The sequence below is a fragment of the Streptomyces sp. cmx-18-6 genome, assembly GCF_046548915.1.
Classification (GTDB): Bacteria; Actinomycetota; Actinomycetes; order Streptomycetales; family Streptomycetaceae; genus Streptomyces.
On record NZ_JAEBEP010000021.1, the window covers coordinates 1 to 57,671 of the forward strand.

At 67.5% G+C, this 57,671-nt stretch carries 39 protein-coding genes and 3 pseudogenes (1 of these 42 running past the window's edge); 14 read left to right on the forward strand and 28 right to left on the reverse strand.

The genetic code is table 11. The features are described from left to right. Window positions 1–545 precede the first annotated feature (545 nt). Window positions 546–1,268, reverse strand: coding sequence for a hypothetical protein (locus ACLJPL_RS32265; RefSeq protein WP_217224581.1), 723 nt, complete (start codon window positions 1,266–1,268; stop codon window positions 546–548). A 475-nt stretch (window positions 1,269–1,743) separates the two neighbouring features. Here ACLJPL_RS32265 and ACLJPL_RS32270 point away from each other — a divergent pair, with 475 nt between their 5' ends. The 3 genes from ACLJPL_RS32270 (at window position 1,744) to ACLJPL_RS32280 (ending at window position 4,588) form a co-directional block, all read left to right on the forward strand. Next, complete coding sequence (locus tag ACLJPL_RS32270) at window positions 1,744–2,238, forward strand: hypothetical protein (protein WP_411084504.1); 495 nt, start codon at window positions 1,744–1,746, stop codon at window positions 2,236–2,238. Window positions 2,239–2,938: 700 nt separating this feature from the next. After that, a complete protein-coding gene (locus tag ACLJPL_RS32275; RefSeq protein ID WP_411084505.1) occupies window positions 2,939–3,238 on the forward strand; it encodes a hypothetical protein in 300 nt (99 codons plus the stop codon). Between the two features lie 372 nt (window positions 3,239–3,610). Further along, the gene (locus ACLJPL_RS32280) at window positions 3,611–4,588 is read left to right on the forward strand and encodes a hypothetical protein (RefSeq protein ID WP_411084506.1); all 978 of its coding nucleotides are present in this window, start codon (window positions 3,611–3,613) and stop codon (window positions 4,586–4,588) included. 258 nt (window positions 4,589–4,846) lie between these two features. On the opposite strand, the gene ACLJPL_RS32285 is transcribed toward ACLJPL_RS32280, so the two are convergent. From ACLJPL_RS32285 to ACLJPL_RS32315, 7 genes are all read right to left on the reverse strand, one after another. Next, a complete protein-coding gene (locus tag ACLJPL_RS32285; RefSeq protein ID WP_217224594.1) occupies window positions 4,847–6,145 on the reverse strand; it encodes a TIGR02679 family protein in 1,299 nt (432 codons plus the stop codon). Further along, the gene (locus ACLJPL_RS32290; RefSeq protein ID WP_411084507.1) at window positions 6,142–10,236 is read right to left on the reverse strand and encodes a TIGR02680 family protein; all 4,095 of its coding nucleotides are present in this window, start codon (window positions 10,234–10,236) and stop codon (window positions 6,142–6,144) included. The genes ACLJPL_RS32285 and ACLJPL_RS32290 overlap by 4 nt, the downstream gene beginning before the upstream one ends. Next, the gene (locus ACLJPL_RS32295; RefSeq protein ID WP_411084508.1) at window positions 10,230–11,534 is read right to left on the reverse strand and encodes a TIGR02678 family protein; all 1,305 of its coding nucleotides are present in this window, start codon (window positions 11,532–11,534) and stop codon (window positions 10,230–10,232) included. The genes ACLJPL_RS32290 and ACLJPL_RS32295 overlap by 7 nt, the downstream gene beginning before the upstream one ends. Further along, window positions 11,531–13,048, reverse strand: coding sequence for a TIGR02677 family protein (locus ACLJPL_RS32300; RefSeq protein WP_411084509.1), 1,518 nt, complete (start codon window positions 13,046–13,048; stop codon window positions 11,531–11,533). Before ACLJPL_RS32300 ends, ACLJPL_RS32295 begins: the two co-directional genes overlap by 4 nt. A gap of 279 nt (window positions 13,049–13,327) precedes the next feature. Then, a complete protein-coding gene (locus ACLJPL_RS32305; RefSeq protein ID WP_214301417.1) occupies window positions 13,328–14,647 on the reverse strand; it encodes a UDP-glucose dehydrogenase family protein in 1,320 nt (439 codons plus the stop codon). 73 nt (window positions 14,648–14,720) lie between these two features. Then, the gene (locus ACLJPL_RS32310; RefSeq protein WP_411084510.1) at window positions 14,721–15,158 is read right to left on the reverse strand and encodes an NUDIX domain-containing protein; all 438 of its coding nucleotides are present in this window, start codon (window positions 15,156–15,158) and stop codon (window positions 14,721–14,723) included. A gap of 28 nt (window positions 15,159–15,186) precedes the next feature. Further along, on the reverse strand, window positions 15,187–16,953 hold the full coding sequence (locus tag ACLJPL_RS32315) for an asparagine synthetase B family protein (protein ID WP_411084511.1): 1,767 nt from the start codon (window positions 16,951–16,953) through the stop codon (window positions 15,187–15,189). Between the two features lie 330 nt (window positions 16,954–17,283). Between ACLJPL_RS32315 and ACLJPL_RS32320 the strand changes: the two genes are divergently transcribed. The 3 genes and pseudogenes from ACLJPL_RS32320 to ACLJPL_RS32330 form a co-directional block, all read left to right on the forward strand. Then, window positions 17,284–18,675, forward strand: coding sequence for a sporulation protein (locus tag ACLJPL_RS32320; protein ID WP_411084512.1), 1,392 nt, complete (start codon window positions 17,284–17,286; stop codon window positions 18,673–18,675). 184 nt (window positions 18,676–18,859) lie between these two features. After that, window positions 18,860–20,161: a GNAT family N-acetyltransferase gene (locus ACLJPL_RS32325; RefSeq protein ID WP_411084513.1), complete on the forward strand. Its 1,302-nt coding sequence runs from the start codon at window positions 18,860–18,862 to the stop codon at window positions 20,159–20,161. A gap of 112 nt (window positions 20,162–20,273) precedes the next feature. Then, window positions 20,274–20,917, forward strand: a pseudogene (locus ACLJPL_RS32330) (LLM class flavin-dependent oxidoreductase); the annotation flags it as partial. Window positions 20,918–21,027: 110 nt separating this feature from the next. Here ACLJPL_RS32330 and ACLJPL_RS32335 read toward each other — a convergent pair. The 10 genes and pseudogenes from ACLJPL_RS32335 to ACLJPL_RS32380 form a co-directional block, all read right to left on the reverse strand. Further along, window positions 21,028–23,295: a Helicase associated domain protein gene (locus ACLJPL_RS32335; RefSeq protein WP_411084514.1), complete on the reverse strand. Its 2,268-nt coding sequence runs from the start codon at window positions 23,293–23,295 to the stop codon at window positions 21,028–21,030. A 68-nt stretch (window positions 23,296–23,363) separates the two neighbouring features. After that, a complete protein-coding gene (locus ACLJPL_RS32340; protein ID WP_411084515.1) occupies window positions 23,364–26,375 on the reverse strand; it encodes an AAA family ATPase in 3,012 nt (1,003 codons plus the stop codon). Then, entirely contained in the window at window positions 26,376–27,551 is a 1,176-nt protein-coding gene (locus ACLJPL_RS32345) for an exonuclease SbcCD subunit D (RefSeq protein WP_392708636.1), read from the reverse strand. A 380-nt stretch (window positions 27,552–27,931) separates the two neighbouring features. Then, window positions 27,932–29,758, reverse strand: a complete 1,827-nt coding sequence (locus ACLJPL_RS32350) for an ATP-dependent nuclease (RefSeq protein ID WP_411084516.1) — start codon at window positions 29,756–29,758, stop codon at window positions 27,932–27,934. A gap of 146 nt (window positions 29,759–29,904) precedes the next feature. After that, entirely contained in the window at window positions 29,905–30,849 is a 945-nt protein-coding gene (locus ACLJPL_RS32355) for an XRE family transcriptional regulator (protein ID WP_411084517.1), read from the reverse strand. A 91-nt stretch (window positions 30,850–30,940) separates the two neighbouring features. Next, a pseudogene (locus tag ACLJPL_RS32360) lies at window positions 30,941–31,108 on the reverse strand (IS3 family transposase); the annotation flags it as partial. Window positions 31,109–31,184: 76 nt separating this feature from the next. After that, complete coding sequence (locus ACLJPL_RS32365) at window positions 31,185–31,760, reverse strand: hypothetical protein (RefSeq protein WP_411084518.1); 576 nt, start codon at window positions 31,758–31,760, stop codon at window positions 31,185–31,187. Between the two features lie 157 nt (window positions 31,761–31,917). After that, window positions 31,918–32,631, reverse strand: coding sequence for a helix-turn-helix domain containing protein (locus tag ACLJPL_RS32370; protein WP_411084519.1), 714 nt, complete (start codon window positions 32,629–32,631; stop codon window positions 31,918–31,920). Beyond that, on the reverse strand, window positions 32,631–34,829 hold the full coding sequence (locus tag ACLJPL_RS32375) for a hypothetical protein (protein WP_411084520.1): 2,199 nt from the start codon (window positions 34,827–34,829) through the stop codon (window positions 32,631–32,633). The genes ACLJPL_RS32370 and ACLJPL_RS32375 overlap by 1 nt, the downstream gene beginning before the upstream one ends. 22 nt (window positions 34,830–34,851) lie before the next feature. Beyond that, on the reverse strand, window positions 34,852–35,454 hold the full coding sequence (locus ACLJPL_RS32380) for a DNA-binding protein (RefSeq protein ID WP_411084521.1): 603 nt from the start codon (window positions 35,452–35,454) through the stop codon (window positions 34,852–34,854). Window positions 35,455–35,869: 415 nt separating this feature from the next. On the opposite strand from ACLJPL_RS32380, the gene ACLJPL_RS32385 reads away from it, so the two are divergent. Then, window positions 35,870–36,205, forward strand: coding sequence for a hypothetical protein (locus ACLJPL_RS32385; protein WP_367465419.1), 336 nt, complete (start codon window positions 35,870–35,872; stop codon window positions 36,203–36,205). Here ACLJPL_RS32385 and ACLJPL_RS32390 read toward each other — a convergent pair. After that, a pseudogene (locus ACLJPL_RS32390) lies at window positions 36,187–37,022 on the reverse strand (IS5 family transposase). The gene ACLJPL_RS32385 and the pseudogene ACLJPL_RS32390 overlap by 19 nt on opposite strands. Window positions 37,023–38,503: 1,481 nt before the next feature. On the opposite strand from ACLJPL_RS32390, the gene ACLJPL_RS32395 reads away from it, so the two are divergent. The 7 genes from ACLJPL_RS32395 to ACLJPL_RS32425 all read left to right on the forward strand — a co-directional run bounded on the left by ACLJPL_RS32395 (window position 38,504) and on the right by ACLJPL_RS32425 (window position 47,193). Further along, a complete protein-coding gene (locus ACLJPL_RS32395; protein ID WP_411084522.1) occupies window positions 38,504–39,001 on the forward strand; it encodes a hypothetical protein in 498 nt (165 codons plus the stop codon). Window positions 39,002–39,250: 249 nt separating this feature from the next. Next, window positions 39,251–39,919, forward strand: a complete 669-nt coding sequence (locus ACLJPL_RS32400) for a hypothetical protein (protein ID WP_411084523.1) — start codon at window positions 39,251–39,253, stop codon at window positions 39,917–39,919. A 393-nt stretch (window positions 39,920–40,312) separates the two neighbouring features. Then, complete coding sequence (locus ACLJPL_RS32405) at window positions 40,313–41,050, forward strand: TnsA-like heteromeric transposase endonuclease subunit (protein WP_411084524.1); 738 nt, start codon at window positions 40,313–40,315, stop codon at window positions 41,048–41,050. Then, on the forward strand, window positions 41,047–43,197 hold the full coding sequence (locus ACLJPL_RS32410; RefSeq protein WP_411084525.1) for a helix-turn-helix domain-containing protein: 2,151 nt from the start codon (window positions 41,047–41,049) through the stop codon (window positions 43,195–43,197). The genes ACLJPL_RS32405 and ACLJPL_RS32410 overlap by 4 nt, the downstream gene beginning before the upstream one ends. A gap of 164 nt (window positions 43,198–43,361) precedes the next feature. After that, window positions 43,362–44,216, forward strand: coding sequence for a TniB family NTP-binding protein (locus tag ACLJPL_RS32415; protein ID WP_411084526.1), 855 nt, complete (start codon window positions 43,362–43,364; stop codon window positions 44,214–44,216). 204 nt (window positions 44,217–44,420) lie between these two features. Then, window positions 44,421–45,509, forward strand: coding sequence for a TniQ family protein (locus ACLJPL_RS32420; RefSeq protein WP_411084543.1), 1,089 nt, complete (start codon window positions 44,421–44,423; stop codon window positions 45,507–45,509). 484 nt (window positions 45,510–45,993) lie between these two features. Continuing rightward, entirely contained in the window at window positions 45,994–47,193 is a 1,200-nt protein-coding gene (locus ACLJPL_RS32425; protein ID WP_411084527.1) for an endonuclease domain-containing protein, read from the forward strand. A 246-nt stretch (window positions 47,194–47,439) separates the two neighbouring features. On the opposite strand, the gene ACLJPL_RS32430 is transcribed toward ACLJPL_RS32425, so the two are convergent. The 9 genes from ACLJPL_RS32430 to ACLJPL_RS32470 form a co-directional block, all read right to left on the reverse strand. Continuing rightward, window positions 47,440–49,389 carry a DUF3732 domain-containing protein gene (locus ACLJPL_RS32430; protein ID WP_411084528.1) on the reverse strand — a complete coding sequence of 650 codons (1,950 nt, stop codon included), beginning with the start codon at window positions 49,387–49,389 and terminating at the stop codon, window positions 47,440–47,442. A gap of 31 nt (window positions 49,390–49,420) precedes the next feature. Then, the gene (locus tag ACLJPL_RS32435) at window positions 49,421–49,882 is read right to left on the reverse strand and encodes a three component ABC system middle component (RefSeq protein WP_411084529.1); all 462 of its coding nucleotides are present in this window, start codon (window positions 49,880–49,882) and stop codon (window positions 49,421–49,423) included. 20 nt (window positions 49,883–49,902) lie between these two features. Continuing rightward, entirely contained in the window at window positions 49,903–51,114 is a 1,212-nt protein-coding gene (locus tag ACLJPL_RS32440) for an ABC-three component system protein (RefSeq protein WP_411084530.1), read from the reverse strand. 246 nt (window positions 51,115–51,360) lie between these two features. Next, a complete protein-coding gene (locus ACLJPL_RS32445; RefSeq protein WP_411084531.1) occupies window positions 51,361–51,798 on the reverse strand; it encodes a hypothetical protein in 438 nt (145 codons plus the stop codon). Further along, a complete protein-coding gene (locus tag ACLJPL_RS32450) occupies window positions 51,770–52,939 on the reverse strand; it encodes a cyclic GMP-AMP synthase DncV-like nucleotidyltransferase (protein ID WP_411084532.1) in 1,170 nt (389 codons plus the stop codon). The genes ACLJPL_RS32445 and ACLJPL_RS32450 overlap by 29 nt, the downstream gene beginning before the upstream one ends. Window position 52,940: 1 nt before the next feature. After that, complete coding sequence (locus tag ACLJPL_RS32455; protein ID WP_411084544.1) at window positions 52,941–53,942, reverse strand: CBASS cGAMP-activated phospholipase; 1,002 nt, start codon at window positions 53,940–53,942, stop codon at window positions 52,941–52,943. Between the two features lie 166 nt (window positions 53,943–54,108). Further along, on the reverse strand, window positions 54,109–55,269 hold the full coding sequence (locus tag ACLJPL_RS32460) for an SAVED domain-containing protein (RefSeq protein ID WP_411084533.1): 1,161 nt from the start codon (window positions 55,267–55,269) through the stop codon (window positions 54,109–54,111). Window positions 55,270–55,370: 101 nt separating this feature from the next. Continuing rightward, a complete protein-coding gene (locus tag ACLJPL_RS32465) occupies window positions 55,371–57,107 on the reverse strand; it encodes a ThiF family adenylyltransferase (protein WP_411084534.1) in 1,737 nt (578 codons plus the stop codon). Further along, window positions 57,104–57,671, reverse strand: partial view of an SMODS domain-containing nucleotidyltransferase gene (locus tag ACLJPL_RS32470; RefSeq protein WP_411084535.1) — the 3' portion only. It continues 437 nt past the right edge of the window; only the last 568 of its 1,005 coding nucleotides appear in the window; its start codon lies beyond the right edge, outside the window; its stop codon occupies window positions 57,104–57,106. The genes ACLJPL_RS32465 and ACLJPL_RS32470 overlap by 4 nt, the downstream gene beginning before the upstream one ends.

The following is a 57,671-nucleotide window of genomic DNA, read 5'->3' on the forward strand; positions in this document are numbered from 1 at the left end:
GGCCGCCAGGCCCAACTTAAGAGCCGACAGGCTCTTAAGTTGGGCCTGGCGGCCCAACTCCGGCCTGACGGCCGGAAGGTGTTGGTGTGTCATGCCTGACGGCATGACAGTGAGTGGTGTTCGGCCTGACGGCCGATGGGTGGTGGGGTGTCAGGCCTGGCGGCCTGACGGTGGGTTGGTGGGTGAGGGTTTGCCCCTGGCGGGGCAAACGGGGTTGGTGGATTAGCGTTTTGTTGGGGTGTCATGCCTGGCGGCATGACAGTGGGTTGGTGTGGTGTTTGCCCCTTCCCTGTCGGTCGGGGGTGGGGTTGTGTGTGCGCCTGTCGGCGTTGGTGATGTCATTTTGGTTTTTGGGCAGTGATTTGATTTGGTGTCTCTCTCTTACCGGTCGTTGGAAATGGCTCGTCTGTGGTGGCGCGGTGCAAGGTTTGGCCTGACGGCCTGGCTGTTTCGGGCGAGGGTGTAGCCGCACCTGGCCGGCAAACTCTCGTTGCCTGCCGAGCACGTCGAGCGAGCTACGCTCGCTCGACGTCGGCGCTTGTTGGTCAGGGAGTCTCCTTGTGACGTGCTACGCGTTGGCGTGCGGCCTTCAGTGTGTTTCGCTCGGTAGGTGCGCCGTCTGCCTGCCGCGGCAAGGAGCCGTAGCGATCGGTGGCGATCTGGTCGATGCGGGCGGTGTAACGGCTTGCCGCTGCTTTGAGTGCCTCTGCCGGCGGCAGAAGGTCTTCTGCCGCGCGCAGGGAGCGGAGCACGTCTCTGGTCAGTTGCATGAGCCGGGCCAGCTCGTCGTCGGCCGTGATGCTGCCCAGTTCCGCGTGTCCTTTCCGTGCCGGGGCGCGACGGGCTTGTTCCTCCATGGCCAGGATCACTGCTTGGCGTCGGCGCTCGAGAGTGCGGAAGGTGTGGCTTCCGGGGTCGGCCGCTACCGCCTCGGCGGCTTGGACCGCGTTCGACAGCTTCGGTGAGAAGCGGGTGGCGGCCAGCGCGGCAGCCTCTCGTTCCTTCCGCGCAGCTTCCCAACGCTGTTGCTGCAGTCCAGGCCAGGCGGGAAACTCTTCCCTGCCGGCAAGCTGGGCCCTGGTCCGGGGACTCGCCTTCTCGGCCTTTGTCAGGCGGGTGTCCCATTCACCGCGCAGGGTGAAACTGTAGGCGCTGCATCCGACAGATCCCCATCCACCGTATCCGTGGCGTCCATGGGACCAGCGGCCGTCGAAACTGGTGATCGGCTCACCACAGTGCCGACACAGCTCGGATTCCTGATTCGTCAAAATCTACCCCCCACGGTACGTCTCCCGGCTGACGCGGGCATCGCACGAAAGCCAGCCGGGGTCATCCTTCCATCGCGCACTGACAGCAGCACGTTGTGGGCTGGCAGCTGTCTGGCCTGGGTGTGCGTCTGTGCCGTGTGCTGCCGGGGTTGGCGGCCTGGATGCCGGCCAGACCCGCATGTTCACGATGGAGCTGCGGCGGATGGCTGATGGCGTGGACCGGATGACGGCGCGGCTCTGGACCGGCTCATGGCCAAGCGAGCACACCAGGGGCGGTGTTGGCGGTCTGAGGCAGGGGTGAGATCCGGACAAGTCTGACGGGGCCTGGATGAGGCAAGGTGGGACACCCCTGAACCATGGTGAACAACGACGGACAACGACGACCGGCAACAACCGCCGTGGAGGGCTGGCGGAACCTCACCGCTCTACGGTTCTCGTTCGTTTCGGACCGGCGTCAGTGCGCCACACTCCCCCTATGCCGAGCTTTCAGCACAGGAAGGCCGTAGGCGACGCGCACGAACTGCGGGTCGCCCAAGAACTCACCTGGCGCGGATGGAACGTCAACGCGTGGGGCCAGGGCGTACTGACCGATCCCGTTCGATCCGCACTTCGAGGAACCGACAGCGCGCTGCGCTGGACCCCAGACCTCATCATTGCCAAGGGACAGCAGATCGCGCTGATCGACTGCAAGAGCCGGATGACCAGCCGCGCCACCAGCCGACACGTCGTGGAACGAGCGGCGGTCACAGCCCACCTCCAGCTCGTGGCCTGGACGCTGCTCCCGGTCTACTACGTCTTCGACGACCTCGACGTCCTCACACCCCATGACGTCCTGACAGCCGGCCGGTACGGCCCCTACTCAAGCGCTGGTTCCGGCTCCCCGTACTACCTCGTCCCTGTATCCCGCTCCCTGGCCTTCGACACCACCTTCGGCGCCCAGCGGTCCACCGGGCTGTCCGCTGCTGCCTGACAACCAGTCCCAGGCATCCGGCTGCAAAAAAGAAGGCCAGGGGAAACTCGCCGTCACGCATGCCTTAAACGGAACAAGGTGGAAAGTAAGGCTGTGGCTTCGAATCCAAGACGTGGGGGCGCGGCACTACCTTCGATTGGAAGCTTCCGGATCCGTCCGAGGGTGGTTGAACACTCCCCTCGTTCAAGGTCCTGTGCTCGGCAGTAACGGGGCTGCGAAGGTCGCGCACACTGCCCGGTCCGGCAGGATTTACGCTGCTCATCCAGCGTGACTCGGAATGACTGTGGAGGTTCACACGGAAGTTCGTGCAGCCACACGGCGGCCGGCGATGGCCGGCCAGGGGCGAGCGCGTACAGCTCGGGGTGGGCGGCGGTGAGCGCGGTGGCGCGGCGGTGAAGGAGGGGCAGGTGCGCGCCGAGCACGGCGGTGATCACCTCCTCGCCGCCGCGGGCGGCGTGATGACAAGGGGGGCACGCTGAGGTCAGCATGCCCCTCGTTCTGGGTCAGATGCCAGCCCTTCTTCGCCCGGTAGTCGGCGCGGCGCGCAGAATGTCATCGAGTTTTCGACGCGAGAGCTCTTGGCCCAGTTCAGCAACTGGATCCCGTATGGCTAGTAGCGTCGGCCAACTCTCACCGCGCAACCCGTTCGGCAAACTGTGTATCGCGTCCGCGACGACGGGCTGACTGCCACCATTGGTGGATGGACTACTTCGTCTTCACCTCTGCGGACAACGGACAAGACCCGCAGACCGTCAGGGCCGCGCAGCGTCAGGCATGGAACGCTTGCTCGCAGATCGCCTGTCCAAAGTGTCGGGTCATGGCAGGTCAATATTGCCGCGATCGGGTGGCTGGCAAGGCGATCATGGCTCGCTTCCACAAACCTCGCCAGGATGCGGCTAACGCGCCGTCCGTACTTGGACCCGTCGGGATCTATGGATTGAGCTGGTCGAGGGTCAAGGGCCAGCACGCCTGGCGTGAGGATGAAATCCCGCAGCTATGAAGCGAGGGCGCTCATCGAGGCGGCGGAGACCGAGCTCGGCAGAGAGTTGTGCGCCCGTCTCTAGCCCTTCCAGTACCGCTACAACCAAGCCGTGCGCAACGGTGACACGGCCCAGCTCACCGAGGCCAGCTGCGCCTCGTCGTGTGTGGTCGCTGGATGTCAGGCGCCGACGTTGCCGGTCGTGTCGGCACCTGACGACGCCGTGGCTCGACGGCATACCATGGGCCCGTCTGATGGGATGGGGATGCTTCGGTGCATGCAGGAGCTGGTGACTGGGGTAGCGACCGGGACTGGTCCTTCAGGTCCGCGGATGCGTACGGGGGCTTCAACTCGTACGGATGGAATGATGCCGATCAAGCCCGGTTCGCCGCAGTGTGGACCAAGGACGGCGATCTTCTTGTCGATGCCCTGATCGAGGCGTACGGGGCAATGTGGCCCTGGGTGTGTCCGCGACGTCTTGTCACACGCCTTCCGGCGCTGGCAGAGAGCCTGCACGGTCTTGCCCGCCAAAAGCTGATCGGGCAGGGACACACCTACCGGGACCGGGCTGACACCGTGTACGAACACGCTGCTATGTATGGTGCCTTCCATGCTGCGCGTGCCCGCCGGTCCTGGCCGAACGCGCTCCCGCAGACCTGCCCCCTGTGTAGAGCTGTTTTCACTGCCGGGCAGCTAAATCCCTGGATCATCCGGCAGTTCGGGCCGTCACGCTGGTGCAAGAAGTGCTGCGTCACGGCCCGTAACGGTCGTAGCGGTGCTGCGACGCCTCGCGCGGGCGGCCAGGCGCTGACCGCGCTCTCTGTGAGCATGGGCGCTGCGCCCCCGCAGGACTTCTCCCAGCGTCCTGTCCCTCTCGATCTTCCAGCCGAGCAGCGGGACGCCATTGTCAGCGCCATGGCCGCGTGCCCGTCGGCAGCGTCCCTCCGCGGCCTGCTGGGGGCCGGCAGCTGGATCGAAGTCCTGCATACGACGGGCATCGTCCCCGACGCCTGGCGTCCGGCCCGAGGAACCTACTGCGTGGCTGCGGACGGCCATCCGTGCCGGTCCCTGGCCGAGCGCACCATTGACGACTGGCTGAGCTGCCACGGTGTTGAGCACCAGATCGAACCCGCGTGGCCGCATCACCCCCAGCTCAACACACACGGCCACCGCCGCGCCGACTGGCGGCTTTCCGACGGCACCTACGTCGAATACGCGGGCCTGACCAACGAGGACTACCTCGCGAAAATCCAGGCCAAGCAGCAACTCGCTCAGCACACCGGTATCAGACTCATCGTCATCACTCCGCCCGATCTGGCAAACCTGACCGAGGTGCTCGGAGCATGGAGCAGCAAGATCCGCATTAAATAGTGCCAGCTGGCCTTCCGGTTGCGGATCCATGCAGGTGCGTTGTCCGGGCCGAACTGGCTGCGCCTGGAGGTTCTGCGGTCTCAAGTGGCCATCCGAGCTCTTGGACCGGGCCGGTCGCGCAGGCCTCCTTACACGTCCTTCTCATCGGCGGGGGAAGGTCGTTTGCTCACTCGCGCTCCTCAGGAGGGTGACGGCATCCCCGGCATCGTGGGAGCTGCCTTCTGGAGCGGGTCCATGCTGTGCAGAGGCTGTACATGGTCATCGCTGAGCAGTGTGGCACGCCAGCGTTTGTGGTGCGCTGGGCTCGGTTCCCTGGCGGAAACGGGGTGGTGCGCAGTGCGCCAGGTCGTCCAGGAGACCTGAGGCGACTGATTCTTCCAGCACGGCTGTCCTGTGCTCTGTCATGGCTGTGGTCAGTGCCGGGTCCCAAGGCACTGGAGTCAGCCGTCCGATCGACGGTCCTCGCGGGTTGAGGCTGAGGGCGTCGAGGTAGTTCGTCGCTGCCATCTGCCAGGGAGTTGCCGATGTCTTGTCCATGACGTGGGCGGCGATGCGGATTCCTTCGCCGTCGAAGTCGCCGTGGTAGTGCAAGGTGGCTCCTTTCTCGGCGAGCAGTCGCAGGAGATGGATCGCTGCGCTGTTGGGCCAACCCGAGGTACATACCAGGGCGGGGCAGCGTCTGCCGAAGCGGTTGAGTGCCATGGCCATGACGCTGGGGTTCTCGGTGATGTGGACGGGTCCGGCGGGAAGGCCGAAGTCTTCGGGGGTGCGCAGTTGGGCCAGGGTGAGGGAGGTGGCGTGGCCGGCTTCGGTGGACAGAGTCGTGAGTTGGCTCAGGAGCCCGGAGCCGGTGGGGCGGAGGCCTGCGGCCAGGACGGTGGTGGAGAGTCCGTCGTCGGCGACGCCGGCGCGGGTCCATAGGGCGCGGCGTTGTTGTGCGCTTTCGGGAGGGTCTTGGTCGTAGAGGGTGGCGAGGGCGCGCAGGGTGAGGGTGGACAGTCGGGTGCCGTCGTCGAGGGCGTGGGAGTTGCCGTGGAGGAGGCGGGCGGCGAAGTGGGGAAGTGGTTCGCCGCTGGCGGGGAGTGCGGACAGGACGGTCAGTGCTGAGGTGAGCAGGTCGCGGGTGCGGGTGGTGGAGTTGTCTATGAGGCCGGTGGTGCGGCAGTGAGCGGTCCATGCGAGCAGGGCGGGTTGGGCGTGGATTGTGGGGTGGTTGTCGAGCCATTCCCATAGGGCGGCTCTTTCGTTGTTGCGGCGGTGGCGGTCGCCGGCTCGGTCGTGGAGGGGGCCGATGATGTGGGTGAGGATCTCGGTCAGGGTGAGGGGGCTGGTTTCGGCGAGGGCTGCTTGGAGGTGGGTGAGTGTGAGGGTGGGGTGGGTGTCGGGGAGGCGGTCCCAGCCCATGAGGTCGGCGAGGGCTTCGCGTTGTTCGTCGTCGAGGGGTCCGAGGCGTACGCGGGCGACGGGGCGGCCGGAGGATAGGCGGTCGTGGATGGTTTGCCACACGGGGCGCAGGGCGGTTCGGTTCAGTCGGGCGGCTGGGGTGGGGGTGGTCATGCTGAGGTCTCGGGAGTGTCGTCGGGGTGGATTCCGGTGCCGTTCCATACGAAGCGGGCGCTGGTGACGGCGTCGTCGCCGTCGGTTCCGGTGATGAGTTGGTGGATGGCGATGCCGGGGAGTTCCCGGTAGGTGCACCATTCGTGGTCCGAGGTGAGCATGAGGTCGAGGTCGAGGGCGCTGAGGAGGGTGAAGACCTGGCCGCGGTTGGTGGTGTCGACGCCGACGAATACTTCGTCGAGGAGGATCAGGCGCGGGGCGTGGGGAACGGCTTCGTGGTGGGCAGCGACTGCCGCGAAGAGGGGCAGGTGTAGGGCGATTGCCTTTTCTCCGCCGGAGAGGGCTCCGTGGAGTTTCTTGGTGAGTAGTTGCCAGTCGGTGCCGCCGGTGCGGTCGAGTTTGACGACGAACTGGTGCCAGGCGGTGTAGTCGAGGACCTCGGAGAGTTGTTCTTCCCAGGTGGCTGCGGTGTTTTTGGCTTTGGCTTCTTCGATGCGGCCGCGGAAGAAGGTGTGGAGGGCTTCGCGGTCTTCGTCGGTGATGCGGTCGGGGTCTTTGAGGAGGAGTTCGCGGGCTGCTTTGGTGCCGGGTGGGAGGTCGGGGTGGATCTGCCAAACGAGTCGTACGGCGACGTTGGATGCGGTGCGGACGCGTTCGAGGTGGCCATTCATCTTGTCGACGAGTTCGTTGGCTTGGCGGATGCGGGCGGCGAGGTGGCGGCGGGTGTCGCCGGTGAGGGTCTGGTCGAAGAGGCGGCGTTCGGCGGTGGTGATGTCTTGGCGGCTGCTGTCGCGTTCGGCGGTGAGTGTGTCGAGCAGGCCGGTGGCGCCGACGCGCAGGCCGTCCATGGAGGCGGTGAAGATGTGGGCGTCGTCGTCTGCTTGCAGGTCGAGGTCGGCTCGACGGCCTAGATGCTGGCGGGCTTCGTGGATGGCTTCGGAGAGTCGGTTGAGGGCGTCGCCGAGGTGGCGGGGTTCGTGGGGCAGGTTGGGCCAGCGTGCGGCGGTGGTGCGGGCTGCATCCAAGGTGGCGCGGGCGCCGTCGTGGGCGGTGAGTTGGAGGGTCAGGCCGGCGTCGTCGGTAAGGCCTGTCAGGCACAGGTGTCGGAGGCGGTGGGCTGCCCTGTCCCGTATGCGGGCGGCTTCGTCCCGGTCTTTGGTGTCCTGGGCCACTGTGGCTTCCAGGGTGGCCATGCGGCGCTCGAGGCTGCGGAGCTGGGTGTCGGTGGTGGTGACGTGGTTTCGGCAGGTGTTGCGCTCGGTGCGCAGGGCGCTGATGCGGGTGGCTACGTGGCGGAAGTCTTCGCCAGCGGTGCTTTCGACGGCTTGCAGGGTTGCGGCGAGGGAGAGGGCTTCGGCTTCAGCCTGGGTGGCCTGTTCTTCTTGTTCGTGGGCGGCTTCGCGGGAGCGTTCGGCTTGGGCGTGGGCGGTGGTGGACCGGTCCTGGGCGCTGGTGAAGGTCATGAGGGCGTCTGCCCAGAGGCTGGCTGTTTCCTGGAAGGTGTTGAGGGCGGTGGTCAGGTCGGTCAGTAGTTGTCGGTCGGTGGGCAGGCTGTGCTGGGCGGACAGGGTGCTCAGGGTGCGCATGGCATGGGTGACGTCGGCTTCGCGGTCCTCGAGGTGGGAGGCGGCGGCGTGAACGGCGTCGTTGCGGGCGCCGAGTCCTTCTTCTGCTCGGTCCCATGCCCGGAGTGTGGTCTCCAGGTCGGTGCGTGGGGGGCGGGCTGCGAGGTCGGCGTCGAGGCGGGTGCGGCGGTCCGCCAGGGTGCGGATGTCGGTGTCGAGGGCGGCGATGACGGTGTGGACGTGGGTGAGCTGCTCGGTGAGGTGGGCGATGTGGCGTTGGCGGGCTCGGTGGCGGGCGAGGGCTCCGATGTGGGCCGGTTCGGGTTTGTTCCAGGTGCCGGTGGCGGCGGCCAGGCGCCAGCTGCCGTCGGCGCCGATGGCGGCCGGGTGGTCGGTGGGCAGGCGGGTGCCGTAGGCGATGCCGGCGAGAAGCTGGGTCACCCGTTGTTCGGGAACCGGGATGTCGGGTTCGGGGCGCAGGACGTGCAGCAGGGAGGAGCCGTGGGCTGGGTGGGTGAAGGTGGCTTCGGCGAGGGTGTCGTGGCCGGGGAGGTTGAGTTCGCCGTGGGGTGTGATCCAGGCGTCGAGGAGGCCTGCGGCCTGCAGGGCCGCTTCGACGCCTGCCTGGACGGTGGTGGGGGTGTCCTCGGTGAAGGCGATCAGCTGCCACAGGGGGGCGCCGGGCAGGGTGGTGCGGTCGGTCGTGCGGGTGGCTGGGGTCGGTGGTGGCAGGTCGGCTTCCTGGCGCAGCTGTTCGATGCGGTCGGTCAGGTCGGTGCGGTCGGCCAGAGCGTTGTCGCGCTGGGCGCGGGCCTGGGTGTCGCGGGTGGTGATGTCCTGCTCGGCGGTGCGTAGCGCGGGCTCGAGCAGGGCGAGGATGTCGCTTTCCGAGGCAGCGCGGGAGGCAAGGTTGTCGAGGTCGGTGATGCGCAGCTCGCGGCAGTTGGTGGCCCATTCGAGCAGGAGGGAGGTGTGGTGCTGCAGTGCGTCGGTGTAAGCGTCGGCTGCTTGGTCGCGTCGGCTGATTGCCTCACTCAGGCGGCTGCGGGCGCCGTCCAGGTCGCTCTCGGCGCGGGTGCGGTCGCGTACGGCGTGTTGGTGGGTGTTGATTGCTGAGTCGACCTGGTTGATCTGGTCGCGGCGTGCGGTCGTGGCGCCCCGCAGCAGAGAGCGGATACGGCGGATCCGGTCGGGGGCGGTGGACGGGTCGGCGGGGGTGGTGAAGGCGGTCTGGGCTTCGAGGCAGACGGATTCCATGCCGGTTCGGCGTGCTGCTTGCTGGGTGTCGTCGAGGACGGCGCGCACGTGGTCGGCATGTTGGTCGGCCTGGTCGGCAGCGCTGGCTGCCTGCTGGGTATCAGTGGCGGCGGTGTTCTGCTTCGTGGTGGCGTTCTGACGCGAGGTGCGGGCGGTTGCCTGGGCTTCTTCGGTACGGCGGCGCAGCCGGTCGAGCTCTTTGCCCTTCTTGTAGTCGTCGCTGTCGATCAGGCCTTCGATGGCGCCTTCGAGTTCCTGTTCGCGCTGGCGGAGCTCGTTGAGGCGTTCGGTGCCTTCGGTGTGTTTGGTGGTGGCCTGGTGGAGGTTGTCGGCGCTCTCTCGGGCAGTGCGGGTGTAGTTGTCCATGTCGGTGGTTGCCGAAATGAGAGTGGCTGCGGCGGCGCGCAGGACGCGTTGGGTGTAGCCGCGCTGCTGGGTGGCGATGTGGGTGGCGGCGGTGACCTCTTCGTCGAGTTGTTTGAGCTGCTCGCGCTGCCGGTCCAGGCGTTCAAAGCCCTCGGCGAGTTCGGTGATCTCGCCGTGGCCGAGCGGGGGCAGGGCGCGGGAGAGAAGGGCGGAGAGCAGAGAGGGGTCGAGGCGTTCGGAGAGTTTGGGCTGGCGTAGTTGCAGCAGGGCTGTGATCAGTGCCTCGTAGCGCTGTTCGGTCATGCCGTCGAAGAGGGTCTGGCGGACCGTGGTGCGGTAGTCAGCCGCGGAGGCGTGCATTTCGCCTTGGCCGTGGAGGGCGTCGGTGAGTGCTTGGCGGGTGAGGGGCTGGCCCGATTCGTTGACCAGGGACAGTCCGGTATGCGGGTCGATGCGCTGGCTGGTGGTGAAGTAGTCGGGATGGACGGTGCTGGTGTGGACGCTGGCCTGCAGTCGTGCTCCGCAGGTGAACCACTTCAGTTCCCCTGTGTCCGGGTGGGGTTTGGCGAACTCCATCCACACGTAGCCGACGCGGGTCTTGCCCTGGGTGCCCTCCCCCATGAGGTTCCAGTGCATGGTGCGCTCGGAGCCGCCGAAGGTGGACAGCCGGTTGGGGCGCAGGTTGGCGTCGAAGAGGAACGGCAGCAGCAGCTCGAGGGCCTTGGACTTGCCCGTGCCGTTCTGGCCGCGTAGCAGGAGTCGTCCGTTGTGGAAGGTGAAGGTCTCGTCGTAGTAGCGCCAGATGTTGAGGATGCCTGCACGCTGAGGCCGCCAGCGGCCTGGTGCGGAGTGAGGCTGTGGCTGATGACTGTTGGTGAGCGGAAGCTGGGTGACGGCTACCACAGGGCTTCTTCCTCGAAGGTGTTGTCACTGGCAGAGCGGGTGGCAGAGGTGTTCGTGGCCGCGGGTGGGGTGGTGGTGACGCGGTAGCGCCAGGCGGCGGGGCGGGCCAGGATGCGGCCGGCGGACCGGTGAATGAGGTGGAAGTCGGCCAGGACCGTGCAGGCATCGTCCGCCAGCCGGCCGGCTCCTTCGGTGGACTGATAAGCCTTGGCCCATTGGGGAAAGCGGCGCAGCAGGTCAGAGGCGGCGGACGATAGCTGTTCGGGGGTGGTGCCGCCCGCTGGGCCGGTGACCTCCTCGAGGAGGAGGAGAGCGGCGATGCGGGCGGTGGAGGAGTCATCGGGGAACGTGGTGTCGGTGGCGAGAGCGTCGGGGTCGATCAGGAGGAGCCCTTCGGCACGCTCTTCCAAAGCGAAGCCGGCCTGTTCCGCGGCCCGGCGCAGGATCTGACGGCCGGTGGGCGAGGCAAGGTAGGCCTCCTCGTCGTCGGTGAGGTCATCTCGGTAGAGGACGGGGTCGTCAAAGAGGCGGCGCAGGATGGAGTGGCGCAGCCACAGGTTGCGCTGGGTGTCGGAGACTGTGGCCTGTTCGGCGCCTGTGGTGGTGTGGGTGGGTGCTTTGCCGTATCGGCGCTCGCGTACCAGGCTGTGCAGCAGGTCATCGAAGCGGTCGGTGATCTGGTCCGGCGCCGGAGCGAGGCTGGAGGGGCCGATGGGCGCTGCGGGAAGGCGCATCAGCAGGGTTGCATCGACGCGGTAGAGGACCTTGGCCTGCTCCGAGTCGACGAAGGTTTCCGTGGTGCCGTCGAGGACTTGGAGGGCGCCGTAGGACTCGAGGAGGCGCAGTACGTCGACGAACGCCATGCGTTCGGTACGGCTGGTGGTGTCGAAGGGCGGCAGTGCGGGGTCGGCGGCTATTGCCTGGACGACTCGGCCGGCGAGGAGACCGATGGTCGTCACGGGGATGGCGAGAAGTTCGGCTGCGGTCACGCACAGGAGGATGTAGCGGCGGCGGTCGAAGGGGGCGCGGCCGGAGCGCAGTCTGCGGGCGGGGCGGGATGAGTCCAGGGTGTGGCGGATTTTGAGGAGTCGGGCGTAGCCGCGTCGGGATTCGACGACGAGGCTCCAGCCGCAGGTGTAGTCGAACCACTTGGTCAGCGGTTCCTGGCGTCGCCGGATGATGTCGAAGATGGCGGCGTCGCTGCGCTCGGTGATCAGTGGCTTGGCCAGGAGCAGCCGGATGGCGCGGGCGATGTCTTCCCGTTCGGCGGCGACGAGCTGGTTGGCAAGCGTGCTCATCCTGCGGCCCTTCGAGGTGCGGTGGTGGGCTGCGTGCCGGGTGTGCGGATGTCGACCGTGTAGTCGCCGGTGGTCAGGGTTCCGTGCGTGGTGCGCAGCATGACGGAACGGTCGTCCGTCAGCGGCTGCAGCACGATTTCCACCCGGCCGTCCGCAGTGAGTGCTCGGCGGTTGCCGTGGTGGTCGGGGCGGGCGGCCAGGGCCCTGCCGATCAGGTCCAGCAGGCGCTCGAAGACAGTGTGGTCGAGCGCGCCGACCGAGGAGAGGCGTACCGGGCCGTCGGTGGCCAGTTGGTCCCAGGCGGCTTCCAGCTGTGCACGTTCCAGGCGTGCCTGTTCGGCGCGGGCAGCTTTTACCACGGCGATGTCGCGGACCTTCGCTGTGCGGGAGAAGCGTTCGGTACGGCCACTGGTGCGTAGCAGTGCCGACACTTCCACCGGCGGCGCCTCGGACCACGGAGTGGCTGTGGAGATCAGTTCGGGATCCGGGTGCATCAAGTGGGCGTGACGGGCAGGCCCGAGCCCGAACGCGGCACTCCACAATCGGTGCAGATCCTGCTCGCGAGGCGCGGCGGCGAACCAGCGGGCGAGCTCGCGGAAGTCCTGCACCGCGCTGGAGGAGCGGCGGCGTGATTCGGTGATGCGGTCCAGGACCTGTAGCAGGGAAACAATGGCGCGGCGGGCGACGTCGTGAAGCTGCTCCACCCTGGGGCGGGATTCGTCAGAGGGCAGGAACCAGGCTTGCAGGCCGGCCCAGCGTGCGCGGCGGCGCTCCAGCCACACCGTGCCCGGGTCCGCGCCGGTGACCGGAGGGAGTTCCGCGCCGCGCAGGGCCCGCTCGTGCAGGATGCTCACCGACCTGCTCTGGACGCGGGCCACGGCGGCGGCGACACTGTGGCCTCGGCGGTCCAAATTGACCAGGAACTCCTGTAAGTAGGCGACGGTGGCGGCTTTCACCTCCCTGAAGACCGTCAGGTCGACGCCTTCCGCACGCAACAGCCTCTGCAGTTCCCCGTTGAAGGCTTTGGTGTTGTCGAGCAGGGCCTCGAGATGCGCCTCAAGCTCCTGCAAGGTGCTGAAGATCCTTCGGTCGGCCGAGCTGGGCTCTCCCAGAAGGTGGTAGAGCTCGTCCAGACGATCGGTGATTGCTTCCAGAACTGCCGTCTGCAGCGCGCCGGTTGCCGCTAGGACCGACATGGCATGCTGCACGCCGGCGAAAGCTGCCTCGCCGCGGCGGGTGAGCGAGTACTGCAGATTGCGGCGCTCGTATTCCTCTGCGGTGCGGTAGTTCTCGGCGTGGTTTTGCACCAGGTCCAGCAGTTGCCACCGCTGCAGTTGCCTCAAAGCCTCGTGCAGGTCGTCATCGGCTATCGCGTCCAGCCAGCCGACATCTCGAAGGCGTACCCGGACCTCGTCCAGGCCGAGCGCGGTTTCCAGTCGTTCGTTCGCCGCGCCGAACGCCTGCAAGATCGCCCCGTACAGCTCGGCTCGGTCTCCCGTCGTGAAACGGAACATGTCCGGCGGAACCCTGTGCACCAGTCCTCCCCTGTCCAACATCCACCCCTGGAAGGGCACTTCGTAACCGTAGGTGCATGCACTGACAACCAGGGTGAGAAAGGAGAAATACCCTGGAGAGCGGGTTGGCGGGGTAATCCGTTGTTGCGCAACGGGCTGCACGAAGCGATGGGATACGGCCCGGCTCCGGATCGGCCTCTGACCGATCAGGCACCTTGCATGGGCATGCGGAAGGAACCGTCACGTCAGCGCCGAGTCCTTCCGCATGGGTGTTCTTGGTCAGGCGCGGCCGAGGGTCCTGGTGATCCAGCCGGCGTCACGCCACTGGTCGGTATTGAGGGTGCCGCGAGCGTCGATGACCTTGGGGTTGGCGGTTCGGGTGGCGAGTCGCCTGGGGTCGATGGTGGTGAAGTGGGGCCACTCGGTGAGGTGGAGCAGGAGGTCTGAGTCGTCGACTGCGGCGATGGGGTCTTCGACGTAGTCAAGTTCGGGGTGGAGCTTGCGGGCGTTGTCGAGTGCCTTGGGGTCGGTGATGGTGACGGTGGCACCGAGGTTGTGGAGGGCTTGGGCGACGGCCAGGGCGGGCGAGTCACGGATGTCGTCGGTCTCGGGTTTGAAGGCCGCTCCCCAGACCGTGATCCGCTTCCCGCGCAGGTCGGTGCCGAGTTCTTCGTGGGTGAGATCGATGACGCGCTGGCGGCGGCGGGCGTTGACGGCGGCGGCTTCGCGGAGGATGCCGACGGCCTGGTCGGCGTCGAGGTCGTCGGCGCGGGAGATGAAGCCTGCCAGGTCCTTGGGCAGGCAGCCGCCGCCGAAGCCGAGGCCGGGCTGCATGCCGTGGCGTCCGATGCGGTGGTCGTGGCCGAGGATGTCGGCGAGCGCTGTGCCGTTGGCTCCGGTCTTCTCGCAGATCTCGGTCATCGCGTTGATGAAGGAGATCTTGGTGGCGAGGTAGGAGTTCGCAGCTCCTTTGGCGAGCTCGGCGGTGGCCCAGTCCGTGACGATCGTGGGCGTCCCCGACTCGATGATCTTGGCGAATGCCTGCCGCAGCAGGGCTTCGGCCCAGGAGTGGTCGGTGCTGAGGCCGAGGACGAGCCGGTCGGGGCGGAGGGTGTCGTCTACCGCGAAGGATTCGCGGAGGAACTCCGGGTTCCAGGCGACCTCGATGAGGTCTCCGGCGGGGGCGTGCTCGCGCAGGATCTTGGCAACGCGGGGTGCGGTGCCGACTGGGACGGTGGACTTGACAGCGATGACGGCTGGCGTGGTGAGGCTGGGGGCCAGCTTGGTGAGGGCGTCGAAGAGGTGAGTGAGGTCGTAGGCGTCGTTGCCGGGTTGCGGCGGGGTGCCGACGCCGATGAAGTGCAGGTCGGCGAAATCGGTGGCCTCCCTGTAGGAGGCGGTGAAGCGGAGTCGGCCCGAGGTGGTGTGTTTGGCGAGGAGGCCGTCCAGGTCGCGTTCGAAGAAGGGGGCTTTGCCGGTGTTGAGGGTGTGGACTTTGTCGATGTCGGAGTCCATGCCCAGGACGTCGTGGCCGAGCTCGGCCATGCAGGCGGCGTGGGTGGCGCCGAGGTAGCCGCATCCGATGACGGTCATCTTCATGAGTGGGGTCGTCCTTTCGGGTGGGGCCGCCGCTGGTGGCCCCACTCTTGTCCCGCTCGGAAGGGCGGGGTGATCAGGAGGGCCTGGCGGCCAGGTAGCGGTAGATCCCGTCCCGGATGAACGGCGGGATCGTGAGGATGTCGAGGTAATCAGGTGGGAAGAACTGGAGCTTGACGCCCTCGGCGAGAAGCAGGCTTGTCTCGTCGCCGTCCCAGGGGGCTGCGAAGAAGGTGATGATCTGCCCGGAGCCGCGGTGGTCAGTGATCTCGAACAGCTCGGTCAGGTTCTCGGGAATCAGCCCCGCTTCTTCATCGAGTTCGCGGACGATCGCCTCGGCTGGAGATTCTCCGGGGTCGCAGCCGCCGCCCAGGAGGGACCAGTGGGCGGGCCAGGCGATCTCGGGAAGGTCGTCGCGGAGGTGGAAGAGGAGTTCGCCGCGGCGGTTGGCGATGATCGCGACTGCTCCGCGGGCGGTGGCCGGCACTTCGGTGGCGGTGGTTTCGGAGTGCATCCCCTCACCGTAGTTAGCGAGTTGGGGATCATGCGGCAGCCCTCACTGTCTGGTCCGAGATCCAGGCGGCTGCCATGAGGGCCTGCATGCGGGTTCGGTCGAACCGCCCGCCAGGCTTCAGCCCCCTCTCGAGGAGGGGGCGGAACTCGGGTGGGGCGTCGGTGAGGGCCATGCGGATCTGGGTATCGGCCCAGGTGGCGAGGTTGCTGTTGAGCCAGGAGGGGACTGGGGAGGCGAAGCCGAGCTTGTCGCGGCTGGCCCAGATTTCGCGGGGCAGGCCGAGGGCTTTTGCGGCGTCCCGCAGGATCCGCTTGCCCTGGGCCGGGTCGGTGATCTTGTGGTCGACGGGCAGCCGGTAGGAGAACTCGACCAGGTCGCGGGCGAGGTAGGGGGATCGGCGTTCGAGCGCGTATGCGGAGGCGAGCTTGTCGCTGGTCATCACCAGCGGCCTCCAGGCCGTCGCCAGGTCCGCCAGGGTCAGGCCGCAGGCCAGGTCTCCGCCCGCGCGAGCCATCGCGTCGGCGACCAGGTCGCGGAGACGTCCGTCCGGGTCCGGGCCGCGAAGGATCAGCCGGGTGACCGCCTCCGCCGGGTCCAGGGGTTCGCCGGCGGCGTGCATGAGCTTGGCGGCAAGCGGCCGGTATGCCTCCAGCCCGGCGTTCAGAACGGCGTCGGGGCCGAAGAGGACCAGGGCCTGGCGGACATAGCCCATCAGGAACTCGTCCGGGCCGAGGCCGCCGATCGCGACCCGCAGGCCGAGGTCGGCGATCTTCCGGTACGCCATGTGCTCGGAGAAGGTGCTGGCGTTGCCCATTGGGTAGTCCAGGGCTCGCGTCATGTGCGGTAGAGCGGTGGTGAAGTCGTGGTGGTCGGGCTCGACCACCACCAGCTCGGCTTTGATGTCGCGGGCGATGATCGCGGCCGTGGAGGACTCGTCCAGGCGGTCCTGGCCCGGGTATCGGACGGTGACGCAGACCGGCGGCCGCATCAGGTAGGCCAGCACAGCCGAGTCCAGGCCGCCGGAAAGGAGGAGGGCGAAGTCGCAGGCCGGATTCCTGAGTGGGATCTGCTCGGCCAGGATCGTGGAGAACCTGGCCAGGGCCTCGTCGTAGGTGCCGGGGAACGGGGACCGGTGCTCCAAGTGCCACCAGGTCGTCTGATCGATCGAGCAGGTGGTGACGTCGAAGGACAGCAAGGTTGCCGGGGCCAGCAGTTGGATCCCCTGGAATGGCGTTTCGACGCCGGTCGGGGTCTCGATCGCGGTGACTTCCGGCCGTAAGACCAGCGGGGCCACCGCGTAGCCGGTCAGCGTGGTCACCTCGGAGGCGAACGCGAGCCGGCCGCCGTCGAGGCGCCAGTAGAGCGGCTTCTCCCCGAGGCGGTCGCGGGCCAGGAACAGTTTCGCGGTCCGGGGGTCGTAGACGGCGAGGGCGAACATGCCGTCCAGTCCGTCCAGGCAGGACGGGCCGATCTTGGCCCAGGCTCGCAGCAGGAAGTGCGCGTCCGACTCACGTTCGCGGGTCTCGATGCCCCACGCGGCGGCCTGCTGGCGCCAGTTGTAGATCTCGCCGTTGAAAGCCAGCAGGACCCCGGTGTCCCGGTCGAGGTAGGGGCCGGGCGCCGCCTGCGGGTCGACGATCAGCAGCGTATTCATGGCCAGGACCGCCCGGCGGTCGCTGCTGGCGGCGTGCATGGTGCCGTCCGGGCCGCGATAGTGCTGCGAGGCGCCCATAGAGGCGATGGTCTTCTCGTGCCGGACAGCGTCGCCTCCGGCCAGTCCTGCGATTCCGCACATCTGGTTCACCCCCGAGCGTGAAGTCGTAGTGCCTGGCGGGGGCCACCGCCGGGAGCACTACTCGGCGTCCCGACGGTGGCCTGCGTCCTCATCACACCGGCCAGCAGCCAGTGCCGGGGAGGGCTCGCAGGGGGGCTCACAACTCGCAAAGCAGGTTCGCCCAGGGTCCGCATAGCAATACCCTCGGTGTCTCCAGGCGCGGAGAGGCGAACGGTCCCTCCGCGCCATGCCGCAATGCGTAGGACGGAACTTTGCCGTCGACGCGTCACGGCCTCGTGGCGCTTCCTCGTCAGCGCTCCTGCAGCCGACTTGGTGGAAAAGGGGATACGGGTGGCATCGACCAACCGCCGGAAGCGTCCGCCCAACGCGGACCTGGACCGGCTCATCGAGAGCTGCGGCGCGAGCCACAAGTCCCTGGCTCTGCGGGTCAATCAGCTCGCCCAACAGGCCGGGCTGGTCACGGACTACTCGCATACCTCCATCGCGAACTGGTGCCAGCGGGGCATGATCCCCAAGTGGCCGGTGCCCACCCTCGTCGCCCAGGCGATCGCCGAGCGGCTCGGCCGTCCTGTGGCCCTTGGCGAAATCGGTATGGCTGATGCGGAGACACCCGGCACCGATGTGGGGTTGGATTTCCCACGGGACCGCGGCGACGCGGTCCGAGTGGCTACGTCGTTCTGGAGTTTCGTGAACCGCCGCGACTTCTTAGCCGGATCTGGCTTCGCCGTGTCCGCGTTCACCACCCCCGTGACCCGCTGGTTGGTCTCTCCCGCCGACGAAACGGCCGATCTCGCTGGCGGCAGGCAGGTTGGCCAGGCCGACCTGGAAGAACTGCGGGATGCGGCCGACGACGCCCGCCGCTGGGACTCCAAGTACGGCGGCGGGAACTGGAAGGCCAACTCGGTCACCGTCTGCCTCCAGGAGCGGGCCGCCCCGCTCCTGCGGGGATCCTTCTCCGACGCAGTCGGCCGGGACCTGTTCTCTGTCACCTCCGAGCTGTCCAGGCTGGCTGGATGGACGGCGTTCGACGTCGGCCAGCACGATGTCGCCCAACGGCACTTCATCCAGGCCCTCCGCCTGGCCCGCGCGGGCGGGGACGTCCAGCTGGGCTGCTATGTCCTGAGCACCATGGCCATGCAGTCCCTGTTGAGGGGCTTCCCCTCCGAAGCCGTCGATATGGCCCAGGGCGCCTTCGAACGTGCCAAGGGCCAGGCAGTCCCGCGTGTCCTCGCCTTCACCAAGCTGATCGAAGCCCGTGCCCACGCCCGCGGGAGGGACGCTAGAGCCGCCTCACGGGCCCTTGCGGCCTCCGAGGACCTGATCAGCCAGGCCGACCAGGCAAGCGGCGACGAGCCGGCCTGGATCGACTTCTATCACCACGCGAGGCTGTCCGCGGACGCCGCCGAGATCTTCCGCGATCTCAAGAACCCGAAGGCGTCACTGGCCTGGAACCAAAGGGCCGCCGCGATGCCGTCGGGGGTCTTCACCCGCTCCGTCGGAATGCGGCTTGCCATCGTGGGCACCGCCCATCTGCAGGCCCGCCAGCTGGACCAGGGCCTCGATCTGGGCAACCGGTCCGTTGACATCCTCGCCCGCGTCCAGTCCTCCCGGGCCAAGGACTACGTCCGCGAGTTCAACACCGCGCTCGCCCCCTGGCGCCACGAACCAGCCGTCCGCGAGTTCATCCACCGCACCCGCACGGAACTCGGAATCGCCGCTTGAGCACATTTCCCCGTACCGTCTCCGCCTTGAGGAAAGCCTCACCACAAGTACGGCTGTCTCCAGGGTGTGGATATGAGTGTTCCCGATCCGCAGCAGCATGCCGGTCAGGGCCAGAGAATCAGCCGGGACATATGGCGGCACCGTGACCACTACCTGCAGAGCAGCCTGACGAGGAGCGAAACGGATGACCGAGCGGACAATTTGCCTCGATGCCGATCCACGCGACTGGCGCTCCCGGAAGATTGGGGTCCGACCGTCCCGGTGGTATGCCACGGTGGAGTTGGACCGCGATGGATACGTCGACGCGGCGACCGCACGAGGAGACTCCGCGGAGCTGCCCGCTGCCTATGACGAAGCCGTCGACAGGGTGCGCAGTGCGGCCGTCGACCGGCTTTGGTACGAGGGGTACACAGGCGACTTCGTCTGGACCAGCGGCCCGCGATGGATCACGTTGTGCGCCCCGTACCCAGAGGTAGAGGCTGCGATCGAGGGCTTACGCGTGGCGGAGCTCGAACACGACTACAGCAGGCTCCACGCAATCGCCGACCGTCTGGCGCTCCCCGTGGATGAGTGGCTTGCTCCTGGCGAGCGGGAGCTGGTCCGTGGTGTGGACTTCACCTCGTCGCCCGGCGTGTTCCTGAGGTTCCTTCGTAGCAAAGCTAAGAGAAGCGGCCTGCGCCTCCATGGCCGGGCGACGACTGGGAGCGTATGGGTGCGCCCGACGTTGCCAGCGGCGCAGAAGCAGCTTCGGGAGATGTTCCCCGAGCAACATCCCGGCTGGGTGGACCGCTGGAGTGGTCACGTCGAGCCGGATGATGCGCCCTTGCGGCCCTGGGTGGGCGGTAGAGAGCAGGACCTGAGCTACGGCGCGGCACCGGTCCGGTTCCGTACGGTGAATACGCCAGCCAACAGTGCCTGCGGGTGCGGCATGAGCCTGAAAGGGGACTGGGACGGTGGCCGCGAGCACGCAGTCCACCACGCGGCGTGGGCCTTGGGCCTGCGGATTCCGAAGAACCTCGACTGGTTGGGGGACATGGCTGTGGTGACGACGCAGTCCCCCATCATGTGGCGGAGGCTGGCCTACCAGGTGGCGCGGATGCCGCAGAAGGAGAACCACTACGACTTCCGCTCGTGGTCCCACATCGGCGAGCCCAGGGAGACAGAAGACAACGTGCGGGCGTACCTGTCGAAGGCGAACGGGTACGTCATCGGCTACCTCGCTGCCCACGACGCCGGCCGCCACCGCCCGTGGGACCTGGTTCACAGCTCACGGTACGGGGACGAGGACAACACTTCGCGCCCAAGCATCGACCTGGTCTGGGTGGCTGACGCCTACCGACGCCAGGGCGTGGGTGCCACGCTCGTACAGGCACTCGCCGACGACTTCGGCTGCCAGGTCACTGACGTGTCCTGGTCCACCCCGGTCAGCGACGCAGGCCGGCACCTCGCGCGTCGCGTCTCGCCGAAAGGCATCTGGGTCAACTGACTCGCCAGAGGACTTCTGCGGTAGCCGTATGAGTTACACGCATGCTGACCTTGGGTTCTGGGTGGCTGGAAGCGGCTCCGGCCGGTGGAAGCTCACGTGCGCTGAGATGCGCCCTGAGACCGCGGACGCCGAGGACTTCGGTTAAGGGCGGGTGGAACGGCTGCTGGACCTCGTGCGGACAAACCCGCCCCCGCCTCCAACGCCAGGGAGGGCTTCGACGCCTTCTCCGACCGAGTGCAGACGCACTCACCGGCACTGACCCGGCGGATGTGGTACGGCGGCGGCAGCCTGCGGTCGGCCCGGTGGGCGGGCGAGCACTGGATGAACTTGCTGACCAGCAGCGTCGTCAAAACCGAGGGCCCTGGGCCTGAGGTCGCCAGCTTTGCCGCGATCCAGCTCGCGCACATCCGCGCCTTCCGCGCGGCTCACCCGGATGGGGGCGGCCCGTGTTTCCCAGGTGCTGGTCGTTGTTCCTACGGACTCGGCGTCGCCCGAGCAGCGGGCCCGGTATGAGCAGTACGCCGCCGAGCAGCTGCCCCGCACGTCGGCGCCGCAGGGGCCGGCGCGCATGATGTTCGCGCCTGACCTGGTCGGCTCCTCGGAGGTGATCGCCGAGCGTCTGCAGGCACATGCGGCGTTCCGTGAGATCGACGAGGTGTCGTTCGCGCTTCCTTTCACTTTCACACGACTACGCAGATACTCACCGATATCGCGTTGAAGCTGGCCCCGGCGCTGGGCTGGCAGCCTGGTACTTGAGAGGCGGGGGCCGCTCGTTCGCTGCCACGGCTGTGACTTGTGCGAGACGCTCCGCGGTTGGTGAACGGCCTGCGGACGCGAGCGGGCTCCGGCCTCCGTCGTAGGGGGAGTTACCAGCGCATGCCGAGGGCGTCGAGAGCGCGGATCCGGTCGGTGGGCAGGCGTTCTTTGCGGCGGCGGGTGTTGCTGATCCACTGCCCGAGGCGTACGGGTTCACCGTCGAGGTCTTCGACGTGGCGCTGGGGAACCTCGAGGTGTCCTTCCCTCTGGTGGAAGGCGCGGGCGGCGGCCAGGCCCTGTTCTGGCTTGCGGGCGGCGGGTTTCCGCCTTTTCGGGGACGGTTCGGTGTTCTGGATCAGTCCGATGCCGGCCAGGAGGCGCTGCTGGGTGGGGTGCAGGCGTTGTGGGTGGAGGCGCTGGTTGTGGAGCCACTCCCCCAGGCGGTGTCCGTCATCGGTGATGTAGTCCCGGGGCACGTCGGTCAGATGGTTGCCGGCGTGGTGGTGTCTGCGGGCAGCGTGGTAGGTGCGGTGCCAGGTCAGGGGCCAGGGCGGGTTCCAGTACGGGTCGAGACCTTGGAGGGCATGGGCTCTGGTGGGGGTGAGGGTGTCGGCGCGTTTGCGTTGGGTGGCGAGCCAGCGGCCGAGGGCGAAGCCGTCGTGGTGGTGGTCGACGGGGACGGCTAGGTGTCCGTGGTGGTAGGTGTAGGCGGTGGCGTGGGCGAGACCGCGGTCGAAGGCGTGTTGCTGGGGGTTCCAGATGATGCCGAGGCATTCGAGGGCGGTGGTTCGGGCGGGGTCGAGGGCGCCGGTGGTGTGGAGGTGGCGTTGCCAGGTGAGCCAGCGGCCCAGGGGGTAGCCGGTGTCGTCCTCGTGGGTTTGGGGGGCGTCGAGGTGGTGGTGGGTGCGGTGGTAGTGGCGGGCTGCGGTGAGGCCGCGGCGCCATTCGGCGCTTTTGGGGTTGAGGACGCGCAGGGTGAGGGCGAGGGCGACTTCTTCTTGTTGGGTGGGGCGTTCGAAGTGGAGCCAGGCCCCGGGGTCTTCGGGCCCTTGGGTGGGGCGGTGGGTGCGGGGGTCGGCAAGGCGTGCGGTGAGGCGTTCGTCGTGGGCGCGCAGGGCTTGGACGGTGCGCCAGAGGGGGGTGTAGGCGTCGGCGCTGAGGAGGTCGTCGGGGTCTTCGTCGGGGGTGAGGTAGACGGGGACGATCAGGGTGGCTTTTTTGCCGGCGCCGGGGGTTTGGCGTAGGGCGCGGCCGACGGCTTGGACGGTGTCGACGGGGCTGTTCTTGGGGTCGGCGAAGACGACGGCGTCGATGGCGGGGACGTCGATGCCTTCGCCGAGGACGCGGGCGTTGGCGAGGACGGCGGGTTGTTCGGGGTGGGTGTGGGTGGCGAAGTCGAGGAGGATGCGGCGGCGGGTGCGGGGTGGGTGGGTGCCGCTGATCCACTGCGCCCACAGGCATTGGGGCTGCAGGTCTGTGGGGAGGGCCGCTGCGGTGTCGGGGAGGGTGGTGGCGAAGGTGCGGGCGTCGGCGACGCGGTGGTGGAAGGTGAGGACGCGGCGGAGTTTGTGGTCGTGGATGGCTCTGAGGACGGCGACCTGGTGTCCGGCGAGGCGGAGGCCGTCGGCGCCTGCGCCGCGGTTGGTGGCGAGCCAGTCGCGGAGGTCGGTGTCCTGGATGACGGGGACGAGGATCTGGTAGTCGGCGAGGAGGCCGAGGTCGATGGCGTCGGAGAGGGTGAGGCGCCAGGCGACGGGGCCGAAGAGGGTTTCGTCGTCCATGGAGGCGACGGGGGTGTCGCTGTGGTCGGTGTCGGGGTCCCAGATGCGGGGGGTCGCGGTGAGGTAGAGGCGGCGGGCGGCGGGGATGTGGTCGTCGTGGTGGATGCCTGCCCAGGCTTTTCCGAGGCGGCCGGCGGTGCGGTGGGCCTCGTCGACGACGACGAGGTCCCAGGGCGGCAGGTGGTGGTCTCGGTGGGCGTTGATGACGGTGGGGAGGGAGGCGTAGGTGGCGTAGACGGTGACCGGGCCGGTGGGTGGGGTGAGTTCGGTGAGCTCGTCGGGTTTCGTGGTCATGGGGAGGTTGCCGGCGGAGGGGTGGTCCATGGCTTGGCGGGTGGAGCAAACAGCTAGCGCTGGGCCTTTGTGGCCGGCTGTGTGCCAGGAGCGGACGGTCTGGGAGAGCAGGTCCAGGGTCGGGACGAGGACCAGGACCCGCCCGCGGGGTGCGATTCGGGTGGTGGTGCGGGCGGCGATGAGGGTTTTTCCGGTCCCGCAGGCCGCGATGACACTGGCCCGGGGGTGGGTGCGCAGAGTTTTGACTGCGGCGGTGACGGCTTCTTTCTGGTGGGGGCGGAGCTGGATGTCGGCGGGTTTCATGGGGTGTTCCGCTCCCGGGGGTGGGGTGGGGTGGGGTGGGGTGGCATTGTTGCACCGCACCCCGGGGGTCATTCGGCTGCTTCGGTGATGACGGCGAGGGTGGAGCCGGTGGTGGCTTTGCGTACGTGGAGGCGGTGGGTGATGCGGCGGCGTAGTTCGGGGACGTGGCTGATGACGCCGACGGTGCGGTCGTGGGCGCGGAGGGAGTCCAGGGTGTCGAGGACGTTGTGGAGGGTGTCTTCGTCGAGGGTGCCGAAGCCTTCGTCGATGAAGAGGGTGTCGAGGGCTTGTCCGCCTGATTCGGCGGTGACGACGTCGGCGAGGCCGAGGGCGAGGGCGAGGGAGGCGAAGAAGGATTCGCCTCCGGAGAGGGTGTCGGTGTCGCGGTCTTTTCCGCTCCAGGCGTCGGTGATTTTGAGGCCGAGGCCGGAGCGGGCGCCGTGGGAGGCGCGGTCGTCGGAGTGGATGAGGGTGTAGCGGTTTTCTGACATGGGGGCGAGTCGGGTGTTGGCTGCGGCGACGACTTCTTCGAGGCGGGCGGCCAGGACGTATGCCTCGAGTTGCATGCGGAGCCGGTTGCTGGGTGAGGTGCCGTTGATCAGGGCGTGGAGGTGGTCGACGGTGCGGTAGGCGTGTTCGAGGGGTTCGAGGCGCTGGATGTGGGTGGTGAGCTCGGTGCGCAGCGCGCCGAGGGCGCGGGTGCGTTCGGTGGCGTGTGCGGCTGTGGTGGCGGCGCGTGTGTGGTGGGCGGTGGCGGCTGTGAGTTGCGCTGTGGCTTCTTCGTGGTCGGCGGGCGGCTGGGCCGCGGCTGAGGTGAGGTCGGGGTCTTGGAGGCGGGAGGTGGCGGCTGCGCGCTGTTCGCGCCACTGGTTGATCTCTTCTTCCAGGGCGCGGAGGTCGTCGTCGCTCAGCAGTGCTTGTGCTGCGTTGTCCAGGGAGTCGAATCCTGTGGTGCGGGCGGCTTGTTCTGCTCGTTCGGTGGCGAGTTGGTGGTCTGTCGCGGTGTGGGCGGTGGTGGCGGCGCGGTCGGCTGCGGTGGTGAGGCGGTCGGCTGTCTGGGTGAGCTCGGTGATGCGCTGGGTGAGGGTGGGGGCGCCGGCGCGGGCGGTGGTGAGCTTGTGGTCAAGGTCCTGGGCTTGGGCGGCGAGCCGGTCGTAGCTGGTGTCGACGGCGGCGAGCCGGGTCGCGGTGTCGGTGCGGTCGCTTTCGGTGCGGGTGTGTTGCTGGTCCAGGCTGTGGAGTTCTTCGGTTGCGGGGCCGGTGTCGGCGGCGGCTTCGAGAGTTTGGGTGAGGTGTTGCTGGAGTGTGGTGTGCTCCGCGGTGAGGTCGGCTAGGGGGATGTCTCCTCCTGCTTCGCCTCGTGCGGTGGCGGCCTGTTCGGTGAGTTCTCGCAGCTTGTCCTGGAGGGCTTGCTGAGTCTCTTGGGCTGTGGTGTGGCGGGTTTCGGCGGCCTGTTCGTCTGCGGCGGTGGGCTGGTCGGGGTGGGGGGCTGCGGGGTCGGGGTGTGTGGGTGAGCCGCAGACGGCGCAGGGTTCGCCGTCGGTGAGCTGGAGGGCCAGTTCGGCGGCCATGCCGTCGGTGCGCCGGCGGCGGATGCTGATGTGTTCCTGGGCTGCGGTCTTCGTCGCGGTCTGGGCCGTGAGGAGGTCCTGCTGGACCTTGGTGATCTTGCTTGTGTAGGAGTCGCGGCGTTTCGCGGCGCTGATGCGGTCGGTGAGCAGTGCCAGGGCTGTGGTGTGCCGGTGGCTGGTTTCTTCGGCGGTGCGGGCGGTTTCCAGGCGTGTCTGCAGGGCTTTGCGGCGTTGCGGTGCGTCGTTGAGCCAGGCTTCGGCGTCGGTGAGGTCTTGGGCGAGTTGCTGGCGCTCGCTGTCGAGTTTCAGCAGGTCTGTTTCGTGCCGCTGGAGGGAGGCTTCGTCGGGGAGCAGGGCGTTCAGTGCGCCGATGGTGGCGCGCAGGTGCTGTGCGGCAGTGGTGAGCTCGGTGGAGTCGAGGGTGGTGTGTTCAGGCTCCAGGAGGGTGCGGGCGTCGTGTTCGTCGGCTTGGGCGCGGGTGTGCTGGGCTGCGGTGGCGGTCGATGCGGCCAGGAGCGGGGCCACTTTGTGGGCTTGCAGGGCGCGTTGGCGTTGTCGGTCGAGGTCGGCGTGGTGCTCTGCTTGTTCTTCGAGGGTGTCGAGCTGTTTGCGTGTGGTGCGGTGGGCTTCCTGGTGGGCGGCGAGGTCGCGTACGGCGCTTTCTCGGTCGCGGAAGGCGGCCAGTTCCTGTTTCGCGTGGGTGGCGGCGGTGGCTGCTTCCTTCTCGAGGGTGGTGGCTTTGGTGTGCAGGGCGGTGGCCCAGGTGAGGGCGGGGGCGGTGAGGGTGACGGGGTCGGACGTCTGGGGTGCGCCGTGTTCGGGTTCGAGTGCTGGTCCGGCTTGCTGCTGGGTGCGTTCGGCCAGGCGCAGGACGTCGGTGCGTGCCTCGTCGCGTTGTGCGGCGATGGTGTTCTTGCGTGCTGCCAGCCAGTTCTCGACGGACCCGAAGCGGTGGGTGTGGAAGAGCTTGCCGAGCAGGTCCTTGCGGTCGGAGGCGCTTGCGCGCAGGAATTTGGTGAACTCGTTCTGTGGCAGGAGGACGACCTGGCAGAACTGCTGGCGGCTCATGCCGAGCAGGGCTTTGATCTCGTCCGCGGCTTCTCTGTGGGACTTGCTGAGCGCTTCCCAGCGGCCCTGTCCGGCGGGGTTCAGGGACCATTCGCTGAGGTAGGTCTCGGCTTTCTGCGCGGTCTCGCCGTCGCCGCGGACTTTCCGTTTGGTCTGGGCGGGGATCCGCCGGATTTTCAGGCGCTTCCCGGCGAGGGTGACCTCGAGTGTCACCTCGGTCAGGAGACCGGGGGCCGCGTGGTCGCTGCGGAGCTTGAGGTTGCGGTCGACGGGCGGCTCGCCGTAGAGGGCGACGCAGATCGCGGCGAACAGGGTGCTCTTGCCGGCGCCGGTGTCGCCGTGGAGGAGGAAGAGGCCGTCTGCGGACAGGGCGTCGAAGTCGACGGTGTGGGTGCCGGCGAAGGGTCCGAAGGCCTGCAGGTGCAGGGTGTGCAGGCGCATTTAGACGGTTTCCTTCTCCTGGGCGTTTACGCGGGAGGTGTCGATCGCTTCCTGGAGGAGGCTGTGCTCTTCGTCGTTGGGCGGGGTGCCGCGCACGGTGGTGATGAAGTCGTGGGTGATGTCGAGGTCGCCTCGTCCGCGGAGCCGTTCGCTGTAGGTGGGGGTGGTGGTGGCCTGGGCGGGGATGGCGGTGGGGAGGTGTTGCAGGTCGAGGGTGTGGGGGAAGCGCTGTTTGAGGCGTGCCATGGGTTCGTAGGGGCGGGCGGTGTCGGTGAGGGTGACGTGCAGCCAGGCTTTGGTGAGGGGTTCGTGGGCCGGGTCGGTCAGCAGGTCTTCCAGGCGGCCGGTCAGGCGGGCCAGTGGTAGTTGGAGGTCTGCTGGGAGGGGGCGGCGGGTGACGGTGGGGGCTGCTGGGTGGGGTGGCAGGTCGATCAGGGTGAGGGACTTGGTGTGTCCGGTTTCGGAGAAGGAGTAGGCCAGCGGGGAGCCGCTGTAGTGGATGTGGTCGTTGACCTGCTGGGCGCCGTGGAGGTGGCCCAGTGCGACGTAGTCGATGCCGTCGAAGACGGACGCGGGCGCGTGGTCGACGCCGCCGACGCTGATGTCACGTTCGCTTCTGCAGCCGGTCGCACCGGTGACGAAAGCGTGGGCCAGGACGATGGAGCGGGTGTCGGCGGGGCGGGCGGCGAGGTCGGCGCGGATGCGGTCCAGAGCTGAGCTGAGGACGGCTTGGTGGGAGGCTTCTTCGGCTTCGAGGTGCGTGCGTACCAGGGTTGGCTCGAGGTAGGGCACGCCGTAGACGGCGACGGTGCCGGTGGGGCTCTCCAGCAGGACGGGGGTGGCGGTGTGGGCCGGGTCGGTCCTCAGGTGCACGCCGGTGCGGGCCAGCAGGGCGGAGCCGACTCCGAGGCGGTGTGCGGAGTCGTGGTTTCCGCTGATCATGATGGCTGGTATGCCGAGGTCGGCCATTTGGTTCAGGCCCTGGTTGAACAGGCGTACCGCGTCCAGGCTGGGGATGGCCCGGTCGTAGATGTCTCCGGCGATGAGCAGGGCGTCGACCTGCTCGTTGCGGGCAGTGTCGCAGATGTGATCAAGGATTTTACGCTGGGCGTCGATCAGGTCTTCTCCGTGGAACCGGCGGCCCAGGTGCCAGTCCGAAGTGTGCAGAAACCTCATGCAAGGTGACCGTAGTCAGACGGTCTGAGGTGTGGGTGGGTTTTCGGATAAACATCGCTGCTTATGCGGAGATGGATGCAGATGGGAGGAAGGTTTCTGCACCCTTCTGGAGCAGTACTGACGAGGCTTGGTCACCAAGCGTGATTGTCAGTGCCGGCAGGGAAGATACAGGGGTGGGAAGGAGGAGAGATGACCTCTCCGAAGTCTGCTCGTGCTGGCTGTTTTCCCGCGCCGGGCGGGTGCAGGTGGTGTGGGATCGATGCTCGCTCCCATGCCCGTCAATGGGTGGAAGCGGTGGGCTGGCATGCCTGGGAGACACCGACCGATGAGCAGCGCAAAGAGCGTATGCGGGCACATCGCACGCAGCGGCCGGCGTCCGGTCAGTGAGCGAGTTCCTGAAGCTGCCCGAAGACCTCTCGTAGCTGCTGGGGAACGTCCTCGGGGGCGGTGAGCGTGGTGACCAGGCCGTTGAGCATGGCCGGTTTTCCGTTGGGGCTGGCCTCCGCCGCCTCCCTCTTGATCATGTCGAGAACACGGGCGCTGAACTTCTTGGTGCCGCGGTGCGCGGTGAAGTCCTCGGCGCTCCAGGTCAGGGGGGCGGGCCGGGGCCATCGGAGGTTGGCGGCCGTGGCCCAGCGTTCGTCGGTGAAGAGTTCTTCCAGCTCGTTGAAGCCGAGGGCTTCGCCGACGTAGGCGACTTGCTTGTCCAGGTCGAGGCCCGCTTTGCGGAGCTTTTCGTCCTTGAAGAGCTTATTGGTGCGGCTGTCGGCATCGATCATCAGCATGACCGAGCGTTTGCGCTGGACGAGGTAGCGGGCCAGGTGGAGGGCTCCCTCGTTGTTCTCGCAGGCCCACAGGGCGATGCCGGCTGACTGCAGGGACAGTTCCTGGGAGAGCCGGAAGAGCAGGGGGATGCACTGCTGCTCGGTCTCCCCCTCCACTGCGAGGAAGCAGCGTTCGTGGAGCAGGACGGAGTTGCGCAGTCCCAGTGCTGCGGCGATCTGACCGAGGTGGAAATCGATTCCGTCGTGACAGTCGTCTTCCAGGCGCTCCACGACGGTCCGGCCGCGGTCGTTGAGTCCCAGGTGGACGACGTCGGCGATGTCGACGCCGTCGATGAGGTTCATGGAGTGAGTGGCGACCATCACACTGACGTGCGGTAGGGCGCACTGCTTGCGGATGATGTCCATGACCGTGCGCTGGTGCCGGTAGTCGAGGTGGGTGTCGGGCTCGTCGTAGACGACGATCGTCTGGGTCGGCGCCTCGGCATCCGGCTCACCCGCGGACGCCAGTTCGGCCTCTGCCAGGAGGTTGCTGGTCCATTCCCACACCGCGAGCGCGATACGGCGGGTGCTTCCCTGGCCGGACCGGGTCAGGTCGACAGGTTCGCCGTCGGCCCGTGACACCTCCAGCGGCGCCCTCTTGAAACCGCTCTTGAACGAAACCTCGGGCCTGACCTGGACACCGACGAACTCGCTGCAGTGCCGGCGGATGTGCTGGCACAGCGAATCGGCTTCCTTCTCCAGGCGCTGGGTGATCTCCGCCTCGATCTGCCGCACCTGCCCTTGGAGCGCCTCGTCCTCCAAATGGGTTTCGTAGCAGCTGTTCAGCGCGGTGCGCACCGCGTCGTCGGGGCGCTCGTCCTTGCCGCCGAACATGAGGAGACGCGGCAGGCGCGTCTCGAGGTTCTTGGGCAACGGCTGCCACTGCTCGATCTGCGGTGCGGTTCGGGCGTAGGCGGTGACGGCGGCGAGCAGGTCCTCCTTGAGAGAGCTGGCCGGCGAGAGGCCGAACTCCGCGACGAGGTCGGCGAGCGGCTGCTTCAGGAGCCGGTCCAGGCCGTGCAGCCGGGTGTCGGCCGGCTGCTGGCCGAAGTACTCCCAGCAGGCCGGTTCCCCGGCTCGTGCGATGCGCCGGATCCTGATCGTGCCGGGAAGTTCCGCGGGGGCGCGTTCGGCTTCGTCCAGGGTGAAGGCGCCCTCGACCCATGTCTGGTCGCAGCGACGGCCGGTGGCACCGTCGCCCTGCAGGTAGGTGCGGTCCTCGTCCGTCAGGCGGTGCACTCCCAGGAGGAAGGACAGAGCCGTCAGGACCGCGCTCTTCCCGCCGTCGTTGCGCCCGGCAAGGATGGTCGGGCAGCTGACGGGGATGTCGGCGACTTCTGTCAGTGAGCGGAACCCGGAGGCGGAGAAGCTGTCGAGGTGCACGTGAGAACTGCTCCGTATCTCCCCGGCCCGGCCCGGCCCGGACCGGACAGGGGTGTGGCGTGCCGATGTCCCGCATGCTGATGAGGCACCTGCGCCATAAGCGCAGGACGTCATATTAAGTGGTGCTGGGCAACGGCCCGGCCGTTTCAGCCAGTCACGTGAGCCCGCGGCTGCCCGGGTCCTCGCAGCCCGATGATCGGATGCCCTTCGGCAGGCGTAAGTGCAGTGTCTTTTCTGTGGATTGAGCCGGGGAGGAACGGGCTCGAAGGGCGGTGGGGGCGTGAGCAGAATGGCTGAGTCGTTGGACGAACTGAAGTCGGTGAGAGGGGCGTTCGTAGCGTCGTGGGGTTCGGATGGGCAGGCCTGAGCGGGTCTGTCCGGCCGGCGGGTAGGGGCGTTGGGGGCCCATCCAGATGGGGGGAGTTTCGCTGTTCAGGTAGTCGCTCACTACTTGGTCCCGGAGGTATTCGAAGTCGAGGATGTTCTCGGATGAGGTCACGAGCAGTACGGGTGGTTCGGGGGGGACTGGAGGCCGGCAGTTCGCCTGGCCGGAGCGGGATGGCCCTCCCGGGTTGGCGGACGTGTGTTCCGGTGATGCGGTCCCACGCCTGTTCCCAGCGTCTGACCTTCCTCCGTGAGGCGCCCACTGCTTCCATGAAGGCGGTGATGTGGTCACGGGAGGGGATCGCCGCTCCGCGCAGGATGGCGCTCAGGCTGCTCTTGGGCAGCCGGTACCGGCCATCAACTCTGCAGCCGGCTTCGGCTTGCAGGAAGCCCAGGGAGGGCTGCCCTTCCCTGGCCCGCTCCTGGATCATGGCCCGGCGCAGCTGGCCAAAGGTCTCGATGACTTCTGGGTGGGTGAGGGCGGAGCGGACCGAGGTGGCCAGGTCCTGGAAGTCGGTGGCCGCTTCTCTACGACGCCGGAGTTCCTCTTCGGAGCGTCGGGCAGCCTTCCACAGGCGCAGAGCGTCTGCGGGGTCGGCGTCGCAGGCCTTCGCATAGGCTTTGACGAGTTCACGTGAAGGAACTTTTCCACTCGCTCCGCGGGAGAGCATCGATGCGGTGAACTGGTAGTTGATCAGCTTCGCCATCGCCGCGTAGGTGACGCCTCGGCGCTCGCGCTGGGCACGTAGCCACAGCGCGAGCGCTTGGGACTGCTGCGTGGTCGAGTGACAGCGGGGTTTATGCAGCCAGGGCTGCGGGTGGGGTCATGATGGCCTCGTACTCGACGGGGGTCAATCGGCCCAGGCGCTTCTGGCGTCGGCGCCGTTGGTAGGTCCGCTCGATCCAGGTGACGATCGCGATCCGCAACTCCTGGCGGGTGGCCCAGGTGCGGCGGTCGAGGACGTCACCTTTCCGTGCAGCAGTCCCCTTCTCATGGCATGAGCGGGTTTGCCGACTACCTGTCTGAAGCAACCGGCTCTGGCTAAGAACCGGACGGAGCTGAGGCAGGGGCGGTGGGGCTGTAGAAGACTGAACGTCCCTGCTTGGAACGCTCCAGCAGGCCCTGTGCAACGCCCTGTTCCAGAGAGTTACGCACCACCGTCACCTGGACCGTGCGCTCAGGGTGCGCCTCAGTCAGCGAGGCCGCTACTTCTGCCGCCGACCTAGGCTCGCTCTGCCCTCCCAGGTATGCGATGGTCAGCTCCAGCCACGTCGGCTCCCCCGCCTTCTTGGGCGACACAGCCTTCTTGGACCCCTTGCGCCCAGCGGCGGCAGCCGCCTTCCCTGCTGCCTTCTTACGGTTCGAGCCCCGCGCCGCGGGAACCGTGGCCCCCTTGCCGCCCTTGCGCTGCTTCACGGTCTGCTTGGGCGTGCCGCCGAGCACTTCCTGCATCTTCGTCAGGACCTGCTCGCTGTCCTCCAGACGGACCAGCTCGTCCTGCAACCGCGCCAGCTCGCTGCGCACGCGCTCCTGCTCGCTACGGTTCGCCGCCAGGTCATCAGCGACCCGCTGTGCATAGTCGGCCGTGACACTCTGAACGGGAAGGTTTCCAGGCATGTAAGTCCTCGGTTCTCAACGTGGGGGGCGTGTAGCGACGATGGTACCCACCCGGAACAGGCCAACCTCGCAGTCCGCCTGGCTAGAACGCGACTGCCTGGCATCGCTTCCGGCTGTTTGGTGGGTTGGCTGTGCGGCCGCTGCGGCCCCGGCGAGGTCAACGAGGGTGCCAGGTACGGATTTCCAGGTGAGTGATGTGGGCGTCGGCGTGGATGCGCCCGGTTTCGACAAGCCACCGGTGGATGGCTGCGGTGACGTCTCCGCCCGCCGCATCGACACGTCGGGCGATATCGGCTGCCGAGAAGCCGCCTGTTGCGGCCGATCCGTAAGAACGTTCCTCAGTGTGATCAGCACGCTGGATGACGCCGCGGCGGATGCCAGGCGAGTCGGTGCGGCTTCCCGACACGTGGACGTATCCGGTCTTGGCGAGGCGCACGGTGAAGGCCAGGCGCAGGCCCTGGCGGGCGGCTTCGGCGATCAGGGGGCGTAGTCGGGCGGATCCGGAGGCGATGGCTTGTGCTCCGGCGCGTCCGGTGCCGGTGCCGGTGGGAGTGATGAGGACGGCTTTGGTGCGGACGCGGGCTCTGGTTCCGCTGGCGGTGGTGCGGCGGGTGGTGTGGGGGGCGGCGATGGAGGCGAGTTCAGTGATGTCGCTGATGCCTGCGGTGTGGACGGCGGTGAGGACCTGGGTGAGGGCGGGGACGAAGGCTGCGCCCTTGTTCTTTGTGTAGAACTGGGAGACGAGGGAGGCGTCGCGGTTGATGATGCGGGCGATGTCGCGTTTGGTGTAGCCGGCTTGTTGGAGTTGGTCGGCGAGGCGGGCTGCTTCGTTACGGTGCGGTGCCGGGCGGTTCCTGCGGCGCGGTGACATCAGGCCCCCTCAGGGGTGGGGGCGGCGTGGTGGGCGGCGCGGCCCTTGTCGCGGAGGGTCAGGAGTTCGTCTTCGGTGGCGGGGGCCGGGATGGGGCCGGGGAGGTGGCCTTTGTTGAGGTAGTCGCCTGGCTGGCCGTGGTGGGGCCAGTTCTGGGGCTGGGTGAGGTAGACGGCGTCGGTGCGGAAGGCGACGATCGTGCCGGGCGGGGCGTGGAGGGCTCCGGCGTAGGTGTTGTCGTCGCGGTGGCGCTGGGAGAGCAGGGCGGCGCGGGCGGAGGACCAGATGTGGGCGGCCCATTCGGGGTGGGCGTTGGGGTCGCGGGTGAAGCCGGTGGGGCGTTGCCAGGTGATGGTCTGGTCGTCGAAGCCGATGATTTCGGCGTCCGGTGGGACGTCGCGTTCCATGGTGCGGGGGGTGGTGCCGGTGACGGTGCGGGGGCGTTGGGCGAAGGCGCCGATTCCGTAAAGGAGGAGGGCGCGGACGGCGCGGGCGGCGAGGTGGGCGGCGGTGCGCTGGTCGGGGTCGCCGTTCAGGTCGGCCTGGGCGGTGAGGGAGGACCAGGCTTCCTTGAGTTTCTTGGACCAGTCGTCGAGTGGTTTGCCGTCGTCGAAGAGGATCCCGTCGAGGATCTCGATCTTCCACGGGGTGTGTGGGTTGGACAGGGCGGTGTGGATTTCGGGTCCGCCGGCCCAGGTGGTGAAGGTGGTGCCGGGGGTGGCGGGGTAGTGCCAGGCGCGGTCGCCGGGGGCGGGTGCGGGGAGGATCCCGATGTGGGTCCAGGTGTCGGGGACGGTGACGCGGACGTGCCAGTGGCCGCAGGCGAACAGGGCTTTGGTCTGTTCCTTCTGTGACCAGGAGGCGAAGGTGGCCGCGGTGACGCGGCGGGGGGTGCCGACTCCGGATTTCCAGGTGTGTTTGGCGTAGGCGAAGGTGCGGTCGTACTCGACCAGGGCGGGGAGCTGTGCGGGAACGTGGGGCGGGGTGATGAGTTCGGTGCGTCCTTGCCCTGCGGTGGCGTGGAAGAGGCCGCGGAGCTCTTCGGACAGAACGGGGTAGCCGTCCGCGTACTGGCCCTTGGTCGGGATGGTGCGAGTCCACAGGTCACGGCCGGTCTGGGACGGTGAGCCCATCAGGACGGCATCGGGCCAGTGGCGGCGCAGGGCCTTCCACAGCAGGACGAACGCGTCACGGATGACGGCGGGCTCGGTGCCTTCGGTGTCGAACCACTCCCCCGCCGACCGGATCTCGACATGCTGCTCGCCGTGTTCGCGCTGGTAGCGGCCGACGGGGTTGCGGGGGTGGACGAAGTGGCCGGCCAGCCGGTCCTTGCCACGGCCGGTGTCCGTGCGCCAGCCGGGTGTGGGGGCGTTCAGCCAGGCGGCGACGGTGTCCTTGAGGAAGGGGTGCTGGTCGGCCTGCCGGTGCCAGGGGGCGCCCGCGGTGATGTAGATCCGCTCGACGCCGCCGGGCAGGACGTGGAAGACGGTGTTCAGGATCTCCGCGGCGCTGGCGGTCGGCAGGTCGATGCGGAACGTCTGGTCGCGGTGGACCAGCACACCGGTGTGCGTGTCGAGGAAAACAGTGCTGCGGGCCTGCTGGGTGAAGTTCGGGTGTGTGGAGGCGAGGTTCGCGGTATGGGCGAACCAACGATTCCCCTCAGGGCCTTCGAGGATGCTGGGAAGGGTGCGCTGTGCTGCCTGGGCCGCAGGAGGAGCGGAGGCGGCCGGGGCCGGGGCGGAGGGCGGCGTTGAAGGATCTGCGTGCGGTTCCGGTTCCGCTGCCGGTTCAGTGGCGGGGCAGGTCATGGCCGGGGCGACCGTGCCCGCCTGGGAGGGGGGCTGTGGGTGTTCGGTGCTGCTGCGCAGTGCTGTGTTCCCGGCGGGCTCGGGGGCTGGGACGGCTACGGCGGGCGAAGTTGCCGGTTCGGGCGACGGGGGCACGGGGACGGGGTTTGGCTGTGCTGCGGTGATGAGCCGGTCGGGGGCGAGGATCGGGGCGATCGCCACGATGTCGGCCAGGCTGAGTCCGGCGGCGGGCGCGATGCGCTCTGCCTTCGCCTTCTCGTATCCCGCGAGCGCGGTGATCTTGCGGGCGCGGTCCGTCTCCAGTTTCTCCAGCGCGGCCTGCGCCTTCCTGATGCCGTCCCGCAGGGCGCGCAGCTCGGCCAGCTCCGCGTTGTAGGTCTTTGCGTCCATCACAATTCCTTGCACCTGCAGGTCAGTTGGCGGAAGAGCTTTTGGTGGAGACGTACGCGATCGCGCCGCCAGAGTGGGAGGGCAGACGGGCGCCCAGAAGGAGGTCGGCGACGTCCCGATCAGCCGACCGCGGTGCAGTCAGACGCTTGACCGGGGTGGCCAGGTCCGTGACATACCCGGCCAGGACTGCGTCCGGGAAGACGTGCCGCCCGTCTTCCCTCTTCTCCCATGTCCCCAGGCCTGCCAGGACGGCCACCACGTAACCGGAGAGGGTCACCGGGAGCACTCCCCCGGCGGCCACACTGGCGGCATCGCAGCGCCACCCGCCCCGCAGGCTCTCCAGAAGTTCCCCTGGGGCAAGCCTGGACGAGAAGCCGGTCCGCTGCCCCTCAGGACCACCGGCCTGGCGGGCAGCATCAACACGCAGCACACCGATCTCCTTCACACCCAGGTGCTCCACGGGAGCGATAGGGCGCTCCCGCAGGGCCTGTACAACCTGAAGAGGGGTCATAACCCGCACGCCTCGGCGGGAGAGACCGGGCAGGACCTCTGCAGTAATAAGGCGGCGGAAAGTAGTGATGGCGCAGCCGAGTTCCTCAGCAGCCTGCCCCGTCGTGAGCAGCATTGCCTGGCTCCTCCCCGATCGAGGCTCTGTCCTTGCGAACGTACCGCCAACTCTCTCCGTAGGCAAGCCGACTCAGTTATCTGATCTGGCTTGCATCTAGTTCGAGAACAGGCAAGACCGAACGGCAACCGGCCCGTGCCCAGACCTGAAGGTCGCGAACTGCTTGGTGCGCAGCTTCCGGTGAAGGGGAGTTGGCGGGGGCAGCACGGGGACGCAGGCCCCGTACCGCACGGCTTCCGTGCTGCAGCTTCACCCCGGCTCGGCCGAGGCTCTCTTCCTTCACCCCGAAGGGGCGCCGCCAGGAGGAGTGGGGGGCCGGAGAGCGGATTTCGGCTTAAGAACCCCTAACGGAATGTCCTACGCGGGCTTGAAGGCGTGCCCGGGGGCGTGAACGAGCAGTTGCTACTGTCCGGACGTGACCCTGACTGACCTCAACAGCGGCTTTCGTGATGATGAGCAGCGGCGGCGCGTCCAGAGGGTCGTTCATGACCGCCTCGCAGACGATCGTGACCCGCAGGAATGCCGCTTCGTCATGCGGTTTTGGTGGCAGTTGGTCATGTCGTACCAAGAGGTGTCGATGGACGAGCTCAGCCTGAACGTCGGCAAGCCGAAGCTGGACGTGATCGAGGCGCTGATCAGCGCCATCAGGTCGTCTCATGCCGACATCGACATCTGGATCACCACCACACAGCAGGTCTTTCCAGTGGTCCAAGATCGCGGCTTCGGGGCCACTCAGGACAGCTGCAGTTGACGAGACCGGAGCTCCTTCAGCCGCCGCCAGCGGATGATGCTGCACGCGAGGCTGAGGAAGGCTTCGTGGATGTCATCGCGTATCTCCCAGCGGATGCGCAGGCGGCGGAACCAGGGAAGGTGGGCGAACGCTCGCTCGACGACCCAGCGTTGGGTGCCCAGGCCGGAGCCGTGCTCGGGTGCCGCGACGGGCGATCTGCGGCTTCACACCGAGGTCCCAGACCAGGCGGCGGTACTTGTCATGGTCGTAGCCGCGGTCGGCCAGCACCACATCAGGGCGGTGCCGGGGCCGGCCACGCTTGCCCCGCACGGGCGGTACAGCCTGGAGGAGCGGGATGAGCTGGGTGACGTCGTTGCGGTTGCCGCCGGTCAGGGTCACGGCGAGCGGAATGCCCGTGGCGTCGGTGATCAGATGATGCTTGCTGCCCGTCCTGCCCCGGTCGACGGGGCTTCGTCCGGTCTTGGCTCCCCCTTTAAAGCCCGGATGTGAGAGCCGTCGACCGCCGCCCGGGAGAAGTCCAGGGCGTTCGCGCCACGGAGCTCGGCGAGAAGGACCTCGTGCAGTCGGGGCCACACCCCGGCCTCGGTCCACTCGGCCGGCGGCGCCAGCAAGTCATGCCCGACCCGAAGCCAAGTTCCTGCGGCAGGTGTTCCCAGACGATCCCGGTGTGCAGGACGAACAGGATGCCCTGGAACACCAGCCGGTCAGGATGCCGCTTGCGCCCAAGGTGCCGGGCCCGACGCTCAACCTTCGGCAGCAGTGGCTCGACCACCGACCACAGTTCATCGTCGACTTCCCATGGCTTCGGCCGCGCCACCCTGCACCCCCGGATCGTCAGTTCCGGATCGATCCAACCACCTCGAAGATCATTTCGTTAGGAGTTCTTAGGGGGCGCGCAGGACGCCCGCATCGCGATGAGCCGCCATGCGGCCGAGAGGCAAAGGCAGTTCGTGACAGCGTCGTCGTCAAGGGCAGGAGTGACAGCAAGTGCGGGAGAGTCAGGGGTGCTTACGCCTTCTTCGAGGTGAAAGCGGCGTCACCCCTTCGGCCACAGCGGCCCGGCGCAGTGGCGTTCACGCTGGTGAAGAAGTGCGCTCATGCCGGGCCCGGTTGGCAGGTGAGAGGGCCTCGTGGAACGGCTCCACACCGCCGGAAGGTCATAGAGCAGGTGGCACGGTGGACGAGCGCTACCGGTCGCAGCCTGCCCGGCTACCGCCCGAGCAGCCGGTAGACCGGCCGGACAGAAGGAACAGGAAGCTACTGCATCGGCCGGTGACTGCGTGCAGGTTCTGCCGCCCTCAGAATCCCTCCTGCCGCGCCCGGCGGTATGCCAGTTGGAGCAGCGTGAATGTTCCTGCGTCTCCTCCAGCGTCCGGGTGCCACTTCCGTGCCGCGGCCTTGTAGAGCTGCTGGGCCGTGCGTTCGTCCGAGGCTGTCGCTTCCGCGAGTTCCCTCAGCAGGGGAAGGATCCTTGGGGTGGGCAGGGGTTTCTTGCCTGAAAGGCCCGTCAGTTCGGCGTAGAACCGATCGCGTTGCCCCTGTCGCGGCTGCGCAGACGCCCTCTCGGCGTCCCGATCCCGGGCCTGTCGGCGCCAGGAAGCCTGCTTGCAGGCATCCGAGCAGAACCGGGGTAGCCGGCCTGGCTTGGGGCGGCGGTTCCAGGACATGCCGCAGTGGAGGCACTCCAGCCTTTGTACCGGCATGTCTTCGCCCGCGGGAACTGATCGCTCGCGTCTAGCCATTTTCTCTCTCAAATTCCTCTGATCTCTGGGATGTTAGAAATGTTTTCGAGCACAGAAAACATGTTCTATTCGATTGAATATCGTAACGCTACCTACACACAGAGCGAACAGGCATCCTCGCATCCGTCCTGTGCGTTGCCGGTTCTTGGGGGTGCCAGGCGACCGGATTTATCGTAACGAAACGGGTGTCACACCGGTGCCCCGGCGGCACACCGTGCTGTTGCGAGACCGATTCCGAAGGATGGGTCATGATCCGCTCGATACACCGCGAGTGCAGACAGCACAGTTCACCCCGGAACCGTCCAGGTATGCCGCGAGCTACCGTCGCAGCTGGAAGGCGTCAATCTTGGCCCTTCGGGCATTCACCCACGCGGGTGACGACAATCGGGGGAGGTGTCCGACGGTAGGCGCGCCCAGGAATGCGGGGTAGTTCAGTGTTGGCGTGATGGGACAGAGGTTCCATCCGATCAGGAAGTTGCTAGGTAGGTGGCGGGACCGCTATATGGTCTGCTGCACAGGGAAGGTCTTTTACGACTGCGCCGGAAGGAGATACCCAGTGAACGTGACCAGGCGGAAGCTGTGGGCTACCCAGCTGGCGCGGCATGCCGCAGAAGACAGAGAACTCCTCCGCAGGGCGACGGCTGAGCGTCAGGCTGCCGAGGAAGCGCTGCGGTCGGCGAAGGAGCGGGAGGATTTGGTGGCCTTGATGGCTACGGCTTCCGGCACTGCCCTATCGAAGGCTGAGGCCTGGCTGTCGGCACTGGACGAGCCGCTGACCGAGGGCGAGACCGGCGTCCCTGATCCCGTCGCGGAAGCGTCGCCCTGCTCACAGCCGCGGGTCTCCGTCGCTGCCGTCATCCAGAACCTTCTGCGGCTACAAGTCGAGGCAACGTACGCGGAGATCAAGGATGAGGTCGGGAAAATGCGTCCCGATGTCAAAGCGGAGAACTGCGCCCGAGACCTGAACCGCATGGTGAAGCGCGGCATCCTCACTCGTCCCCGGACCGGTTCATACCGGCTTGCCGTCAAGGAGTCCGAGCCAGTGCGTTCCTGAAAGATCATGTCCTGGCGTGTGCGTAGAGGCACGGGATGCCGCCGAAGTGGGTTCGGCGGCCCCGGCTGCGCATGTTTAGGCCCCACGCGCACCGTCACTATAGCGAGACCTGGTGTCGGAAGGCGCGGTGCGTCATACCAACGTGTCTGTAATTCGAAAGAGGCCCCACGTGATGAGCTCTATGACCGGTGACGGCATCGGCCGCTCCCTCTGTTTCGCCGGCCGTCAGGCTGTGCGGGAGGTAGAGCAGTGACCAGCACGCACCAGACCCGTCAGCTATTTCCTACCGGCCGCGCGAGCACGCCGATTCAGTGGGCGGTCTCCCTCGATCTGGCAACGCTGAGCAGACCGGAAAGGCGTTCGGTCAGCTCTCTTGAGCTCGCTGGCCGTTCGGGGCTGGGGCAGGACACAGTCGCGGAGATCATGGCGTTCCTGGGGACGGTCGGTCTTGTCGAAGGCACACGGCAAGAGTGCGCCGCGACGGTGGCGGGCTGGGAGATCGCGACGGCTTGCAGGAAAGACGAGACCCAGGGGCGCCTGCTGCTTCTGCCTCTCTTCCTGGAGCACTGGTCCGTGCCACTGGTCTACGGCATGCTTCTCGACGCGCCGGTCGAGCAGACGGTACTGGTGAGCCGCCTCCGGGAAGCCACCGGCATCGCCGCCCGCCGGGCTCACTACCTCGTCGAGTGGTTGATGCTGGCGCTGGTCCTTCGCCAGGATCCAGCGATGCGGATCTCACCGTCGGCGGCGTGCACCATCGCCCTGCCGTCCGCCCCACCCGCAGTTGAGGGGGCTGACGAGGAATCGTCTGGTCTGCTGATGGGCCTGACCTTTGCGGAGTTGCGGAGCCTGCCTCCCGAGCACTACGTCGCCCTGCTCAAGCAGGTACCTGCTCTGTACGATCTCGATCCCGCCTGACGCAGCGTGGGACGCAGCTCCACGCTGCTCCGCTCGCTAAGACGCGACTGCTACTTGCACTGCCGCTCCACGTCACGGGCCCCCCTTGACCCTTCATCAGCGTCGGTGCCGCGTAGCCACGTCCCGGACGACGCCTGCCCCGGGCGCACGTCACGTGACGGCTTGTCTTATCTCCTGTCGGCTACGAGGCTCTCTCGCGGCCACAGGCTGCCTCCGCTGCGCCGCTCGCGCGATCAGCCGCGTACGTGCGCGCACCGTGTGCCCTCTGTTCCCGGTGGCTGTCAGCGGCTCCGTTACCTCTTCCGGAAAGATGCTGCTATGCGAAATATCACCACAATTAATGAACAATTACAGCTAAGTGACCGCTCTGCGCGTGGACGCGTGCTTCGGTGCGTGGACCCGGATCTCGTCGAAGCGCACTTCATCGGTGAGGCTGGTGAGGCCGTGCAGATGCCGTGGTTGCAGGCTGCGAGCGAGATGCGCCTGGAGGACTGCGCCCCGGTGTGGGAGTTCCCGATCCTCAAGGGCCGTCGCGTGGGCCCAGGTTGGTGGTGGACGGCAACGAACGGCGGCATGGTGCGCTACGGATTCGGGGCGATGCGCACGCAGTTGATGATGCTGGACTTCGATCCCCAGGTGGTTGCTGTGGCATGCCGTCCGGTGGAGCTGCGGTGGCGGGGCAGAGGCGGAAGGATCATTGGGCGTGCGCCTCATCTGATGGCGCGGCTGGTCGACGGCAGCGGACTGCTGATCGACTGTGCGGGTCGGCTGGGGGCGGGGCGGCGGCTGGTGCAGCGGGCGGTGCATGTCGATGCCGCTGCGACGGCTGCGGGCTGGCACTACCGGCTGGTCGGGCTGCCGTCGCAGGTGGTGGAGGCGAATGTCCGCTGGCTCGCCGGGTACCGTCACCCGCGGTACGCGCAGGATCTGATGCCCGGCCTCTCCCGGTCGTTCCGCACTGCCACGGCTCTGCTGGACGGCGTAGCCGCGGTGGGTGATCCCATCGCTGTGTGGCCTGCGGTGTTCCATGGCTTGTGGCGAGGGCTGTTGACCGCTCCTCTGGACACTCCGCTGCACGCGGGGACCCTGGCTGTCGCTTCCGCCCCCTCCGGGGCCGGGGTAGCGCAGTGAGCCGGCCGGTCTGGAAGATCGGGGATCCGGTGCGCGGTGACGGTCGGGAGTGGTCCGTGGCGGGGGTGGAAGCCCACGGAGCTGAGGGGCCACGGATCTGGCTGCTGGAACGGGGCCGTTCGGGTGGCCTGGCGGTGTTCGGTCTGGCTGCGCTGAGTGATCTCGGTTTCGAGTTGCTGAAGGGGCCTCCGCGGTTGCGTGTGCCGCAGATGGGGCTGTTGTCGACGGTCTCCGAGGACCAGCAGGTCCGTGCCTTCGCTCTTGAGCAGCACGTCCGTGAGGTGGAGACGGGCTTTCCCACGCCTGCCCTGGGCAGAGCGGAGCGGCCCAGGCCCCAGTACGACCCTGCGCTCACGACACTGGCGCAGCGGGAGCAAGCCAAAGCGGATGAGCTGGCTGAGCAGGGCTGGACCGCGGTGAGCCGCGCGACGGTCCGCAGGTGGCGCAAGCGCTACCACGAGGGGGGTGTGTGGGGCCTCGTTTCGAAGCGGGGCGGCTCGTCGCGGTTGCAGCGGGCCGACTCCCGGGTGGTCGAGGCGTTGCGGGCCTTGCTGGTTCAGGAGGCCCTGCGTTCCCGGTCGCGTGGGTGGAAGAAGCGGATGCGCCGTGAGGCGCAGTGGTGGTTGGACATCGAGTACGGGCCCGGCGTGGTGGAAGTCCCGCCGCAGTCCACGTTCAACAGCCTTCTCACCTGTGTGGAAGCGGTGCTCGGGCTGGAGGGCACCGTCAGCCAGCGGCGGGCCAGGGCTTCCCGGCCTGCGCCTCCGTTCACTCCGACGGTGGTGTTGCGTCCGGGTGAGTTGGTGATGCTCGACAGCACACCTCTGGATGTGCTGATCATCCTCGATGACGGTGTGGTGGGGCGGCCGGAGCTGACCATTGCGCTGGATGTGGCGACTCGCAGTGTGTGGGCGATCGTGCGTACGTCGGGCAGCAAGCTGACCGATGTGGCTGTGCTCCTGGCGCAGATGATGACCCCCATGATGATGCGTCCCGAGTGGCCGGATTCGTTGTCGATGGCTGCCTCGGTGATCCCCCACCAGCGTCTGCTGAGCATGGACGAGCGGCTGAAGGATGCTGCGGCACGCCCGGTGATCGTGCCCGGGACGATCGTGGTCGACCAGGGCAAGGTGTTCGTCTCGCCCTCGACACGGGCCGCGTGCGAGAGCCTGGGGATTTCCCTGCAGCCCGTTCCGCCGGCCAATGGACCGGCCAAAGGTCATGTGGAGCGGCAGTTCGGCTCCGTGAACTCCCAGTTCTGCCAGTACTTGGCAGGCCACACGGGGGCGAGTGTGTCTGAACGCGGCTCGAAGGTCGAGCGGGAACCGCTGAGGACCATGCGTGAACTGCAGGAACTTCTGGATGAGTTCCTGGTCCACTGGCACCATCGGCCCCATGCGGGTCTGCGCCATCCTCTGATGCCGAAGAAGGCCCTCACACCGAACCAGATGTGGGCATCGCTTCTGCCTGTGGCGGGCTATGTGCCGGTCCCCCTCGGTTCGGACGACTACGTCGAACTGCTGCCGGTGAGATGGCAGGCCATCACCGACGCGGGCATCCGGTTCGACTACCGCACCTACGATCACGCGTGCCTGCATCAGGAGCACACCAATGATCCCGCGGTGCGGTCAAAGGACGGATTGTGGGAGGTGCACTACAACCCCTATGACCCGGTGCGGGTCTGGGTGCGGCTGGCGGAGGGTTTCGTCGAGGTGCCGTGGATTCACGCGACGTCGGTGAGCCTTCCCTTCACCCACCACGTCTGGGAGCACGTCTGCAAAGTCACCGAGCGGACAGGCTCACGCACCGAGCACGAGGCTCAGCTCGCTCTGGAGTTGGATGACTTCCTCAAAAGGGCAGCGGGAAAGGCGAAGCTGTCCCGCACAGAGCGGCGGGTCGTGGCCCGGTCACGCGCCTCAGGCGCGGAACTTGTCCCGGTTCCTTTAGGCGGGCTCGACGTCCTGGGCGTTCCGACACTGTCGTTCGGTCTGGCGGGCGTGTACGCGGCGCCGGAAATCGACGACGAGACCATCCCGGACGAGGACGACGGCTTCCTGGACGGGGCCTGCCAGCTGCCTGCTGAACCGGCCGGTGGCTCTTCCATTCTCGACGACACCACCCCGGAGGGTGATCTGTGGCTGCCGTAACGCTGTGTCCCAGTGGCGACTTCTTCGAGGAGGAGCCTTCCCCCAGCCCGATGAGCGGGGCCGGTCTGTGGCAGGAGTATGTTGCGCGTCCTCGTGTGCCCGCACCGCCGGTAGGCAACTCCTTCTGGAGCCGCAAGAGGCTGCTGGAGTACCACTCCGAGTTCGTGACGCTCAAGACCCGCAGCTTGGACGAGGCTTTGTGTCAGCTGCAGTTGACGCTGCTCGTCAATAACCGGCACCGGGGCACGGCCAGGCGCGGGCTGATCGTGTCCGGGCCCCCTGGGGCGGGAAAGTCCACGACGCTCATGGAGTTGGGCCGCGCCTTCGAGCGCAGCGAGAGGACCCGAAGGCCTGGGCACGCCGACTGCCTTCCGGTGGTGTTCGCGGCGATCCCGCCCACCTGCACTCCCAAAGGGCTGGTCAAGGAGTTCGCCCGTTTTCTGGGCATCCCCGTGCACGACCGGATGACGGAGACGGTCATCACCGATGCGGTCTGCGATGTCATGGTGGCGCGGCGGACCCGGCTGGTGTTTCTCGATGACGTGCATCTGCTCAACACACGGACGCGTCCTGGCGCCGACAGCTCTGATCAGGTCAAGGCGCTCGCTGAGCGTGTACCGGCCACGTTCGTCCTGGCGGGCGTGAATGTGGAGACGTCCGCGCTCCTCACGGGTCCCCGCGGCGCGCAGCTCGCTGCCCGCTTCAAACTGCTGCGCACTCCCCCTCTGCTCAACGGCACCCCCGAGCAGAAGGCTCAGTGGCGCATCTTGCTGGGGGACATGGAGTCGGCATTGCGGCTGGTGAACCACCGGCCTCACACGCTGGTGCGTCACGCCGACTACATCCATCTGCGAACCGGGGGTGTGATGGCCAGCCTGTTCGCCTTCATCCGGGAAGCGGCGATCTGCTCCATCGTGGAGGAGAGCCACGCGATCACCAAGAAGCTGCTCTCGCAGGTCGTTCTGGACACACAGGCCGTGAACGCTGCACGCGCCCGGCGCCGCCCCGACTCTGGTTGAAGCACTGCTGTCGCAAAAACCGCCCGGGCAGGGGGCACGCCCCCCACCGGCAGGTCTCTCCCCGCCTGGGTGGGGCCGGGGTTCTGCACTGCACTTGCCGTGTTCGCCCGGCTCCGGCCCAGGGCCGCCGTTTCCTCTCCGCTGCTTAGGACTGCGTCTGTGGAAGATCTTGTTGCCGTGCACCCTCTTGTGCGCGTGCCTCCTGTGAGTCAGGAGCTGACCGGCTCCTGGGTCGGCCGGCTTGCCCAGGCCTACGGCTTGCCGGTGCAGGACCTGCTGCGAGGCGCTTTCAGTGGTCCCCGCCCCGTCAAGGTCACCGGAGCATTCCAGACCGCTCCAGAGGTGTTTCTCAACGAACCCGCCCGGGCGGCCCTTGGCCGCCTCACCCGCACACCACCAGCCCGGTTGCACGAGCTGCTTCCCTCCTTCGCGCCGACACATGAGCGGCTCACCGATGACATCGGCCCGCAGGCAGGCTGGTTCTCCCCTCGCAGGGCGTGGGTCACGGCCTGCTTGCCGTGCACCAGGCGCTCCTGGTCACCGCAGCAGCCGGTGCTGGTCTACCCGGGAGCGGCTGGTCACGTCTGTCGCAGGCACCGGCGCTGGCTGCTTGCCGACGCGCACACCTCGGTGTCCGCTCCGTTGCAGGCGCTGCCCGAGGTCCTGGCGGCTCACCGGCACCACACCTCTCTCCTGCGTGCCCGCCCACAAGCCGCCGAGGTCGTGGCGCTGGCGTCGGCGGTGGTGTGGTCGTGGCAGGTTCAGGGATGGCACGGGGACCCGATCTGGCGGCGGCGGGCGGTCGCTCTGGCCTCGTTCACCGGCTGCTCGGCCGCGAGTGCAGCGGCGCATGCGCTGGTGCCCTATCCGGAGACGATCGCTGTCGCCCGTGTGCTCGGTGACCGGCACTGGCACCAGCGTCTTCGCACGGCCGCGGCCACGGCCGGACAAGGATTCCGTGCCGCCCACAGCCTCCTCCTGGAGGAGTTCGGCCGCCGGACCGGCAGACCGTGGCTCGCGGACTGGATGATCGCCCGCAGCCGCACCTGCACCCGGCGTGGCAGCGCAGCGGAGCACAACCCTCTCCTGTGGTGGCTCGAACGGCTCCTCGCGTCCAGGGACGCTCCCGAGGAGGAGCTGTGGCGGATGCCTGCTTCGCTGGCCCGCCCCCACCAGTTCGGCGACCGGATCGCTCTGAGTGGCGGCTCCCCCCGTCCGCCCGGTCATCGACGACGCCAGGGCCGCTTTCCTGACCGGAGGCTGGGAACCCACGATCGTTACGGGCCCGGGTGAGGCGGCTTCGTGCCGTTGACACACACGCCAGGTCGGCATCTCCCCCCGGTCCTACTACCACGGCTACTCGGACATCAGCCGCCGGGCCGGCAGGCCGTGGCTCGCGGACTGGTTGATCGCCTACAGCCGCGCCAGACCGAGGACGGCCACACAAACCGATCCCGATCGGTGGCTGCACCGGCTCACCGCTGCGGGCCGCCTCGAAAGCAACGGCTTGTGGACGGTGCGCCGAGCGGCCGTACGGCCCACCGAGTACAGCGATCGCGTCGGCTTCCTCACCGACCGCTGCCCCCGCCGCGAGAAGGCGGCGGCAGCCTTCCGGACCGGTGGCCGGGAACCGGTGCCCTCGCCGCGGGCCGCGCCGTGCCCGTGACATCTGCCGGCCCAGTCCCAGCTCCCTCACCAGCCACTTTTGCCCCGGCCATATCTCGTCGGCGTCCACAGGCCGCCGCACACCCCCTCGCACACGAAGGAGAGACAGACCATGGCATCGATCAGTCCGGAGTACGCCAACCAGTTACTGGCGGAACTCACCGAGGGCTGCCCCGTCCCCGCGGCGCCCGCCTCACTGTCCCGCTACACCTTCCAGATGAGCAACCACGTCCTCATCGGAGACACCGCCGTGCGCGGCTACAAGTACAAAGGCCGGTGGCGGCTGGACGATCGGGACATCCGCGCGGCCGGCGACCGGCTCGCCTCGCTGCCTTTCGATCCCGATGACCTGGTCGACGCCCGTCTCTCGTCCGCCGAGCACAATCGGACGTGGCGCTCACAGATCCACCGCTGGTTCGACCACATCTCCTACCAGGAGCAGAGCGCGAACGGCTGCCGCTGCGAAGGACAGCAGCCGTGCAGCAGCATGCGGCCCAACCGCTACGGGCTGGGGTGCGGAGCGACCTTTGAGCAGGTCAAGGAGTGCTACGGCCGTTCACCCATCGCTTGTACCAGCCCGCTACCGATGCTGACGTGGTCCGGCGCCACCTGGATGGTCCCGCGCGCCTACGCTGCCCTCCTCGACCGCGCGGACCAGATCGCCGCCGAGTGCGTCGAACAGGCCACCCGATGCAGCCGCTGCAACGCCACCGGTGACGTCTGGACGTGGCGCACGTCCAGCAACAGCGGCTACACCACCCTGTGTCCCGCGTGCGCCGCCTCCGTCGCCCGCCCTTACAACGACCACCTGCGCGGTCGGCTGTATGCGTCGCTGCTGAAGCACTCGCAGCCGGAGGCGTTCTTGTGCCGGTTGTGCCCCAGCCCTCGGCAGGCCATGTACTGGGACCACTGCCACGCGCACGGATTCGTGCGCGGGCCTGTGTGTGCCAGCTGCAACACCTACGAAGGCGGCGGCTACAGGTTCATCCACCGGCCGGGTGCGGTCCGCCACCTCCTGCTGTGCGACGGCTGCCGCCGCGACAGGACCGTGCCGCCGCGCCACCAGCCCGACATCGTGCTGCAGACGTTCGTCCCCGACCCTCACGGCCCGTGTGCGACGCAGTCGCACACCGCGTGGGGTGCGGTTCAGGAAGACGGATCGATCCGTTTCCGCATGCGCTGCTGGCAACGCACATCTAGCCTCGAGTGGGAACAGGTCGTGCCGGCCGCACAGGTCAGGCAGCTGGTACGGGAGTTCGTCGACAAAGCCCTGGAGACCGATGCCAACGGCCCCGGCAAAGAATCCGCCTGAGGTCCCGCCGCCTCATCGCTCCTGTTTCTGAACTCTTTCCCTGAGTCCGCCCACGGACCGGGCGCCCGGCAGAGCGCAGCACAGACGCCGCCTTCTGCCGGGCATACAGGCCGGCCGTACAGGTCGTTCAGCAACTCGTACCGGAGACGGTCAAAGCCCCTCCCGCCTGCGCGCCCCTACAGTTGGACGCTCTCATGGCGTCGGTCGTGTCTGGATGGCATCGGCGCATCCGCCACTGTGGTCTGTTCAGCCGAGCCAGTCCAGAGGAATCAGGGCGGTACGCCTGCCGTCGGCGTCGGGGCGCCAGTTGCCGATCACGGCGTCCTGGAACCAGCCTTCGGGCAGGTTCGCGTGATCACAGACGATGATCTGGAAAGCTCCCTGGTTGAGCTGTACCACGTCGTTGAGGAGTTGGAAGTAGGCCGTCACGGTGGCCCAGTCGGCGTCCTGGATGGTGGAAGCGTCGCGGGGCTTTTCCGGGAAGAAGGCCTGGGTGGGCTGGTCGAGCATCAGGAAGCCTGGGACCGGTCGGTTGTTGCGTCGCAAGTAGGTGTGCAGCGCGAGGTGGGCGACCAAGTGATAGCCGATGTGGTTCTTGGCGCTGCCGATGCGGGTAAGGGGCAGGCGTCCTGAGGGTCGCCTGAGGACGACGTTGAGGAGCTTGAGGCTGATGGCTACTTCGGTGGCATCGGCTGCTCCTCCGAGGTTGAGTCGCTTGGCCCAGGCCGTCATACCGATGGCGATGTCGGCGAGACGGCGCTCCGTCTCGGCCGCGACGTCGTCCTCGTCGACGAGTTGTTCCAGTGTCGCTGCTTGGTCCTGGGCAAGGACGAGATTCTGGCGCAGCCGCGCAATGTCGCTGTCTGTGCCTGCGCGGGTGAGTGCTTCGGAGATCCGGCCCTGGATGTGGGCGACTCGTAGGTTCTGTTCCTGCAGGTTGCGCAGGCGCTCGTCACTTGCCAGGAGTTCTTTGAGCTGGGCGCCGTTGAGCCTGAGGCGCTCGGTGACGTCGTTGCGTCCGGTCTGCAGGGCTCGTCGGTGTTCCTCGCGGACGGGCTGGAGTGTCTGTGCCTTGGCGAGTTCGCTTGCGAGGTGGCCGGTCAGTTCGGTGATGTCGTGTGCGCTGGGGTCCGGGTGTTCCAGGGGCTGGGTGCACATGGGGCACACACTGGTGTCGTGCCGGCGCTCCGGGCCGAGAAGGTCGAGGGTTTTGAGGCGGTCGAGCTGGAGGTGGAGTTCGCCGGTGAAGGCTCGTCCCTGCTGCTGCCAGCGGTCGACCGCGGCCAGGGCGTCGTCGAATTCCTGCAGTTGTTCGCGCAGGGCGCGGCGTTCGTCGTTGAGTTCCTGGCGCCTGTCACGCAGTTCGAGTGGTGCGGCGGTTTCCGGGGCTGCGGCCAGAGCCTGGTGGAGTAGGTCGAGGACCTGGGTGGTGTCGGGTGCTGCGGGCACCTCGTGCAGGAGGCCTTCGGCTTCCGCCAGGCGCACGAGGGCGAGGCCGTTGGCATCCATGGCCTGCTGATGGCGCAGGGCGTCGTCGAGCTTGCGTTGTGCCGCGCGTTGGGCGCGCTGGGATTCGCCGAGTCGGTGGCGGCGCAGTGCCTGCTCGGGGCCGGCGGCGCCGAGAAAGTACGGCAGGGTGTCCTTGAGCGCCTGGGCCATGCCGGATTCGGTTTGTCGGTGGAACAGGGCTGTCTGGTCGGCGATCTCGTTCTGGCTCTGGAAGCAGAGCAGAGCTGCCTGGGCGATGGATACATCGAAGGCGTTGCGGGCGGCGCCGGTGGGGGGCTGGAAGTGGAAGTCCTCAATGCCGAGGCGGGCGCTGAGCTCGCTGCGCAGCGCTGCGACGTTGGAGTTGCTGACGAGTTCGTCGGGTCGTGGGATGTCCAGGCCGGCGCCGCCGGTGCGGGTGTACGCGTGCTGGGTGGAGGCTCCTGCCGGCCTGGGCCGGGCCAGGACCATGCGTGAGTTGTCGGCGAAGGTGACCAGGAGGGCGTACCAGCCGACGGTCTGGTCGATCAGGTCGTCAGGCAGGTTGGGTGCGCGGCGCCCGAGGCAGTAGTCGACGATGGTGAGGACCTCGGACTTGCCGGTCTCTGACTCGCCGGTGAGGATGTTGAGCGCCCCGGGGCGAAACCGCAGGATCCTTGGGGGCTTCCTGCCGTCTCGGTGGTAGAGGGCCAGGGCGAGCAGTTGCATGACGGTTCTGGAGCTCCTTGGTGAGGGCGGATCAGGGCCGGACGCCGAGGGTGGTGAAGGCGCGGGTGGGGTCGGTCACGGCGAGCCAGCGGCCGACCAGTGCGGCTGCGCGGGCACAGTCGGCGACCTCTTCGCCGGGGGCGGCGGAGGCTGGCTTGGGGGTGCGGGGGCATACGAGTCCGCCGGGGGTGACGTCTATGGCCTGGTGGCGCATGGCGGTACGCAGGCTGGTGCGGGTGTAGTCGGTCAGTGCTGCGGCGCGTTCGGCGAATGCGGCCTGCAGGCGCGGGTGTTCATGTGCCCAGGCTGTGAGCGTGACGGTGGACTTGCCGGGGAGAGAGTCGCGGGTGTCTGCGGGCAGCACGAGAGGAAGGATCAGGAACGCGCTGGGCCAGGGCAGTGGCCGGTCCGCCTTCTTCGTGGCGGTGTTGACGGCGCTGGCCAGGAGGTAGGCGCCGAAGGCGGGGTTGAACAGCGCTTGTACCTCCGACACGTTGCGGTGGGAGTCGGTCGTCACTGTTCCTGCGATTCGTCGGGGCTCTGACAGCGGTCTTGGTAGTCGGGGTGCCAGCCGAGTTGCCGGTCGGGCTCTGCCGTGTCGGCCTGGTCGGACAGGCCGTGGGCGCTTCCGGTGCCGATCCAGGGGGCGGTGACGCTGCCGGGTCGCAGTTGGGTGTCAGCAACCCGGTCCATGGTGGCGTCCAGGATTTCCTGACCGATGTCCTGGCGTTGCTCTTCACTCATGTCGTCCCGGATGCGGCGCGTACGGCGGCGGAAGGCTGTCTCCCACTCGTAGTGGAGTTCACCTTCGTATTCGTCGAGCCGTTCCGGGGTGATCTTGAAGGTGCGCAGCCATTCGGAGCGCTGTGCCCGTGCGTAGTGGTAGTCACGCAGGTGCATCGCCACTTCGTCGTCGGGCAGGCCGATCCACCGCATCTGGGTGACGACCAGGCGGTCGTTGTAGCCGGCGATCTCTGCCTGGGTGAGGTGGCGCAGTGTCTCGGTGATCGGCAGGTTCTTGCCGATGTAGCGGCCGGTGACTTCGTCCCGTCGGCACATGAGTTCCTGGGCGCTGACGGAGGCTCGCATGTGCTGGGGGTTCTTGCGTTCCAGCAGTTTGACCGCCATGCCGTACCACCACCCCTTGATCTCGTCGAGGGCTGCCTGCGCGTGGTCGCTCGGCGTGATCCCCAGTTCCTTGGCGAGACTAGAGTCCAGGTCTGACATCAGGGGGGCCGCGTCATTGACGGTGATGGCGCGGACGAGCTGCTGGCGCCGGGCCGGGGCGAGCTGCATGAACAGCTCACGGTCTTCGGCGGTGGTGACCGGCCCGTCCGCGTCGTCGGCGGTCTCCTCCATACGCTCCAGCGCCTTGGTCTCGTCCCGGTCCGGGCCGTCGCTGAGGTACTGGAAGAACGTGCCCGGCGGTGCGCTCTGGGTCGAGACCAGGCGCAGGATGGGCATGGCGGCATCTGCGGGGTCGGAGAGTTTCTTCAGGGCATCGATCCAGGACGCGACGGAACGCCAGAAGTCCTTGCCGGTCTCGCTCAGCGGGCCGGCCGCTTCACGGTGTTTGGCCTGCAACAGTTCGCGTGGGGTCTTGTCCGGGTCGAGGAACTCGATGTCGTCGAGAAGTTCCATGCGGACCTCGACGGTGGGGTCCTGCCAACTGCGACGGGCGAGCTCGAGCAGGGCCAGCTCGCACTGGTAGAGATATCCGGTCATCTGCCCTGCCGCCGAATGCGACCTTGCTCGCGCCACGTTCCCCACTACTGATCGTGCTTGCCTGAGCGGCGCAAGTCCCACCCCTGCGACCGGCCGCACCAGGAATACAGCTCAAAACTGCTCGGTCTGGTGCGATGCGCCGTGCCACTCCCCTGGGCCACAACGTAGCACCCGACCAGCCATCACCGTCAGCCCCAAGAGAATCGCCGTCAGTCATCTTGGGGGGCAGTTGGCATGGCGCTCGCCTCAGCGGTCGGCGGTGGAGGGCCAGGCCGTTGGGAGGGCATGTTCTTCGCCGCTTCCCGTCCAGCGGCCCGTGATGAGCCAAAGTTCGTAGTGCAGCAGCCACGCCGAGGTCCACGGCAGGATGGTTTGGGATAGGAACATGTGGTCGTTCCATTCGCCGGGCAGGTACAGGCACAGGTCGCCGCTGGCGTAGACGTGCGGAAGGCGTGTGGCGTCCGGGTGCAGTGCCAGTGGCGGATCGATGACGCTGACGCGGGGGTGTCCACAGTGGCGGTGGGTGATTCTGACCGTGTAGCGCCTGCTGACGGGGGTGGGCTGCAGTGTGAGGACGCAGACGAGTTTACCGCCGCGCAGTGTCACTTCGGCTGTGGGGACAGCGGCTTTGACGGCGGCCATCTGCCGGGCGAGGTTAAGCGCGCGCGTCGGTGTGCTGGCCATGGAAGGTCTGGGGGCGCCTGCGCGGGCCGGCGGCGGTGGTGGAGAGCAGTCCCGTGGTGCTCATCCGCTGCTGGGTGGCTGTGTTCCTCATGCGGTTCGCGTATCGGGTGAAGGAGCGCTGAAGAGGCACGGGGTCGAAGGACTTGACGAGTTGGGAGTAGACCGCGTCCAGGCCCTCGGAGTGCATCAGGGCCGGGTTGTCCATGGTGTCGGTGAGCTCTCGGAACCAGGTCATGAAGGCCTGGCGCCGCTGAGAGTATTCGTTCCACTTGTCGGTGAAGTTCTCCTTCTCGTGGGCGGGGTTGGCGACCCACCATTGGCCGTTGCGCTGTTCGATGAAGCCGGGGATGGCGGCTAGCACGTTGCGCAGGGCGGTGAACAGGTCGTCCTCGCCTCGGTAGGCGAGGCCAGCGAGGGTGGTGAGGAGGATGGACGGTGGGCGGTTGTCGGTGTCGTCGCCGAAGTAGGTCATGCAGTGCCATTTCATTACCTGCACGAGGCGTTGGAGAGTGCTGCGGATGTGCCAGACGGGCACGTCCGCGATGCTGGCACGCTTCTTGAGAAGGGCGTGCGACAGTTCGGAGCGGGCGCTGAACCAGTCCGCGTAGCCGATCGGGTTGCCGTGCTGCCACTTGTGCAGGTTCTTGTCCGTCAAGAGGATTCCGTGGGGCTGGTGTTCGTCGTCCGGGATGGCGGGAAGGACGTCGAGGTGGAATCCGATGTATCCCAGTGTCCAGCACCGGCGGCGGGGCTCCAGGCTGATGGGGCCGTCCTTGTGGCCCTGCTGCTGCTTCCAGGACCGGTACGCGATGAGCTGGTCGCCCACTTGCTGTTTGAGATCGTCCTGTGTGGTGCTGGTCTTGTGCTGGGGGATGCGGCAGACGAGATCGATGTCGTACTCGCCGGTGGGTGTCTGGGGGCGGACGACGGTACCGAGGAGGAAGGATCCCTGCGAGTAGATCTCGTAGTCCGGGCTCTCGTTCAGCCCGAGATAGGTGGCGACGTCTTTGTAGCGGCGAACAGCGCTGTCGTAGATATCCGGGGAGATGTCAAGGGTCTCCACGGCACCGTCGAGCAGCATGGACAGCATTTGTTCGAGGGAGTCGGTGTCGGTCTCCCCTGCCGGGTGCAGCGTGTTCACGTCATTCCTCCCGGGTGGGGTGGCAGGGTGTGTAGGCGGGGGCGCGGTGGTCGCAGAAGGTTCGGTGGACGGCTGGTGAGGCGTCGCGGCTAACATGGCCTGCCAGTCCGGAGAGGGTCTGGATGTCGACGTTGTCGAGCGCGACGGCTCCCGTGGGGACGGTCGGGTTGAGGCGCAGGACGTTGTCCTTGCCTACGAAGTGGCGCACCTGTTTGGCCGCGCTTTCGCTCTGGGCCCGCATGAGGATCTCGACGGCGTCGCTGGCCCAGGGCAGCAGGCCGCCGCGGTCGAGGCGGCGGTGGCGGCTTCGGACGTCGGTGGTGGTGCCGAGGCTGAAGACCTTGATGGCCTCGAGGGGGACGGACAGTGGTCCGACGGCCTCGGTGAGCGCGACCATGGTGGGGTTGTTCGCCCAGACGCCGCCGTCGACGAGGCGAGCTCCGTCCAGGGGCATGCCGGGCAGGTAGGTGGGTGCGGCAGAGGTGGCGAGCGCAACGTTGACGGCCTTTTCACGCCAGTCCCGTTTGAGGGTGGGCAGGTGTGGGGTCCGGAAAAGGTAGACGTCGTCGGCGGCGATGTTGTAGGAGGTGATCACCAGGCGTTTGGTGCTTTCTCCGAAGGTCCGCTCGCCGAAGACGTCGGTGAGCGCCGCCCGCAGTGGCTCCGTGCTGTACTTCGCGCGCAGAAGGTGGCGCAGGCCGCGCATCTTGGAGCGGTCGCGGAAGATCCTCGGGCCGTGCTCGGTGTAGAAGGTGAGGATCTCGCGGGGCGTGAGGCCCAGGCCCAGGCCGAGCGCGATGATGCCGCCGGTCGAGGTGCCGGCGATCAGATCGAAGTGGTCGGCGATGCAGATGTCGAGGTCTTCCTCGAGGCGGGCGAGGACCGCGGCGGAGAACATGCCGCGGAAGCCGCCGCCGTCCAGGGCCAGGATCTGGAAACGTTCGGTCAGTTGAACCGCCCCCGTCGTACTGTTCCTTGTAGGACCGGCCCGGCTGGGCCAGATCTTCGCCGTCGAGACTACGTCCTGTGATGATCAGCATGTCAGTTCATCGATGGCCTCGAAGTTGTAGGTAGTTGAAGGCCGTGTAGAGCCCTTTGTTGACGCTGGCGGAGAGGGTTCGTGCCGGAGTGTCGACGCTCCCTTTCGAGAACATCCCTTGTCGGCACCATCAGGAGATCTCCAAGGCCGTCGTGTACCGGTTGTCGGTACGGTCGTAGATGACCAAGGTGGGGTGGACGTTGGCATCGTGCACGCGACCGAGGGTCACCGCGGCCGATACGGGCACTGCGGCCAGCACATGCAGTCGTTGCATGTCCTTGTGGCGGGCCTCCAGCTCGGACAGCAGTTGCCGAAGAACGGAAGTGAACTCGTCGAGCGTGGAAGCCGAATTGATCACGTCAACGGAAGGTGTGATGCCCTGGGGGCGTATCGTCCAGCGCGGAAGACCGGCAAGTTGTTCGGGGAGCTCTGCCGCTTGGATCGATCCGGAGATGTTCAAGAGCAGCACTCCCTCTCGCACATCGGGGTGATGAGTAGGGGGCGCCTCGGTGACGAAACGCGTCAGCGCATCGCCGGGGTCGGGCCAGCACCATGATTCAGTACTGCGGTGCCGCTGGTAGATGGAGACGGTGAAGGTGTCATCCAGACGGGAGCCGAAGTAGACGAGCAGGGGCAGGCGTGCGAAGGCGAAGACGCTCACGTGGTGCACGGAATCTTCGCGCAGTGCTTCTTCAAGCTTGTGTTCGAGGACGCGGTCGATCTGCTGCTGGCACTGTTCCCAGTAGGTAGGGTCGGCCGTCTTCTCGTGGGGGAAACGGCGCAGGTCCACCTCGAAGCCATCCCCGTGGAGGCTTAGGGGGAACTCGGGAAATCGCTCTTCGGAGCGAATGACCGCATCCGCGGCAGTCGGCTTGGTGAGTTCGACTTCCTGGCCGCGGACTTGCCCGATGAGGCGGATCACCACGGTGCCGGCCTCGGGCCTAAGGGCGGTCAGCCGTCGGATCCATTCCTCTCGATCGTGTTTGATGCGTCGCAGCCGTTCGACCGTCATGACATCGAGCGATCCCTTGCGGTCGATTTCGTTGTGCTCGCCGCGGCACAGCAGCATGAGATTGTCGGCGAGGTCGCGTTCGTCCTTCGGCAGGGGGTCCATGCCTCGCGGTGACTTGGCAGTGGCCTCCTGTCCGACGATGTGGGCGAGTTCTCCCAGGGTGAAGTCCTGATAGGTCAGTCTTCCCTCGAGAAGGTAGGTCCCGCACAGTTCGCACCGTCCGCCGGCGCGGACCCACACCTTGAGCCGCTCGACTTCGGGGATGGCTTTGCGTGCCACGGGGCGGCTCCTTGGGGTTGCCTGATGCAGGCGTGTGTTGGTCGTCTGCTGTCGTTGGAGCCTGTGACTCGGCCAGGGGCGTGGCACCCCGCTTCAGCGGTCTAGGAGCTATGAGGGATGTAGCGATGATGAGGTCCGCTGTGAGCGTGTGGAAGGGCAATCAGGTGGGTTCCTGACGTTGATGCCGACATCTGCATGCCGAGAAACGTGGTGAGCGTGGCGGCGACGGCGGCGAGGTCGGCTGAGGATCCGTGGAAGGTGGGGACGGAGCAGCCGCGAGTTGGTACGAATTCGTCGCCGGGTTCTGTTTCTTGCCACAGAGAGTGGTACAACTCCAGTCCGTGGTCGTCGAGTACGGAGAGGCCGACCTGGGAGTCCAGGCTGTGGGGTCCTTGGAGGGTGTCCGGGGTGCAGGCGGTGAGAATGCCCAGGGTCCCGGTGCGCGTGTCTGTGGCGATCTGGGCGAGGGTGGCCTTGCGGTGGGGTGTCCGCGCGAGGGCGTCCAGGGCTTGCCCGATGGCCAGGCTGATGGTGGCGTCGATGACGAGGTCGGCCTGGTGCATGACCTGTTCGGCATCGTCGGGGAGGACGCCCTTGGCGATGTCGACGGTCAGGTTGTCGTCGATGTTGCGCAGGCGGTCGGCGAGCGCGGCGGCCTTGGTCTCGCCGATGTCGGTCTCAAGGAAATTCTGGCGGACGAGCAGTCCGCCGGTGATGACGCCGGGGTCGCACAGCGTGATGTGTGCGGTTCCGGTCCGTGCGATGAACTCGGCGGTCCAGGATCCGATACCCCCGCAACCCCAGATGTGGACGTGCTTGTCCTGGTAGTTGTTGACGGGGCGGCTTGCGTCTCGGCGGGTGGTGACGGCTGGGCGTTCGTCGGACACGCGGCACCATTCGATCGGGACGGTCGGTTTGACGGCGCTGGGCATGATCTTGCTCAGCGAACCGGGGTGGCGTCGTGCGAGGCCGCGTAGTTCGTCGGCGGCGGTTGCGGGGATCCGGCCCGCGATCAGATGGGGTTGCCCCCCTGCGGGGTGGGGAACGGCCAGGAGGAAGTACTGCGGTGTGCCGTCGGCGTTTCTGACCACGCTGGTCACCAGGGAGGTCAGGACGGCCGGTGCGAACGGGGCAGCGGCGCAGCCGGGCGATGCATCGATCTGCTGCAGGAGTTGGACGAGTGTGGTGCCGGCTCCCATCGGCAGAGGTGCCGGAACGGTGATGACTGGTAGACGTGCTGCGGGAGGCTCTCGGGGAACGAAGGTGAGGTCCAGGCGCTGAACGGTCCTGAGGATCAGGTATCCGGCCTGCACGTTCTTTGGGGGCACGGGTTCGCGCACGACGATGGTGGGGGCTGTCGCCGCCTGGTGCAGGACGCCGCCCACCGCGTGATAGAGAGCGGTCGAGGCGTCGAACCGGTTGCCGGCGGCGTCGCTGAGCCAGCCCCACAGGCGGTCGAGGCTGGAGCGGATGCCGGCGGACGGGTTCCACTCCCGGGCGGGGTCCAGGTACAGGCACAGCCGGTGGCCCTGCAGGACGTGGGGATGGCCGAGGAACCGCGTGTGGGTGACCTCTACCTGTGGGGACAGCAGCGCGTGGGGCGGAATGCGCAGGACGAACTGCTCGCGCGGCTGGAGCGGGAGCCCGCCTTCCCCCTGAACGGTTCCCCTCGTGTCGATCTCGATCGTGACCGCCGCAGCGCCGTCATCCATACGTTCGGGCGTTCCCACCACGCGCAGGATGTCCGGCTGCTCGGCGGCGATCGTGCGGAGATCCGCGAGCGCCTGCTTCTGCCACGACGTCAGGGCGCTAGGCCGCTTGGAGTTGCGCCTGCTCATCCAGCGCGCCCCGGCCGCCCCGTCGTCGTCACGGCGGCCACGGACGTGGTCGCAGCGGAGAACTTCGTGCTGTTCTGCTGGGCCTCCTTGAATCCGCTGCCGAACAGGTCCTGCCACAGCTCGATACTGGTCTCCTTGTCCGGCTCGTGGTAGGCGTCCTCGATCTCCTTGGCGTGCACGCGGATCCGCTCGCGGAAGTAGGTGTAGGTGACCGGGGTCCACCGGTGGTCGAAGGTGACCCCCGACCCGGAGGGGTCGGCGATCGACGGCTTGTTGGGGTTGGCCTGCAGGTAGGTGTTCAGGTCCTGGACGAGGTGGAGCAGGGTCGTCGGCACGTTGGCGTAGTAGCCGGGGTCCAGCAGCTTCTTCGTCTCGCTGACCTGGTTTCCGAGCAGGGTGGTCAGGATGATCGACCGGGTCCCGGTGAAGGAGTTCTTGTGGTCACGGAGGTACTTCATCAGCCGGATGATCTTGCGCAGGTTCCCCCCGGTGATGCCGTCCTGCCGGCGCATCCAGGTCGTGAAGCCCTCGGGGTCCGTCGCCTCCCAGCCGTTGTCGTCCCGG

Coding starts and splice junctions, on each gene's coding strand:
- ACLJPL_RS32380 (WP_411084521.1), bottom strand. CDS start 35,454: ATGCTGCTCACGACGGGGCAGGCTGCTGAGGAACTCGGCTGCGCCATC.
- ACLJPL_RS32365 (WP_411084518.1), bottom strand. CDS start 31,760: ATGCCTGGAAACCTTCCCGTTCAGAGTGTCACGGCCGACTATGCACAG.
- ACLJPL_RS32275 (WP_411084505.1), top strand. CDS start 2,939: ATGGACTACTTCGTCTTCACCTCTGCGGACAACGGACAAGACCCGCAG.
- ACLJPL_RS32345 (WP_392708636.1), bottom strand. CDS start 27,551: ATGAGGTTTCTGCACACTTCGGACTGGCACCTGGGCCGCCGGTTCCAC.
- ACLJPL_RS32375 (WP_411084520.1), bottom strand. CDS start 34,829: ATGGACGCAAAGACCTACAACGCGGAGCTGGCCGAGCTGCGCGCCCTG.
- ACLJPL_RS32370 (WP_411084519.1), bottom strand. CDS start 32,631: ATGTCACCGCGCCGCAGGAACCGCCCGGCACCGCACCGTAACGAAGCA.
- ACLJPL_RS32325 (WP_411084513.1), top strand. CDS start 18,860: ATGACCGAGCGGACAATTTGCCTCGATGCCGATCCACGCGACTGGCGC.
- ACLJPL_RS32465 (WP_411084534.1), bottom strand. CDS start 57,107: ATGAGCAGGCGCAACTCCAAGCGGCCTAGCGCCCTGACGTCGTGGCAG.
- ACLJPL_RS32335 (WP_411084514.1), bottom strand. CDS start 23,295: ATGAAACCCGCCGACATCCAGCTCCGCCCCCACCAGAAAGAAGCCGTC.
- ACLJPL_RS32270 (WP_411084504.1), top strand. CDS start 1,744: ATGCCGAGCTTTCAGCACAGGAAGGCCGTAGGCGACGCGCACGAACTG.
- ACLJPL_RS32445 (WP_411084531.1), bottom strand. CDS start 51,798: ATGGCCAGCACACCGACGCGCGCGCTTAACCTCGCCCGGCAGATGGCC.
- ACLJPL_RS32425 (WP_411084527.1), top strand. CDS start 45,994: ATGGCATCGATCAGTCCGGAGTACGCCAACCAGTTACTGGCGGAACTC.
- ACLJPL_RS32440 (WP_411084530.1), bottom strand. CDS start 51,114: ATGACCGGATATCTCTACCAGTGCGAGCTGGCCCTGCTCGAGCTCGCC.
- ACLJPL_RS32315 (WP_411084511.1), bottom strand. CDS start 16,953: ATGTGCGGAATCGCAGGACTGGCCGGAGGCGACGCTGTCCGGCACGAG.
- ACLJPL_RS32295 (WP_411084508.1), bottom strand. CDS start 11,534: ATGAGCACGCTTGCCAACCAGCTCGTCGCCGCCGAACGGGAAGACATC.
- ACLJPL_RS32300 (WP_411084509.1), bottom strand. CDS start 13,048: ATGTTCCGTTTCACGACGGGAGACCGAGCCGAGCTGTACGGGGCGATC.
- ACLJPL_RS32430 (WP_411084528.1), bottom strand. CDS start 49,389: ATGCAACTGCTCGCCCTGGCCCTCTACCACCGAGACGGCAGGAAGCCC.
- ACLJPL_RS32355 (WP_411084517.1), bottom strand. CDS start 30,849: ATGGCGAAGCTGATCAACTACCAGTTCACCGCATCGATGCTCTCCCGC.
- ACLJPL_RS32340 (WP_411084515.1), bottom strand. CDS start 26,375: ATGCGCCTGCACACCCTGCACCTGCAGGCCTTCGGACCCTTCGCCGGC.
- ACLJPL_RS32305 (WP_214301417.1), bottom strand. CDS start 14,647: ATGAAGATGACCGTCATCGGATGCGGCTACCTCGGCGCCACCCACGCC.
- ACLJPL_RS32310 (WP_411084510.1), bottom strand. CDS start 15,158: ATGCACTCCGAAACCACCGCCACCGAAGTGCCGGCCACCGCCCGCGGA.
- ACLJPL_RS32285 (WP_217224594.1), bottom strand. CDS start 6,145: ATGACCACCCCCACCCCAGCCGCCCGACTGAACCGAACCGCCCTGCGC.